This is a genomic window from Gordonia sp. McavH-238-E (assembly GCF_022348225.1).
GTDB lineage: Bacteria > Actinomycetota > Actinomycetes > Mycobacteriales > Mycobacteriaceae > Gordonia > Gordonia terrae.
Window position 1 is genome coordinate 1 of record NZ_JAKRFE010000008.1, and the last position, 57,671, is coordinate 57,671.

The following is a 57,671-nucleotide window of genomic DNA, read 5'->3' on the forward strand; positions in this document are numbered from 1 at the left end:
TTGTGTTGCGGTGATCGCCAGCGCAGTGAGGCCGACAGATCTCGTCCATGACAGCACCGTCAGCCACGAAGCAGGTCAGGCCTCAACCCATGACGACCACCACACCCATTCTCACTGCCACGAAGGGTTGGCGACACACCGCACCAAGACCCTTCGTGACGGCCTCCGCAAGCTCCGGCCTCCTCAGGGAGCAGTTAGAGGGCTCACTCCGGGCGCACCGGGCTCTTTCGTAGTTCCGGCTCAGACCGTCGACTCGCCGGCGACCGGCTGCTCGACCTTCTTCGGCAGCGTGAGCAGTGTGGCGATCGACAGTGCGACGAGCATGATGCCGCCGACCCAGGCGAGCACCTCGAGCGAGAAGGCGGGCAGCACCATCATCACGATGCCCGCGATGATCGCGATGATGCCCGAGACGATCGAGAACCAGGTGGGGGCGTGACCGGACTTGGTGATCGCCGCGTACAGGTCGGCGACGCCCTGGAAGATCCAGCCGATGCCGATGAACACCGCGAGCAGCCAGACCGCGTCGCCCGGGCTGAACAGCGCGATCACCCCGGCCAGCAGCACGATTGCGCCCACGATGCCCAGCATCACCCGGACCCCGGTGCCGAGGAACGACGCCGCGAACGCCTGGTAGATACGGAAGATGCCGGCGATGATCAACGAGATCGCGAACAGGATCGCGAGAACGACGATGGTCGGTCCGGGCCACAGGATCGCGATGACCCCGATCACGATGCCGACGATTGACGTGATGATGAGTGCCGTGCGCACGGCACCGACCAGTTCGTCGGGGAAGTGTTTGGTGTAGACCGTGGCGAAAGTCATGGTCGGAGGTTATCGGGCAGTGGAGGATTCGGCGCGCTATTCGCGCAGGAGTGGCACAAACCCGACCGTCGTCGTCGGCCTCGGATGAACAGGGGGTAAAGAGTAACGATGACCAACATCGCGTTCTTCGAGCCGATCAGCGGAGACGGCCGGCCCGACGAGGGAATCCGGTACCGGCCGACCACCTTCGCCGCCAGCCTGTGGGCACCCGGGACCCTGAACGGCCCCGCGGTGTGCGGCCTCGCCGCGCGAGCGGTCGAGACCGAGTTCGGCCGTCACGAGTCGGGCGGGGACGAGTTCGTACCGGCCCGATGCACGATCGATCTGTTCAAGGCCGCGCGGGACATCGTGACGTCGACGCGAGTCCGCGTCGTCCGATCCGGCGGCCGCATCCGAGTCCTCGACGTCGATGTGGTGCAGCATCCCGACGACGCCGACGAGGTGGTCGTCGCCCGCGCCACGACGGTGTTCCTGCGCACCTCGACCAATCCCCCCGGCCGGCGGTGGCATCGCCCCGCGGACGCGGTCACCTTCCATCCACCGGAGATCGCCTCCGACGACGATCTGTCGCCCCGGTTCGCCTCCGACGACGCGGACGACACCGTCGGCGAGTGGGAGCGGGACATGGCGAATCACCAGAACGGCCATCGCAAACGGATGTGGTCTCGCGCCGCACCCATCGTGGCGGGTGAGAAACTCACCCCGTTCCAGCGTGCGGTCATCAGCGCCGAGTCCGCGAGCCTCGTGTCGAACTGGGGCACCACCGGCATCGGCTTCATCAACTGCGACCTCACCGTTGCCCTGAGCCGGCTGCCGTCGGGTGAGCGGATCGGCGTCGAGGCCGACGTCCACATCGAGGACGACGGCGTCTCGGTCAGCAACGCGGGCCTCTTCGACGCGCATGGGATGTTCGGGACCGCGCTGGTGACCGCGGTGAACAACGCCGCGGCGCAGATCGACTTCACCACCGTGGACACCTCGGAGCGCTATCGGGAAGCCTGAGGCCACACGACATTTAGCCGTGCAAAGCACCGTAGTGCACCTCACACATCTCTCTCAGGTCTTGATAAGGTCACGGCCATGACACGGCGCCTCTCACGGCTTTTCCTGGGTCTTGTCGTCTCTGTACTGGCTGTTGCCTTGACGACCACCCTGGCCGCCTCACCCGCTCACGCCGCCCGCTACGCCAACGGCCCGGCGACCATCGTCAACCGGCTGACCGGCCCGTTCGCCATGAACGACACGATCGGACGGTTCAACATCGTGGGCACCGATCTCGGTGTCATGTGGGACAACGGACGGGGCGAGATCCTCACGGCCTTCGGCGACACCCAGTCGTTCAACGGATGGTCCCTGCTGTACGGCGAGCTCTTCTACTGGCGGTCGAACGTCCTGCTCCGGAGCACCGACCGGCATCTCAACGACGGCATGACATTCACCTCACACGCGGGCCGCCCCGGACATGCCAAGCGGTTGCTGAAGCCGAACGTCCGGCGCGAGGTCACCATCATCCCGACCGCCGGCGTGGCCGCCAACGGCAAGCAGTACATGACCGTGATGTCGGTGAAACGCTGGGACTCGCCGGGCATCTGGACCACCAACTGGGCCGGCCTGGTCTCCTCCTCGGACAACGGCGAGAACTGGCGAGCGGTGAACGCCTTCCGCCCCAACGGCGGCGGCAACAAGAAGTTCCAGATGGGCGCCTTCCTCAAGGTCGGCAAGACCGTCTACTACTACGGCACTCCCGACGGACGCTGGGGCGGCGTCTATCTCGCGCGCGTGGACGAGAAGGACATCGAGAATCTCGGCAAGTGGCAGTACTTCTCCTACGGCCGGTGGGTTCCGGGCAACCCCGATGCCGCCACCCCGGTGATGGGCGCGCCGACCGGTGAACTGTCGGTGCAGTGGAACGACTACCTCGGCAAGTACATCTCATTGGCCAGCCAGGACGTCGGCGTCACCCTGCGGACCGCCGACAACCCCTGGGGCCCATGGACTTCCGGCGAGATCGTCGCACCCTCGGTGGACCCGTACACGGGTTACGCGCCCTACATCCATCCGTGGTCGAAGGGCAGCACGCTCTACTTCACCTACTCGATCTCCATCGGGTACCAGGTCTATCTGATGCGGCTCCCGCTCCGACGCGGCTGAGCTCGACCCCTGCCACCGACACGTCGGGGCGGTTGACGTCCGATTCCGGACACAACCGCCCCGACGCCGTCTCCCGGGACGATCAGCTCTGGCCGAGCATGCCCGTCATCTGATCGATCTCGGCCTGCTGAGTCCTCTTGACCTCCTGGGCAAGAGCTTTCGTCGCCGGGTCGACGCCGTCGGCGAGTACCGCATCGGCCATCGCGATGGCGCCCTCGTGGTGCCGGATCATGCCCTCGAGCCACAACCGGTCGAACTCCGTGCCGCGCGCGTCCCGCAGGGCGGTCATCTGGTCCGGGCTGAGCATGCCGGGCATAGCGGAGTGACCGCCATGCCCCATGTTCTCGTGGCTGTCGTCGGGATCGTCGGTACCGACGCCCCAACTCTCGAGCCGGTCCTCCATCTGCTCGATCTCGGCATCCTGCGCCTTTTCGATCGTCGATGCGAGGGCGATCAGCTCCGCATTGTCGGTACGGCCCTCGACGAGTTCGGCCATCGCGACGGCCTGCCGGTGATGTCCGATCATCGTGGAGGTGAATTCGACGTCGGCCTCGTTGTGGGCAGCCGACGCCGACGCGGACGCCGTGGCCGACTCCGACACCGAGATGGACGCGGACGGAGTGCCACTCGGCGACTCGTCGGGCGAACAACCCGCGATCGCGATGAGTCCCGCCGCGGTCAGCCCGATGGCTGCTACCGCGCGGATTCGGCGTCGAGAGGTGTTGTGTGCGTGCATGAGTGAGTTCCTTGCTGCTTGTTGAACACCCGGCGGGCGCGACGGCCGGCCAGGGCGAGAAGAGATGACGGCATGACGGACCGAGCGGTCCGCGGGGGTCACCTCAGCAGCGAATCACCTGTAGTTGCAGATGGGAATACACGGCCCACGGCGGCGGTCGGCCCAGGACCGTCGTACGTCGTCGCGCGGTGTCGGAGATTCGTGGCAGAACGGCGAGCGACCAGACGAGCAACACGAGCACCACGGCCGGGAGGTCGACACCCGAGGCGCGGATGAAGACGCAGTCGTGGGAGTGTTCGCCGCAGTCGTCGGTCCCGGTCATCTCGGGTGCGGCGGTCATCGTCGACGACGAGGTGAACGCCGAATGGTCCGCGTGGTGCGACATACCGCGGTCAGATCGTCCCGGCTCGCTCGCTTCGCTCCCGGCGCCGGCGCCGGGATGGCCCGACACCACCGTGTGCATCAGCATCACGGCGACTGCGAGCGCGAGGATGAGCCCGCGGCGCCGGACCTCGGCGCCGCGACCGGTCTCACGGCGGCGACTCACGGTGGCCAGGTTACGAGGTCACGATGCCGACGTCGACGCCCTGGCGTCATCGGGAACGGGATCGTCCCCCGATTCGGCCGCCTCCTCGGCGGCTCGCCGGCGTTGACGTGGGATCAGTATCCTGCGGTCGATGATCTGATAGGTCGCCACCACCGCCGCGGCCAGCGCCCATCCGAGCACGATGTCGAAGATGTAGTGCTCGGCCGTGTACACCAGGGCGAACGCCATCGCGAGCGCGTAGCCCATGAACAGTGTTTTGCCCAATGCCTTCACGCGTGGCCACATGAAGAGCGCGAGGAGCATCGTCAGACCGGCGTGCAGCGACGGGATCGCGGCCACCAGGTTGGACTTGCCCTGCCCGACCTCGACCAGGTTCGACGCCGCGTGGATGTTGAGGAAGCCCCAACCGCGCGCGGAGATCCGTTCGACGTACGGATTGGCGTCGGGGTACTCGTTGTCGAGCGGGCCGAGCAGCCCGCCCGGTTCCTTCGCCTCGGGCGAGTACATGCAGATGGGGTCGCGTGGGAAGTCCTGGACCTCGGCGGCGGTGCAACGCGCGGCGGCCCACGGCGGAGCGCCCGGGACGAGCGTGTACCCGACGAGGGCGAGGAACGTCGTCGCCACGAAGCACGCCGCGTAGCGACGCCACGCGGCCCGATCCTTCAGCCACAACACCGCCGCGACGGCGTACGGAATGATGAAGTACGACATGTAGACGACGCTGACGATGACCTCCCACCAGGGCGGGCTCGCCTGCTTGAGGTGCTCCTGCAGCCACGCGGTGGGATTGACCCCACCGGTCAGCCAGGCGTCGAAATCGATCGCCAGATGCCAGTGGGTGGGCATGTCGACGATGCGCGCGACGTCGCGCGTCCAGTCGTAGAGGATCAGGATCAGCGCGAACGGCGCCCAGTCGATGAGGATCGTGATGAACTTGCGCCGGCCGATGCAGGCGGCCGCGAGTCCCAGGCACATCAGGACGATCAGGCGCGTGCGGTCGAAGGCCAGGCCGTAGAGCGCGACGTGCACCGCCATCAGCACGATCCAGGCGCCGATCGCGATGCGTCGGACCATCGTCAGATCACGACGGCTCTCCGGGTCGGCCTCCATCTCGGCCGCGGCGGCCAGATCGTCGAGGACCGGGGACACTCCCGCCGGGCCGGTGTCGTCGCGGTCGGCGTCGTCGCGTTCGGTGTCGACCGAGGAATCCGATGTGGCGGTGGTCGTCTCGGCACTCTCGCGCTCATCGCGCTTGGAAGATCTGCCCGGCTGCGGGACGCCCACCGACTCGTCGACACTCACCCGACACAACCCCGCCTGTCACACCCCGCAGGGCAACCACCCACTTAACCTGCCGTCAGTGTAATGGCCATCTCCCGTTGGCGAGCCACCCGACGGCCAGGCATGTCGGATTCGAGCGCTTTCGGCGAGGCGGCACGCACCCGACCCGCGCCTTCGGCGGTTTTCTCGGACGCCTCGCCCGGCGGGGTGTTGTGGATCACACTGGAGGCGTCGATCCCCTGAAGGAGGTCTCGGTGCCCAATCGCTACCTGCGCTACGGCGACCAGCGCTACATCATCAACAAGGAGGCGGAGGCCCGCCTGAACCGCACCCTCGACGCGGTCTACGCCGACGGGACCCGCGGACACGAGTGGCTGAACCTCTATCACGACAGCGCGGCACCCTGTCGGCTCCTCATCGCCCCCGGGGTGCCGATCACCATCGAGACCGAGCCGTGCCTGGGTGAGTGACGCGCGGGTCCGGGGTCGAGACGCGGCCGGACGAACGTCGCCCCTCTTCGGGCGTGTCCGCGTATCGGCGTCGACGGGGGCGTCGGCCCGTCGGTGAGGGCAACTATCGTTGTCGCATGCGCATCGGAGCACATCTTCGCGAGGACGCCGACCCACTGGCCACGGCCGCCGAACTCGGGATCGACGTCTTCCAGATGTTCGTCACAGACCCTCAGAGCTGGAAGAAGCCGCAGCCCAACCCTCGGGCGGCGGAGTTCCGTGAGTCCGACATCGACGTCGTCGTGCACTCCAGCTACCAGATCAACGTCGCGAGCCTGAACAACCGGTTGCGGATGCCGTCGCGCAAGGCCGTCGAACAGCAGGCGGCCGCTGCCGCCGAGCTGGGCGCCTTCGGACTCGTCGTCCACGGCGGCCATCTGCGCGACGGCGAGGACAGCGCCGAGGGTTTCGCCAACTGGCGCAAGCTCTTCGACCGTCAGGTCGACAAAGGCGGCTTCGGCGTCCCGATTCTCATCGAGAACACCGCGGGCGGCGACCATGCGATGGCGCGCACGCTGGAGTCCATCGACCGCCTCTGGGAGGCCGTCGGCGACTTCGATCAGGCGGGCTTCTGTCTCGACACGTGCCACGCCTGGGCGGGCGGCGAAGACCTCGTCGGGCTCGTCGAGCGGGTCCGCCAGATCACCGGCCGGATCGATCTGGTGCATCTCAACAACTCTCGCGACGAGTTCGACTCCGGCCGCGACCGGCACGCCAACCTCGCGTCGGGCCACATCGACCCCGAGGTCCTCGTCGCGGTCGCCGAGGCGGCGGGCGCGCCGGTCATCCTGGAGACGCCGGGCGACGGCATCCCCGACGACCTCGCCTATCTGCGCGAGTCGCTGTAGTTCGTCACGTCACCGGACCGGGTAGGCGGCGACGTTCATGACGACCGTCCCCCGGCAGGGCCCGCCGTAGATCGTGGTCCGCCACACGCCCTTCAGGGATCCGTCGCTCTGCGGCTTGTAGGTGGCGACCGACCGCGCCGGACGCCACACCTTGGGCACGCCGACCCCCTGCCAGCAATCCCACTGCCAGCTGTAGCGATGCACCCAGGAACCGTTCTGCCAGGTGTATCGCGGCGGTTGCGGCAGCGTCGGGTTGGCCGGCTTGGGTCCGCCGACGACGGTTGCGACGCATCGGGTGCGCACACAATCGGTGTCGAAGGTGTAGTCGTCGGAGAAGTCGGGTTCGCGTTGGCGTGCCGCCAGGCTGGTCCCGGTCTTGGAAGCCGCGAACCGCTTGAGCGAGTACACGCCGTCCCAGGTCGGCTTGGGCGCCGCCTCGGCGGGAGCGACGCTCACCAGCAACCCGGCGGCCAGGGCGAGGATCACGGTCACGATGCTCGCCGGAACGACCACCACATTTCGGCGTCCGGCGGTGGGAGATCTGCGCATTCACCCATTGCAGCGCAGATCCGGGCGGCGCGTCGGCGTTGGGCGATTCTCGTCGTCGTACCCGCGGGCGCAGATCACACATCTTCCGATTGATCCGGCGAGAAGATGGGGCTATTCTAGGGTTACCGGCGAGTAACATAGCTCGGACCGACCAGGCCCCTCACCCGGCCGGTACGCACACATCTGTGAGCGATCGGACCGGGTCGAGGATGCCAACGCAGACGGCCACACCAGACAAGGAACCACCATGGGCCATTACAAGAGCAACATGCGCGACCTGCAGTTCAACCTCTTCGAACTGTTCGAGCTCGACAAGGTACTGGAGTCCGGCGACTTCGGTGACCTCGACCGCGAGACCGCCGTCGACATGCTGCGCGAGGTCCGCGCGCTGGCCGAGGGTCCGATCGCCGAGTCCTTCGTCGACGCCGATCGCAATCCCCCGGTCTTCGATCCCGACGAGCACAGCGTCACGATCCCCGAGTCCTTCAAGAAGTCCTACAACGCCCTGGTCGAAGGCGGCTGGGACAAGATCGGCATCGCCGAGGAACTGGGCGGACTCCCCGCTCCCCGGTCGCTGTACTGGGCGATCGGCGAGATGATCCTCGGCGCGAACCCGCCCGTGTTCATGTACGCCGCCGGCGCCGGCTTCGCCAACATCTTCTACAACAACGGCACCGATGAGCAGAAGAAGTGGGCCGCCATCTGTTCCGAGCGCGGCTGGGGCGCCACCATGGTGCTGACCGAGCCCGACGCCGGCTCCGACGTGGGCGCCGGACGCACCAAGGCCGTGGAGCAGGAGGACGGCTCCTGGCACATCGACGGCGTGAAGCGGTTCATCACCTCGGCCGATCAGGACATGACCGAGAACATCTTCCACCTCGTGCTCGCCCGCCCCGAGGGCGCCGGGCCGGGCACCAAGGGCCTGTCGCTGTTCTTCGTGCCCAAGTTCCACTTCGACTTCGAGACCGGCGAACTCGGCGAGCGCAACGGCGTCTACGTCACCAACGTCGAGCACAAGATGGGCATCAAGGCGTCGGCCACCTGTGAGGTCACCTTCGGTCAGCACGGCACCCCCGCCAAGGGCTGGCTCGTCGGCGACGTCCACAAGGGTATCGCGCAGATGTTCGAGGTCATCGAGCACGCGCGAATGATGGTGGGCACCAAGGCCATCTCGACGCTGTCGACCGGTTACCTGAACGCGCTCGAGTACGCCAAGGAGCGTATCCAGGGTGCGGACATGACGCAGATGACCGACAAGGCCGCACCGCGCGTGTCGATCACCCATCATCCCGACGTGCGTCGTTCGCTGATGACCCAGAAGGCCTACGCCGAGGGTCTGCGCGCGATCTACCTCTACACCGCGTCGCATCAGGACACCGCCGCCGCGAAGATCGTCTCCGGCGCCGATCCCGAGATGGCCCACCGCGTCAACGATCTGCTGCTCCCGATCGTCAAGGGCGTCGGCTCCGAGCGCGCCTACGGCACCCTCGGTCACGAGTCGCTGCAGACGCTGGGCGGTTCGGGCTTCCTTCAGGACTACCCGATCGAGCAGTACATCCGTGACTCGAAGATCGACTCGCTCTACGAGGGCACCACGGCCATCCAGGCCCAGGACTTCTTCTTCCGCAAGATCATCCGCGACAAGGGCCAGGCCCTCGCACACGTCGCCGGACAGATCCAGACCTTCATCGACTCCGAGGCGGGCAACGGCCGGCTGAAGACCGAGCGGGCACTGCTGAAGACCGCACTCGACGACGTGCAGGCAATGGCCGCCTCGCTGACCAACGATCTGATGGCGGCACAGGAGAACTCGGCCGAGCTGTACAAGGTCGGACTCGGTTCGGTCCGCTTCCTGATGGCGGTCGGCGACCTGCTCATCGGCTGGCTGCTCCTCCGCCAGTCCGAGGTGGCTCTCGCGGCCCTCGACAACGGGGCCTCCGACGCCGACAAGTCCTTCTACGAGGGCAAGGTCGCCGTGGCGAGCTTCTTCGCGAAGAACATGCTGCCGCTGCTCACCGCGGTCCGCGTCACCGTCGAGAACATCGACAACGACATCATGGAGCTCGACGAAGCGGCCTTCTGAGGCAAAAGGAGTCAGACGGAAGGCCGCCCGCCGAGGGACATCATGGAGCTCGACGAAGCGGCCTTCTGAGCTGCTGACGCCTTAACCAAGAACTCCCACCGGCGAATCCGCCGGTGGGAGTTCTTCTTTGCGTCGAAACGCAGATCACTCGATGACGCTGAAGCAGTATCCGACCGGCCGCGGCTTGTCCGCGAAATAGCTGCCATCTGCATCGGGGCACTCGGGCTCACCCGAAGCCTTGGTGTCGACGCGGATGTTTGTTCCGCCGGAAACCGGTGCACCGCATTCGATCTCACGGATCTCGGCGAGGGCAGTGCCGGTGGTCGCGGCCGGCAGGTAGTAGCAACGCCCCTCCTGGTACACCGGCGCAAGGCACAGGGCACCATCCTGGCCCGCCACCCAGTAGCGCGAGTAGTTGGCGCCGCACAGTCCCTGCGTGATGGACTTCTCCGCGACGACGTAGTGGAAGTCGGTGTCGCCGCACGACACTTCCTTGGCCTTGAGCGTGTCCGGTTCCGCGGTCACGACGATGCACTCGCCCGCCTCGACGTCACTGACGTCCGAGATCCCACCACCCTGCGACGCGGACAACAACACCCTCGCCACGCCGCCGGCGATCACGATGAGCAGCAGTACGCCCACGACGCCCAGCACGACCCACAATCCGGTGCGCTTCTTCTTCGGCGGCGGTGGGAACGGCGGCCCCGGTGGGTACATCCCACCCGGCATCGGGCCACCCTGATAGGGCGGCGGCGTGCCATAGGGCACCTGGTTCGGTGGCGGAGCACCGTAGTGCTGATTCGGTGGCGGGTACCCGGCCTGCGGCGGATACTGCCCGGGCTGTGGTTGTGGCCCGTATCGCGGGTCCCCCGGTTGATATGGCGAGTTCGTCACGCCGCGAAGACTACCGGCCCCCACCGGTACGTCCAGCGCACCGGCATTCGGCAACCGAACCGCACGTCCACCACTTTTCGGCACATCCACCCCTTCTGAAGGGTGTGGATACGCCGAAAAGTGGTGGATTTGCAAACCGGTCAGACGGCCTTCTTCCGCTTCCGCTGTCCCGCGCGGGCCGAGACCGCGGCGCCGAGGAGGATCATCCGCATCGTGCGCTCGGCGGCGTCGGCGAGAAGTTGTTCGCCGTTGGCGACGGCCTCCGACAGCGGCATGGGTACCGCGATGATCGATGCGATCGCCCCGATCCCGACGTCGTGGACCGACGGCGCGCCATCACCGAGCGAGCCGGCCAGCGCGACCACGGGCACACCTCGCAACTGGGCGCGGCGGGCGACCTCGGCGGGCACCTTCCCGTGCGGGGTCTGGAAGTCGATGGAACCCTCGGCCGTGATCACGAGGTCGGCCTTGCCGATCCGATGATCGAGGTCGATACCCGACAGGCCGGAATCGAGCAGGGCGTCGAACCGTGATCGCAGGATTCCGCCGATCGCGGCGAGTCCCGCACCGAGGCCACCCGAGGCGCCGGAACCGGCCCCGTGGCGATAGTCGATGTCGGGCAGCCCGTCCCGCTGCAGGACGTCCGCCCAGACGTCGAGCGCAGCCGCCAGCGAGTCGACCTGCGCCGGCGTCGCCCCCTTCTGCGGTCCGAAGACTCGCGCGACACCGTTCGGCCCCGTGAGGACGTTGTGCGGATTGCCCGCGATCACCATCTCGGTCTCACGGAGGCGGGGATGCAGACCGGTCAGATCCAGCGACGCCGCGCGTGCGAGTTCACCACCACCGCGGCCGATCTCGTGCCCGGCATCATCCAGAACGCGCGCGCCGAGGGCCTGGAGCGCCCCGGCACCGCCGTCGCACGTGCCCGAATCGCCGCAGCCGACGAGGATCGCCGACACACCCGCATCGAGCGCGGCGGCGATCAACTGTCCGACACCGAAGGTGGTGGTCGCACCCGGATCCCGCTGACCCGCCGGGACGAGCGCCAGTCCCGCGGCGGCGGCCATCTCGACGACACCGATGCGATTCCGGCCGACGCCCACCTCGGCCCAGTGCGACTGCACGGGATCGCCGGTGGGGCCGCAGACGGTCAGCTCGTGGAGCCGCCCGTTGCCCGCGGCGGCCAGGATGCGCGCCGTCCCCTCGCCGCCGTCGGCGATGGGCGCGATGTCGACCCGCACCCCGGGGAGCGTGCGCCGGACCCCCGCGGCGATGGCACCGGCCACCGACACGGCGTCGAGGCTCTCCTTGAAACCACTCGGGGCGACCAGGATTCGTTGCGGAACTCGGACGGACATCGGCACTCCTGTTGATCGATCGGACGAGGTCTTGACGATGGGGCGGGACAGGTGCCCCAGGCACTGTCGGGACAGTCGCGGCGCGACGGTCAGGACGAGAGCAGGGGCAGGCCGAGGTAGGGCCAGACCCAGCACGCGAAGATGAGGAGCACCACCAGCGACACCGGTGCGAGCAATGCCGACATCGTGAGCAGATGGCGCGGTTGATAACCCGGTACGTCGGCGCTCGCGGCGAACATGGCGACCGGTTTCGCCGAACTCGTGAGGGTGATGCAGAATCCGGCGGCCGCGGTGGAAAGGAAGGCCGCGGCGACCGGGTCCACCCCGACGACCGGCGCGGTCACCACGATGATCGGGACCAGCACCGCGGAACGGGCAGAACGGGATTGGATCACGAGGTGTGCGAGCAGCGAGACAACAGCCGATACGACGACGAACACCATCGCAGCAGCCGGGCCGGTCTCGGCGATGGAACCGAATGCCCGATCCGCCAGCCATTGCGCGGCGCCACTGGAGTTGAGTGCCATCCCGAGGGCGAGCGTGGCCGCCATGAACAGCAGGAGCGTCCACGGAATGGTCTTCAGCGCCGCACCGAGCGTAGTCGCGCCGACCGCCGGGGCGGACGCGGCCAGCGCGCCGAGAACCGCAACGATCGCCGGGTCGACGCCGTGCAGCGGTTCCGAACACCAGAGCACCACCACGAGCCCGAGGACGACCGACACGCGGCGTTGTGCGGACGTGAACGGACCGGAGGTCGCCATCCCGGTCGTCTCGAATGCGTTCGGCGGCACGGACAGCGGACGAGTCCGCTCGCCGTGGTCGGTCATCAGCCACAGCGCCGACTCCGCCGCGAGGTGCGACCACACGACGGCCAGCGGCACGCCCAGTACCGCCCACTGTAGGAATCCGATGCCCGTTCCTGTTGCCGCCGAGACGATCTCAGCAGTGATGAGGTGCGCGCCGGCACCCAGGAGTGATCCGACCGCCGAGAACAGGATGACGAACGGGAAGACCAGTGCAAGACACAGCACGAGTCGCGGCCGATCACGCAGGACCGCGGCCAGAGCGAGGAAGATCGGGAGTGCCAGAGCCGCACGCCCGGACGTCGCCGGGACTGCGAAGGTGGTCAGCAGGAGCGCAGCGGTGATGAGGTGCACCAGCTGACGTGGTGTCCGGGCCAGGCGAACGACCCGCGCAGACACCCGGGCCGACAGTCCCGACGCCGTGACCGCAGCCGCGATCACGAAGGCCCCGATCAGAAGCCAGATCACTCCCGAGCCAAGAGTTCCCGCAAAGGTGTCGGCGTCGATGATCCCGAAGACCACCAGTGCGATGCCACCGCCCAGGGCGACGTAGGTGTCATCGAGGGGCGAGAAGATCCACGCCCACACCGCGATCAGGAAGACGAGCAGCGTCACGACGGCGTCGAACGACAGCTCTCCCGACCAGCCGGCGTGGCCGACGAACGCGCCGGCGGCCACCACCACGGCGAGACCTGCTGCCGCCCAGGGCGTCAGCACCCCGCCGACGACGTCCCGGACACCGCGTCGGGGTGGCGGGGACACGACAGGATGCGCAGGCGGTCGCGTCGCGTACATCGTCACCGGGTGCCCCGGGTGTCCCGGGTGTCCCGGGTGTCGGTCGATCGCGTGCGGAACGTTCATGGCGACAACAATGGAGCGTGGGTGTGACGCCTCCATGAGACGCGCATGAAAGTTCTTTCACGTGAACAGGTCACGAACAACGAGAAACGCACCGCCGGATGATCGACGGTGCGTGTGCTCGACGAGGGTCGACCTCGCGAATGTCGGTCAGCTGCCCTGCAAGAGCAGGTTGTCCTTGAGAAGCGTGTCGGGATCACCCACGCAGAAGGCGCGGACCAGCAGGTAGCTGTTGGGATTGCTCTTGACCAGCTCCTTGCCATGGCGGTCCGCGAACTCGTTGACGGTGGCGATCTGCTCGGAATCGGTGAGCGACAGATAAGTACCGCAGGTCATCTCGTCCGGATCGGTTGCTGCGCCCGACTGCGGCGGAACCGCGACCCGAGACCGGGGCGACGCGCTCGCCGTGGAGGGAGCCGTCGTCCTTCCCGTGGTCGTAGTCGTAGTCGTCGTCGGGGTTTCGCTGGTCGTGACCGCGATCGGCGAGACCTCGGGAACGGCGGTCCCCGAGGTCTCGGTGGCACATGCGGACATGATCGACACGGCCGCAACGGCTCCGATCAGAGCCACGCCCGCGCTCCGGCGGGCGTCGATCATCTCGCGGTCTACTTCGGTGGCATCCGGATGCCGCCGTCGACGCGGATGACCTCGGCGTTCATGTAGCTGTTGGTGACGAGTTCGACGACCATCGAGGCAAGCTCGTCCGGTGCACCCAGGCGGTGCGGGAACAAGACCGACTCGCCGAGCTTGGCCTTGAACGCCTCGGCAGATTCGCCCTCACCGTAGATCGGGGTGTCGATCAAGCCGGGGGCGATGGTGTTGACGCGGACGCCGACCGCCGCCAGGTCGCGCGCGACCGGGAGGGTCATGCCGACGACGCCGCCCTTGGACGACGAGTACGAGGCCTGGCCGATCTGACCGTCGAAGGCAGCAACACTGGCCATGTTGACGATCGCACCGCGCTCACCGTGGGCGTCGAGCGGCTCGTTGCGGCTCATCGCGGTGGCGGCGAGACGGATGCAGTCGAAGGTGCCGATCAGGTTGATCGCGATGACCTTCTTGTACGCGTCCAGGTTGTGCGCCGAGCCGAACTCGCCGTCGCGGCCGATGGTGCGCTGGGCCCAGCCGATGCCGGCCGAGTTGACCAGCGCGCGCAGCGGGCCGAGTTCGGTGGCCGCGTTGACGGCGGCTTCGATCTGTTCGGTCGAGGTCACGTCGACGGCGACGAACTGCCCGCCGATCTCCTTGGCGAGTTCCTCACCCTTGTCCGCGTTGAGGTCGGCGACGATGACCTTCGCACCCTTGGCCGCCAGCTGGCGAGCCGCAGCTGCGCCGATACCCGACGCGCCACCTGTGACGATTGCACTAGCTCCATTGATATCCACGACCCGGAGCCTATCGAGCGTTCTATCGCTCGGTAAAGCCCCTCCGCGAAACATCCCGCATCGAGATCACGCCGTCGGGTCAGACGCACTTCACGATCGGCTCGGGCGCATAGCGGACGGTGCGGGTCGATCGGTCGATCTCCCGGCCGGTCCGTGCGTCCTTGATGATGCGGGTGTCCGACGTCGTGAAACCCTTGCTCCCGCTGCTGGGGATGCAGTCGTCCCCGCGGGGGACGCGGACCCGCTGCGGATCGGTGGTCGCGAACCGTTCTCCGGTCACCGACTCCACCTCGAATGCCTTGGTGCCCCACAGCCGCACGGTCACCGACGACGGCGACCAGCTCGTCTCGATCAGGACACCGTGCCGCGTGTTGTTCCGGAACTTCAGATCGATGGCGCCCTCGAAGACCGTCGCCTCCCGCGCTTCGGGGTACCGCGAGATGTAATAGGCGTGCTCGGTGTGGTCGACGTCTTCGAGCCCGGCGAAGTACGCCGCGTTGTACAGCGTCGTCGCGAACTGGGAGATGCCGCCGCCGACCGCGTTCGACGCCCGTCCGTGGTCGATGATCGTCGACTCGACGTAGCCCTGTTCCGAACCGCGCGGGCCGGTGTGTCCGTTGAGCGAGAACACCTTTCCGGGCAGCACGAGCGCTCCGTCGACCTCCGCGGCGACGAGCCGGATGTTCTCGCCGGACGCACTCGAGAACCCGCCCGTGGTGTACTCGCTGATCAGTTCCGTGACCCCGAGCTTGCGGGCGGCGTCGGTCGTGAGCTTCGGCTCCACCTCGTCGTAGACGACCTCGACCGTGCGATTGCCACCGTCGGCCGCCGCACTCCTCGCGACGGCGGCGAGGGTCTTCGGCCAGTTGATCGAGGCGCCGTCGACCCCGGGCACCACCACCGGACGGCCGGACGCGAGGCTGAACCTCGCATTGACCGGGGCCCGTTGGGAGGCGTCGAGGTCGGGGGCGAGGATCTCGCGGCCCACCTTCTCGTCGGCCCCGGGACTGAGCCCGCCGCGCCCGTCGGGGCCGAAGGTCAGCATCGACGCCAGGTCGCCCGCGGGGACCTCGACCGTCCGTTTCCGCCGGTCGACAAGCCGCACGGGAGCCGACGTCACGCGCTCGGCCGGCCCGGCGACGGTGGCGGCGACGACCTCGGCGGTGACGGTCGGCGAGAAAGGCTCCATCGGCAGGTCGACGGGCGCACCGTCGAGCCAGCGGTCGATGAGGGTGGCGGCCGCCGCGTCCCGGGCGATGCGTTCGCCCGCGGCGGGTTGATCCCCGACCGGTTCGGTGCCGTCGTAGTGCACGCCGCCTTCGACGGCGGCCTTCTCGAGAGATGTGCGCCGGCCATCGAGCGCGGCGTTCATCGCGGTTCGATCCAGGGTGACGACCGGTTCGATGTCGGCGTCACGGCCGAACAGCGCAGCCAGACGCACGAGCGGGTTGCGCGGCTGCTCGAGCAGGCGGGCACGCGTGGCGTCGGCGTCGAAGGCGAGTCCGAGGTCGGCGGGTGCGACCTCGGCCGAACCCTCCGGCGTCCGCAGCACGACCGGCCGCTCTGACCGGGCCGTCAGCTCGTCGAGGACGGGGTTCAGTTCGGCAGCGTCGCGGCCGCCCGCGTCGATCCCGCCGACGACGGCGTTGCGCGCGGAGTCGGAGTGGGTCGCCACGAGGTCGACGGCGAGGACGAGGGTGAGGACGGCGACGACGGCGAGCACAGCGCGTAGCGCGGATCGTGCTCGGCGAGAGCCTGGGGTCACAACTCCATCCATCGTGGCTGGCACCTGGGCCGGACTGACGACTGGGCCGATCAGGTGGTGGCCGCAGAACTACGGTCGGAAAAAGTAGGCGCTCCGGCCGAGCTGTCGGGTCGGGGGTCTGACAGCGCAGCCGGAGCTATAGACATATTTACGCTACTTTTCGGCCGGAGGCATCCCCGGAAGGCCGATTCTGTCGAATATGTGACGAAGTACCCCCATTCGTCCCACGAAAGTGAGACGGATCGGCCGATCAGTCGCCGATCCGTCCCACCTGTCGGGATTCCGGGCTCATCGCGTTCGATGCGACCCCGTCCCGATCAGCCCTCGATGATCGCGGTGACGCCCTGCCCGCCGGCGGCACAGATCGAGATCAACGCACGACCGCCGCCGTTCTCCTTGATCTGCTTGGCCGCCTGCGCGACGATCCGGCCGCCGGTGGCGGCGAACGGGTGGCCCGCGGCCAGCGACGAACCATGGACGTTGAGCTTGCTGCGATCGATCGACCCCAGCGCGGAGTCCAGGCCGAGGCGCTCCTTGCAGTACTCCTCGGACTCCCAGGCCTGCAGGGTGGCGAGGACCACCGACGCGAAGGCCTCGTGGATCTCGTAGAAATCGAAGTCCTGCAGCGTGAGCCCGTTGCGAGCGAGCAGGCGCGGCACCGCGTAGGTCGGGGCCATCAGCAACCCGTCCGGACCGTTGACGTAATCGACCGCGGCGGTCTCGCTGTCCACGAAGTACGCGAGGACCGGCAGTCCGCGATCGGCGGCCCACTCGTCGCTGGCCAGCAGCACGGTCGACGCGCCGTCGGTCAGCGGCGTCGAGTTGCCCGCGGTCATCGTCGCGTCGCCCAGGGAGACACCGAAGACCGGCTTCAGCTTGGCGAGCTTCTCCGCGGTGGAGTCGCCGCGCAGGTTCTGGTCGCGGGTCAGGCCCAGGAACGGGGTGATCAGGTCGTCGAAGAAGCCGGAGTCGTACGCGGCGGCCATGTTTTGGTGGCTGCGCGCGGCGAGCTCGTCCTGATCGGCGCGCTTGATGCCGAACTCCTTGGCCGTGACGGCGGCGTGCTCGCCCATCGACATGCCGGTGCGGGGCTCGCCGTTGCGCGGGATCTCGATACCGAGCTTGGTCAGCAACTTCGCCGCACCGAGGAGCTGATCTTTGGTGCTGCGGGCCCGGTTGACCTCGAGCAGCTGACGACGCAGGCCCTCACCGACCGCGATCGGCGCGTCCGAGGTGGTGTCGACGCCGCCCCCGATCGCGGCGTCGTAGCGACCGCGGGCGATGCCGTCGGCGACCGTCGTGATGGCCTGGAGTCCGGTGCCGCACGCCTGCTGGATGTCGAAGGCGGGCGTGTACGGCGACAGGGCCGAACCGAGCACCGACTCCCGGATGAGATTGAAATCACGCGCGTGTTTGAGGACCGCGCCACCGGCCACCATGCCGAGCTGCTCGCCCTGCAGGCTGAAGCGGCTCACGAGACCGTCGAGCGCGGCGGTGAACATCTCCTGGTTGCTGACCTTCGCGTACGCCTTGTCCTGACGTGCGAACGGGATGCGGTTGCCGCCGAGGATCGCGACGGGACGGTCGGTGCGGGTCCCGCGCTTGTCGGTGGACTTGTTGTCGGTGGGGTTGGACTGTTCGGCCACGTCGATCTCCCAAGGGTCGGGTGCGGTGTCTATAGCGTATTCTTACTCATCAGTAAGTTCGTTGTCGAACGACAGTCAGAGGAGATCAACGTGGCCGCCAACGGAAACACTGGCCTGTACTCGAGCTTCGTCCATTCCGCGCCCGGTGCTTTCATCGCCAAACAGGCCGGACTGCCCGTCCCGCCGCCGCTGCGGCGCTACAAGGCGTCCGAGCCGCCGCTGCCCGGTCCGGTGCTGCTCGGCGGCTCCGGCCGCCTCGTCGAACCGCTTCGCGAGATGCTCTCGACCGAGGACTACGACCTCATCCAGAACGCCACGACCGGCCGCAGCGCCGACAAGTTCGGTGGTCTGGTCTTCGACGCGACGGGCATCACCTCCCCCGCTGAGCTGCGTCAGCTGTTCGAGTTCTTCCAGCCCGCGATGCGGTCGACCGCCCCGTGCGCACGTTTCCTGGTCATCGGCACCACGCCGGAACTGGTCACCGACCCGTCCGAGCGCGTCGCGCAGCGCGCTCTCGAGGGCTTCACCCGCTCACTGGGCAAGGAGCTCCTGAAGGGCTCCACCGTTCAGCTCGTCTACGTCTCCCCCGACGCCAAGACCGGTCTGACGGGCCTCGAATCGACCGTGCGCTTCGTGCTGTCGGCGAAGTCGGCCTTCGTCGACGCCCAGGTCATCCGGGTCGGCGGAGCCGACGCGACCGCACCGAAGAACTGGGACCGCCCGCTCGAGGGCAAGGTCGCCGTCGTCACCGGCGCCGCACGCGGCATCGGCGCGACGATCGCCGAGGTCCTGTCCCGCGACGGTGCCCACGTGATCGCCGCCGACGTCCCGCAGGCCGGCGACGCGCTGTCGGAGACCGCGAACAAGGTCGGCGGCACCGCCTTCCCGCTCGACGTCACCGCGGCCGACGCCGGCGCCAAGCTCGCCGAGCACGCTCTCGAGCGCCACGGCGGCATCGACATCATCGTCAACAACGCCGGCATCACCCGCGACAAGCTGCTCGCCAACATGGACGACTCCCGCTGGGACGCGGTCATCGCGGTCAACCTCATCGCCCCGCAGACCCTCGTCGAGACGCTGCTGGAGAAGGGCGCGCTGCGCGAAGGCGGCGCCGTCGTCGACGTGTCGTCGATCGCCGGCATCGCGGGCAACCGCGGCCAGACCAACTACGGCGCCTCGAAGGCCGGCGTCATCGGGCTGGTCGACGCCTACGCGCCGATCCTGGCCGAGAAGGGCATCACCATCAACGCGGTCGCACCCGGCTTCATCGAGACCAAGATGACCGCGGCCATCCCACTCGCCACGCGCGAAGCCGGGCGTCTGATGAGCTCGCTGCAGCAGGGCGGCCAGACCGTCGACGTCGCCGAGACCGTGGCCTACTTCGCCAACCCGGCGAGCAATGCCATCACCGGCAACGTGGTCCGCGTCTGCGGCCAGGGATTCCTGGGGGCCTGATGGCGAAGACGATCACCCTCCCCGCCGCACCCGGCACCGCCGAGCTGTACGGCAAGGCGGTCACCGCGCTGCTGCCCGGCATCGGCAAGCCGCCGCGGGTTCCGGCCGACGCCGTCGCCCCGGACACCCGCTACCGACTCGACGGTGTGCGAGTGGACTGGGCTGCACTGCAGGCGTATTGCCACGCGACCGGGCAGCGCTTCGGCGACACCCTGCCGCTGACGTTTCCGTTCGTGCTGCAGTTCCCGGTGACCATGAAGCTCATGACCTCCGACGAGTTCCCGTTCGGCGCCGTCGGTTCGGTGCACATGACGAACACCATCGAACGCAAGCGGCCCATCGAGGCCGGTGAGCCGCTCGACATCGTCACGCACGCGGAGAACCTCCGCGAGCACCGCAAGGGCATCCTCATCGACGTGGTCAGCGAGATCAGCGTCGGGTCCGAGCTGGTCACCACCCAGACGGCGACGTTCCTCAAGCAGCAGCGCACCAGCCTGTCCGACGAGCCGCGCGGTCCCGAACCGAAGTCGAAGACCCCGCCGCCGCCGGACGCCATCCTCGCCGTCGACCTCAAGCGGATCCGCGAGTACGCGGCCGCCTCGGGCGACCGCAACCCGATCCACATGGGCAACCTGCCCGCCAAGGCCTTCGGGTTCCCCAGGGCGATCGCCCATGGGATGTGGAGTGCTGCAGCGGCCGTCGCGAACGTCGAGGCGCAGCTGCCCGACGCCGTGACCTACGACGTCAGGTTCGGCAAGCCGATCCTGCTGCCGGCCAAGGTGAACCTCTACACCCGCCGGATCGATGGCAAAGGCAGCTTCGACATCTCGATCCGCGACCGTCGCAAGGGATTCCCACACCTCACCGCGACGACGCGGGAGGGCTGAGGGGCTTTTCGCATTCCGTTCCCGCGGTCTCGTTTCCGTCCCGCTTATTGGATCCAATCAGCGGATAGGAAGCGGGGCCGCGGGAGCTTTTGCGCTGCCCTGATTTTCGGCTCACCACAGGGAGCGGAAGGCGGGCAACTCGGGAGCACGCGCTCAGGAGTCGGTACCGACACCCTTCAGGCCGCGCCAGGTGATGCCGACGAGGAGGTTGGTGGCCTTCTCGAGATCGACGTCTCCTTCGGTGATGCGGTCGGCGACCGCCTCGGCGGCGCCGACGATCGAGACGGCGGTGAGTTCGAAGTCGATGTCGCTGGCACCTTCGACCGTGGTGCCCGCCTTGATCAGCTGGGCGACCATCTCGGTGACCCGCTGGCGGCTCTCGGAGACGATGCCGGCGAAACCGGCCGTGCCGATGGCGACGCGGTACAGCACCCGCCAGGACTGCCGGTGTTCGTGGACGAAGCGGAGGAACTCGCGGATCACCGTGACCGCCTGCTCGCGCTGCGAGAGCGAGGGATCGAAACCGACGCTCATCGCGTCGATGAACAGGCCCGACTCACGGGCGATACACGCGCTGAACAGTTCGTCCTTGGAGCCGTAGTACAGATACAGCATCGGCTTGGAGATCTGCGCCTCGGAGGCAATCGCGTCCATCGAGGTCTCACGAAAGCCATTCTCCGAGAACACCTTGACGGCGGCATCGAGCATCTGCTGCTCGCGCACCGCGCGTGGCAGGCGCTTCGTTCCGCCCGACATGACCCCACCTCCGTTCACGACAAACTGCTCCGACCGACGATATAACAACTTACCAATCGGTAAGGTGAAACCCCATTCACGGGGCGCAGCGGTCTCGGCGGTTCAACAGTTCACCACACCCTTGGACCGCAGGATGCGCACGACCTTGTCATCCAGGCGGGCGGGCGCGAGGCGACCGGCCGAGACCGCGCGCTCGAGGTTGTCGAGCACGGAGGCGACACGGTCGGTGGAGAGCCACAACGCGACGTCGCCGCCCGCGAGGATGAACTTCTCGACCGCCTGCTCGATGGGGTACTGCGCGCTGATCGCCGCCATTCCCGACAGGTCGTCGGAGTAGATCACGCCGTCGAACCGCGGCCCGTCGTAACCGACGCCGGTGCGCAGCATCTGTATCGCGGGCCGGCTGATGCTGGCGGGCAGCCCCTTCGTCAGGCCCGGGACGATCAGATGCCCGACCATCGCGCCTGCGGTCCCCGGGTCGCGCAGCAGGGTCCGGAACGGCACGAGGTCGCTGTCCTGGAGTTCCGCCAGCGACGGGACCGTCACGACACCCAGATGCGAGTCACCAGAGCCGTGGCCGTGCCCCGGAAAGTGCTTGTACACCGGCGTGATTCCCGCGTCGGACAGCCCCGCGGCGTACGCACCCGCATACTCGGTCACGACCGCCGGGTCGTTGCTGAAGGACCGGTCGCCGATCACCTCGTCGTCCGATTCGTCGCTGACGTCGGCGACGGGGGCGAAGTCGACGGTGACCCCGAGACGCTTGAGCTTGCGGCCCACGTCGGCCGCGATCGCGCGCACCTGCTCGGGCGTCTTGGTCTGCGCCAGCTCACGCGGCGAGGCGTTGTCGATGCCGAGCGCGGACAGTCGCGACACCCGGCCGCCCTCGTGGTCGACGGTGACCATCAACGGAATCGACGAATTCTGCGAAATCCGTGCTGCCGCACCACTCGTCAGGATCGACTTGTCGGTCCAGCTCCCGACGAAGATGCCGCCGATCTCCTCGTTCTCGACGATCTGCTGCGCGTCGGCCGCCCCGGTCACGCCGACGACGATCAGCTGCGCCAGCTTCTGACGCACCGACAGCTTCGCGAGTTCGGTTGCGCCGCAGGAGTTCGCGACCGGTGTGGTGGTCGGCGCCGGAGACGACGACAGCGGCGACTCGGCGGTCACCGAGTACGAGGGCGTCGGCGGCGGCGAGTCCGTCGTCGAACCGGTGCAGGCCGCGAGCGCGACGCACAGAACCGTGACGGTTGCCGCGGTCAGCGTGTTCCGGTTCCATCGGGGTCTGCGAGTTGGGCCCATTCCCCGAGTCTGGCATGTAGTCTGAGCCAATGGACGTGGGGTCCGTTTCGTCCGGGTCCGCCACCGCCGGGAGCGGTAGCGGCGGTACCCGTGCCGCGCAAACTCTGATGATCGCCTACGACGGCTCGCCGAATGCCGACCGCGCCATTCGTTACGCCGGACACTTTCTTCGTGCGCAATCCGCGGTGGTCGTCACCGCCTGGCAACCCGGCGGCATGACGCCGGCGCGAATGTCCACCCTTGCCGGCGGGATGCAGCCGTTCATCGACACCCAGCTCGACGCCGGCGTCGACCAAGCTCTCGAGGACGAGGCCGCCGCGATCAACGAGCGCGGCGTGACCCTCGCGGCCGAATGTGGGCTGACCGCTCGTGGGTCGCTCGTCGAAGTGGAGTCGACGGTGTGGGGTGCGCTCGTCGCCGCGGCCGAGGCGCTCGACGTCGACCTCCTCGTCACCGGCACGCGCGGGGCGTCGGGACTCAAGGCGCTGCTGCGCTCCAGCGTGGCGGAACGAGTCCTCAAACACTGCCACCGTCCGGTGTTCATCGTTCCGGCCAAGTGCGAGAAGGAACCTCAGGTCACGTTGTAGGCCGAGCGTCCCCACCCGCCGGCCGAGCGTCCCCACCCGCCGGCTGAGCGTCCCCCACCCGCCGGCCGAGCTTGTCGAGGTCACCAGGTGGCTTCGACACGGCGCCTCGCTTCGCTCGGAGCCGGCTCAACCAGCAGTGGGTCACCTCCCCTGCTCCGCTCGGAGCCGGCTCAACCCGTGGTGGGGGCTCAACCACAGGCGAGGCCGCCGCCCACCCCCTGCTGGCCGAGCAGCGTCGACCGAGCGCAGCGAGGCCGCCGCGCCCGTCGAGGTCACCAAGTGGCTTCGACTCGGCGCCTCGCTTCGCTCGGAGCCGGCTCAATCAACCGGGGCCATGTCCTGATCTGTGGGATGCATGGCCTGGACGCCACGCAGCGGGTCGGAAACGATGTGTTCATGACTCGATCCGTGGTGATCCTCGGTTTTCCCGGGGTGCAGGCCCTGGACGTGACGGGTCCGGCGGACGTGTTCACCACCGCGTCGATCGCGCTCGCCGACCAGGGGTCGGAGGTGACCTACGACCTCCGCCTGGTGTCGAAGTCGGGCTTGTCGGTGGGCACCGGCGTCGGCCTGGAGTTCGTCGCGCACCCGCTGCCCGATCCGGCCGATCCGCTCGACATCCTGATCCTCCCCGGCGGCACCGGCGTCCACGACGCCGCGCGCGATCCCGAACTGATCGACTGGATCCGGCGGGCGGCGCACCGCGCACGACGGGTCGTCAGCGTGTGCAACGGCGCATTCCTCGCGGCCGAGGCCGGGCTCCTCGACGGCAAGCGCGCGACCACCCACTGGGCGGTGACCGGGCTGCTCGCCGAGCGGTACCCCGCGGTCCAGGTCGATGCCGAGGCCCTGTTCGTACGCGGCAGCGATCGGGTGTGGAGTTCCGCGGGCGTCACCGCCGGGATCGACCTCTCCCTGGCCCTGATCGAAGAGGACCACGGCACCGAACTCGCGCAGCTCGTCGCGCGATGGCTCGTCCTCTACATGCGCCGGCCGGGCGGCCAGAGCCAGTTCGCCCCGCCGGTGTGGATGCCGCGGGCCCGTCGCACCGCGATCCGGGAGATCCAGGAGCGCATCGAGGCCGAGCCGGCCCGGCCACACCGCATCGACGACCTGGCCCGGGACGCGTCGATGAGTCCACGCCACTTCTCTCGCGTCTTCACCGACGAGACCGGCGAGGCGCCGGGCACCTACGTCGAGCGGGTCCGGACCGACGCCGCCCGTCGCGCGCTCACGCAGAGCGACGACACGATGCCGGTGATCGCCGGCCGATGCGGGTTCGGATCGGCCGAGACGATGCGCCGCACCTTCGTCCGCCGCCTCGGTGTACCGCCCGAGGCGTACCGCCGCACCTTCCGTTGAACGAGACAGAACGAGACATCCCGACAATCGAAAGGCCCTCATGACCCAGATCGCGATCGTCCTCTACCCGCAGTTCACCGCCCTCGACTTCATAGGTCCCTACGAGGTGCTCCGCGCCCTGCCCGACGCGGAGGTCAGATTCGTCTGGCACGAGCCGGGGCCGGTCGTCGCCGATTCGGGCGTGCTCGTGGTGGGTGCCACGCATTCGTTCGACGAGACACCGTCGCCGGACGTCGTCCTGGTGCCGGGCGGGCCCGGATTCCTGGCCGCGTCGCAGGACGAGAAGGTCCTCGACTGGCTGCGCGCGGTCCGGCCGGGCGCGCAGTGGACGACGTCGGTGTGCACCGGGTCGATCGTCCTGGCCGCGGCGGGTCTGCTCGACGGGAAGCCGGCCACCACGCACTGGTCGTCGATGGCCGGGTTGAGCCTGCACGGTGCGAAACCGGTGTCGGACGAACGCGTCGTGCGTGCGCTGCCCGACGGCGACCTCGTCACCGCCGCCGGCGTGTCCGCCGGGATCGATCTCGCGCTGTGGCTGGCCGAGCAGATCGCCGGGCGCGCACGCGCCGAGGCCATCCAGCTGATGATCGAATACGACCCGCAACCGCACCTGGACTCCGGGCACCGCTCCAAGGCGTCGGCCGGCACGATCGCCACGTCGACGATGCTGCTCAGCCGCGACGTCGACAAGCCCGAACTGCTGAAGACGAGTGCGCGCCTGCTCTGGGATCGCACCCTGACGAAAGTGCGGTCGCGTCGATGACCGCGGCCGGGTCGATCCGCTGGTGTCAGCGGGTGTCACCCGGAATCGGACTTCGGCGATGGTAGTTTCATCGCCATGACCAACAACCGCCTTGTCGCCGGAGCCGTCGCCGGAGTCGCCGGCATCCTGGTGGGACTCGGCGCGGTGTTCCTCGGCGGATTCCTGGCCTCCGAGAACAGCCCGTCCACCGACCTGAACAACATCAGCCCGAACAACGGATTCGTCCAGGGCTCGGTGGACTACGGTTCGCGCGGCGGAGCCGGCGAGACCAACTGACCCGTCCACGACGCCGCCGGTCCCGGCGTCCCCTGATCGACAGCAGCAGCAACTGAGTACCCCGCCTTCGCCACCGGATCAGTCCGTCCCGACCCGGTCTGGGCTGGGTCGGCGCGGCGTCGCCGTCGTCGCCGCGATCTCGCTGCTCATCTGTCTCCTGCAGTCACCCGGCCGCATCGCGGCGGACACCAAACTCGACCTCACCGCGAACCCGCTCGGTTTCCTCGCCCGCGCCGCGCATCTGTGGACGCCGAACGCGCCGATGGGGCAGGTACAGAACCAGGCCTACGGCTACTTCTTCCCGCACGGCGCGTTCTATGCGCTCGGCGATCTCCTCGCCGTCCCGCCGTGGATCGTCCAGCGTCTCTGGTGGGCGGTGCTGCTGACCGTCGGCTTCGTCGGCATCGTCCGCCTCGCCGAGACCCTGCGGCTGGGTTCGCCTGCCTCGCGGATCATCGCCGCCGTCGTCTTCGTCCTGAGCCCCCGGGTCCTGACCACCCTCGGCTCGATCTCGTCGGAGACCTTGCCGATGATGCTCGCCCCGTGGGTGCTCGTGCCGGTGGTGCGCGCGCTGGACACGCGCGCCGACGACGACGCCCCGCCGCTCTGGCGCGAGGCCGCCCGTACGGCGGCCGCGGTGGCGCTGATGGGTGCGGTCAACGCCGTCGCGACGCTGGCGGCCCTCGGGGTCGCCGTCCTGTGGTGGCTGCTGCACAGTCCGCGCGACCGCCGATGGCGGCGGTTCGGCGCCTGGACCACGGTCGGCCTGGCCCTGGCCTGCGTGTGGTGGGTGGTCCCGTTGCTGATCCTCTCGCGGGTGAGTCCGCCGTTCCTCGACTACATCGAGTCGTCCCGGGTCACCACGCAGTGGACGTCGCTCACCGAGGTGCTGCGTGGGGCGAGTTCGTGGACGCCGTTCGTCTCGCCGGAGCGCGTCGCCGGGGCGGTGCTGGTCACCCAGCCCGCCGCAGTCCTGGCGACCGGGACGATCGCGGCCGCGGGTCTGGCCGGACTGTGTATGCGGCACATGCCGTTCCGCGGCCGGCTCGTCGCCATCCTGGGCGTCGGTCTCGTCGTGATGTGCGTCGGCTACGCGGGCGAACTCGGTTCACCGGTCGCCGAGCAGATGCGCGTCTTCCTCGACGGGTCCGGCGCACCGCTGCGCAACATCCACAAATTCGAGCCGCTGCTCCGCATCCCCCTGGCGCTCGGCGTCGCGCACCTGCTGGCGCGGGTTCCCCTTCCGGGAACCGCCGGTCGCCGGGAGACGCTCTCCGCCTTCGCCCAGCCCCAGCGGTCGCGTCCGGTCGCCGCGGCGATCGTCCTGCTCGTCGCGGTGATCGGTGCCGGGTCGCTGATGTGGACCGGCCAGCTCGCACCGAACGGCACGTACGAGTCGATTCCGCGTCACTGGCAGCAGACCGCCGACTGGCTGGCCGAGCACAGCGAACGCGACGACGGCGGCCCACCTGCCCGCACGCTGGTCGTCCCCGGGGCGCCGTTCGCCGACCAGCTGTGGGGACTCACCCGCGACGAACCGCTGCAACCCCTGTCCGACACCCCGTGGGCGGTCCGCGACGCGATCCCGCTCACCCCGCCCGGCGCGATCCGGGCCCTCGACTCCGTGCAGCGCGAGATCGCCGCGGGCCGCGGCTCGCCGGGCCTGGCCGCCACCCTCGCCGGGCAGGGCATCGGATTCGTCGTCCTCCGAGCCGATCTCGATCCCGAGACCTCACGGTCGGCCCGCCCGCTGCTCGCCCAGCAGGCACTCGACGAGTCGCCCGGACTCCACCGCGTGGCCGAGTTCGGTCCGCAGATCGGGCCGCCGAGTGTTCGAGGGGTGGTGCGCGACAACGGTCTGCGGCCCGCGATGCCCGCGGTGCAGATCTTCGCCGTCGACGCTCCCGGCTCGCCGGCCGCCGGCACCGGCCCCCGACTGGTCGACACCGCGGGACTCCCGCGGGTCGCCGGCGGCCCCGAGGCCGTCGCCGAACTGGCCGAGGTCCGAGCACGTCAGGGGCTACCGCCGCTCGGGCCGGTCGTCCTCGATGCCGACGCAAGCCGCGCCGGGATCACCGACGGCCCGTTGATCGTGACCGACACGCCCAGCGACCGGGAGACCGACTTCGGCCGCGTCGACGATCACAGTTCGGCGATCCGGGCCCCGTCGGACCCGCGGCGCACGCAGAACGCCGTCGCCGACTACCCCGTCGACGGTCAGCCGCTGGTCCACGGGGAGTGGTTGCTGGACAACCGGAGTGGCGAGGTCGAGGTGTCTACGTCGGGATCGGCGGCCGACGCGGTGCAGCCCGGGCAGACCTCACCGGCCAACTCGGCGGCCGCGGCCTTCGACGGCAACCCGCAGAGCGCCTGGGTGAGCGGCGGGTTGGAGAGCGCGGTCGGACGATGGATGCGCATCGGTTTCACCACGCCGCGCACCGATCTCGCGCTGACCCTGACGACTGCGAAGGCACTCGGGCCCGATGTCACCAGCGCACTGATCACCACCGAGGCGGGCAGCACGGTGGTCTCGGGGCTCGAACCGGGTGAACCGATGACGGTGACCGCACCCAGTGGAGCCACCCGCTGGGTGCAGATCCGTGCGCTCCGCACCGACGACGGCACGGCCGGAAACCAATTCGCGCTCGGCGAGGTCACGGTGTCCGATCTGCGGACGGCGACGCCTCTGCGAATCCGCCATCGCGTGGTGCTGCCCGAGCTCGAGGCCGGCACCGAGGTCGCCCAGTGGCTGCTCTACCAGGAGTTGTCCGGCCGGGCGTCCTGCGTGTCCGACCCGGCGCGACAGATGACAAGGTGCGCACCGGGACTCGGCCTGTCTCCGGAGACGTCCGCGGTGTTCGGACGCGCGCTCTCGGTGCCGTCGGATGCCACCGTCTCCCCCACCGCGATCCTGCGACCCCGACCCGGCGATGCTCTCGATCGTCTTCTCGCCGATGATGATGGGGTCACGGCGCGCGGCCCCCGCCCGGTGACCGATCCCCGCGGCGGGCCCGCGGCCGCCGTCGACGGCGATCCCGGAACATCGTGGACCGCACCGGAGATCCCCGATGAGCGGACGTCGCGAGCGGGTGCCGCCGATTCCCCGGACGACGGGGACGCGGCGGCGAACGAGAACAGTCCCACCCTGGTCCTCGATCTCCCCCGGGCGCAACGGGTCGACGCGCTGACCCTCGTCGCCCCCCGGGGCTATCCCGCCGCACCCACCGAGGTCGCGGTGGACCTGGGCACCGGCGAGCAGATCCGCGAGGTCGACGAGAGCGGCATCGTCCGTCTCGATCCCGCGGTCACCGATCGCATCGAGATCACCATCCGCGCCCAGTCGGACCTCATCGACGTCAACAGCCTCGGGTTCGCCAGTCCCGCACCACCGGGGATCGCCGAGGTCCGCGTGTCACCGTCGCCGGCGACCAGTACGGACGCCGACCGGATCGTCGACATCGGTTGCGACGACGGAATCGGGCTGACCGCTGCGGGTCAGATCGTCCGGATGTCCGTGCGCGCCCGCGCATCTGATCTGCGTAGCGGGCAACCGGTGATCGGGCGCCCGTGCGGCGACGGTCGGCTCGCCCTGCCCGCCGGACAGCAGGAGGTGTCGGTCAATCCCGGCGACGCCTTCACCGTCGACGCCCTCTCGCTGGTGAACGGAGACCCGGTGTCGGCACCGGCCTCGACGTCCCCCGAGGTGAGCGAGTGGTCGGCGGTGCGGCGCGCGGTGACGGTCGAGAGCGGACCGCAAGGACTGCTGGTCGTGCCCGAGAGCACCAACCCCGGATGGCAGGCGCGGCTCGACGGGGTGTCGCTGCGGGCGGTCGTCGTCGACGGCTGGCAACAGGGTTGGATCGTTCCCGCCGGTGCGGCCGGAACCATCGAACTGACGTACCGGTTCGATTCGCTGTACCGCTGGTCGCTGGTGATCGGCCTGTCGCTGATGGTGCTGTTGCTCCTCGCGGCCTGGTGGCCGTCGGCGCGCCGTGCCCCGCCCGGGGAGCCCATCGTGGTCCCGGCCGGACGCGGCACCGTGCTCCTCGCCGGGGGTGCGGTGCTCGCCGCCGCGTGGCTGGTGTCGGGCTGGTGGGGGCTCGCGGCCGCCGTCGTGGTCGGCGCCGTCGCCGCCGCGCTACCGCGGAAGTCAGGCGTCACAACTGCATTCGTCGCGATGATGGCGGCGACGATCGGACTGGCGGCCGGACCGTGGCACGCCTCCGGCGGCTACCACGGCTCGCAGTGGTGGGTTCAGCTGCCGGCGCTGGTGGCGGTGTCGATGACCGCGTGGCTGGTGTTCTGGTCCGCCATCGACGGTCGGTCCCCGACAGGTGAACCCGCGGCGTCGTGGCGCGAGCGGTTGCGACGACGACTCTCGCGGTTGCGCAGCCAGTTCCGCGTCGGCTCCTCGATGAAGGCGTAACTGGCCGCGGACACACCGATCGACAGGACGAGCGTGATCACCAGCACCAGGAGGGTGTCACCGCTGAACGGCACGATGCCGAACAGCGGGAAGACGACCGCCAGGACCGCGACGTGCCAGATGAAGATCCCGTACGACCATCTCCCGAGCGCCAGCATCACGCGCGAGGTGAGGATGCGGAACGGCCCCTCATTGCACACCAGCGGGGCGAGCAGCGCGTACCCGCAGAGCGCGCCGAGCACCATCTTGGTGGCGAACTCGAGTTCGGTGACGTCGCCGAGTCCGGTCGGTCCGGCGAGCCTGGTGCACGCCAGTGCGTAGGCGACGACGAGGACGCCCAGCATCAGCGGACGGTTGGCGCTGAGGCGGATCACACCCGCCATCCAGCGTCCCGAACGGGTGGTTCCGGACGCCCCGGAGGCCGAGTCGAGGACCCCGGCGATCTCGGCCAGGATCAGACCCGCGACGAACCACGGGAGGTGACCGAACACCCAGTTCTTGGTCTCCACACCGTCGGCCACGGGCAGCGAGGTGCCGACCCAGGCCCAGCCCAGGCTCACCGCGCCGAGGGCCACCAGCGCAGGGACACGCGCACGCAGGCGACGACCACGCAGCCGCAGGAGCGCAAAGCCGATGAGCGGCAGCAGCGCGTAGAAGGCGATCTCGACCGAGAGGCTCCACATCTGGGTCAGACCCGCGGTCAGCGTGAGCGGCACGAAGACCTGCGTGAGCGTGAGGTTCGCCAGCCAGACCTGAACGTCGGCGCCCTGCGCCTCGGGGAGCAACAGGATCACCAGCACGACGACGACCACGTAGGCCGGCCAGATCCGGACCACCCGGTGGCGGAAATACCGCGAGACCGACGGGTGACCGCTCCCGCGATGCGCGGCGTCGACCCATGGCCGCCACAGCAGAAAGCCGGAGAGCGCGAAGAACAGGGCGACCGCGAGGTCGAGGCGACCGAGTACCGGTCCGAGCACGGGGATCTCGACCGCCCGCGTCTGGAACGCCACATGGGTGACCAGGACCCCGATCGCGGCGATGGCCCGCATGCCCTCGAGCTGCGGATAGAACCGCCGGGCGGAGCCGGCGGCTGCCGGGGCGATGGGATCGGGGTCGGTGCTGGTCATGCTGCTGACAGGGTAGCCGGGACGCGTTGCGTACCCTCGCCTCCATGTCCTCGCCGTCCTCCTCGTCGCGATCAGGGCCGCCGTCCTCCGGGTTGTCGTCGGATACCGAGACCCGTCCGGAGCCGCATCGCTGGTCGGCCGCGGACCTCGCCGGCCCGACCCTGATCTTCGTCGGCGCGTTCTTGCTCGCGGTGACGATCGCCCTGCCGACGTTGCTTGTCGGCGGATTCCGCACCATCCCGCTGAGCACGGACTTCACCACGGTCGCCACCGCCGATGACGCGACGATCTTCGACCGGTGTTCGCTCGAGACCCGCTCGGCGCGCGCCGTCGACGCCGACCTCGTCCGCCAGCAACGCGTCGTCGCGGTGCAACCCTCCGACGAACACCGGGTGACCCTGCAGGCCGGCACGTCGATCCAGGCCGAAAAGCTGCGCATCGACGATCGCGAGGTCGACCCGGGCGATCCGCGTCCCGGCGTCGATGCCGATGACCCGGCACAGCCGTGTAACGACGCGACGGTCAACGCCATCAAGGACCGGGTGACGCTCGACCGGAAGAACGCCCTGCCACGGCTCGCAGCCCGCGGGGCTTCGGAGATCCAGTACGACAGCGGTCAGGCCGCCGTCCTCGTCCCGGACCGTCGCGGCGTCACCTATCTCCTCCCGTTCGACACCGCACCGGCCGATCGGGAGTTCTTCGACGCCGTCACCCGGAAGACCGTGCCGCTGGTGTACGACGGGGACACCGAGGTGCACGGCCGCGACGTCGCCCGATTCCGCGCCGAGGTTCCCGACACCGATCTCGCCCGAGAGGCGCTGGGCCGACCCGTCGGCACGAGCGTCTCGATAACGCGGCCGGCGTCGTGGTTCGGGTTCGGCGACTCGAGCCGGCCGCTGACCGCGACCCTCCATCACCGGAGTTCTTGGGACCTCGCCGTCGACACCCGGACCGGCACGATCGTCGACGCCACGATCACCGTCGACGAGGTGTACCGGTTTCCCGACGGCACGCCGGGCGTACCTGCCGACTTCGAATTACCGCACCTGCGTGCGACATTCGCCTACGACGAGGACACCCAGACCCGGATGACGGACCTCGCCGACGATCTCGCGTCCCCGGTCCTGATCTGGGGCAGGCTGGTACCGATCGGCACCGCCATCCTGGGCATCGTGGCGCTGGTGGCGGGGCTGGTGCTCACCAACCCGGCCTGGCTACCCGCCCGGTTCCGGCGGAGGGGCGGCGCGGAAACCGCGGGCGGGCAGCCGGAGTGACGAAGCGCTGCGTCAGGAAGCCGACTCGGCGGCGAGCCTGCCGAGGGTGTCGTCGAGTTGGGTCTCGGTGACGAGCGGGAACTTCACCTTCTCGAGCAGGTTCTTGTCGGTGACCTTCGACCAGTCGTAGGTGTGGCGCACCAGCGTCTCGTTGGGACCCTGGGATTCCAACTCCCACAGCCATTCCCACCCGGGCGGCTCGGTGCCGGCGGGCGCGGTCTTCCACGCCAGCAACTTGTCTTTGGCGTATCCCGTGACGTGGTTGTCGGTCTTGTACTCGCCACCCATGTGGTCGCCGGCCATGTTCATCGTGAACACGTCCCCCACCTGCTGGATGCGGTCGGCGTGGTCCACGCCGCGGATGAACCCCGAACCGTCGAGCGCCTGATGCCGTTCGGGATTGGAGAGAACGTCGAACACCGCGTCGACGGGCGCCTCGATGATGCGTTGGACAGTGACCTGTGTGCTCTCGTTGTCGCTCATCACACAACACTGCCGAAACTTCGGGAACTCGGCAACGTCCGAGATAGACACGTAACTCAGCGCGCGACCGCCCACGTCCCCAGCGCGGCGATCGTGACGGCCACCGCCGCGGTCCCGGCCACTCCGATCACCGAACCCGTGACCGTGACGATGACCAGCACCTCGGCGGCGACCACCACCCAGGTGCCGAGCGCGACGCGCGTCCGGTCCCGCGCGATCGCCGACAGCAGGACGACCTGCAGGACGGCGAGTGCGGCGCCGATGTAGGCGAACAGCCACAGAATCGGCACGAGGGCGTCGTAACCGTCCCCGAAGACGAACGGGACGATCGGACCGGCCGCACCGGCCAGCACGGTCAGCACCACTCCGATCCCGGCGACCACCGCGACCGCCTGTCGCAGCGAGGCCGCCGAACGCGCGGGATCGGCGAGGCGGGGATAGAAGACGACGCCGATGGCCTGCGGGAGCCAGAAGGCCACCTTGGTCGCGATCGCCCCGAGTGCGTACACCCCGACTGCCTCGGCATCGAGAACCCGGGGCGAGAGCAACAGGTCGATCGACGAGGCGACGATGAGTACCAGCTGGACCTGCGACGCGCGGACCACGCTGAGCACCCCGGCGGCACCCGACGGCGCGCCTGCGGGCCGCCCGACCGTCGCCACCGACCACACCACGAGCCAGGCGACGACCGCCGAGGCCGCGGCACCCAGCGTCCCGGCCAGGAGCCCGCCCGCCGGCCCGGCGCCCGCCGCGAACGCCGCGATGATCGGCATCGACCGGGCGACACCGACCGCGGCCAGCACCCAGGACAGCACCTGGAACTCGCCGCGCCCCTGGAGAATCCCCTGACCTGCGGCGATGAGCGCGAGCAGCGGCGCCGAGGCGAGTGCTGCCGCCGTCGTCGCGACATCGGTGCGCAACAACAGCGCGACCAGCGGGGTGGCGACGGCGGTGAGCACGACGACCCAGAGGGTCGTCACCAGGCCCAGCCTGCGGAGCCGTCCTTCGTCGCCGCCGAGGACGACCTCCCGGGCGATCACGTTCTGCAGCGCCATCGCCGGCACGCCGAGCACGAGCATCGCCGACAGCAGGACCGCGAATTCGCCGTACTCGCTGACGTCGAGGAAGTGCGCACTCGCGGTGAGGTGCACCACGTACATGCAGACGTTGGCCACCATCGAACCGACCGCCACCGACCCGACGGCGCCGACCGTGCCCGTTCTCCGGCGCGTCTGCTGCATGGACCAAGTGTGCCGACCTCGACGTCGCGGCGTCGCACGGGGCGGGCACGAGGTACCGCAGGGCACGCGGGCGATCTGCTTTGCACGTGCAGTCGTGCATAGGCAACGATGGGACGGTTGCTGTTGCCGAGCGCGGGATCCACCGATTGCGCGTGTTCACCGGACCGAGAGACCCTGATGTACGACGACAACCCCACGTACGACGCCGAGTCGGCCGACATCGGTTCGCGCATCGACCCGGTGCTGGCGCGGAGCTGGCTGCTGGTCAACGGCTCCCACTATGCGAAGTTCGAGCCGGCGTCCCGTTCGCGCGCCGACATCGTCGTGCTGGACATCGAGGACGCGGTGGCCCCCAAGGACAAGGTCGCCGCGCGCGACAACGTCGTCCGCTGGCTCGGGCCGAAGGACGGCACGCACGGCCCCGGCGCCGGAGACTGGGTCCGTGTCAACGGGTTCGGCACGCCGTGGTGGGCCGACGACCTCGACGCCCTGTCGCAGACCGCCGTCGGCGGCGTGATGCTGGCGATGGTCGAGTCCGTCGACCATGTCACCGAGACCGCCAAGCGCCTGCCCGGCCTGCCCATCGTGGCGCTCGTCGAGACCGCGCGCGGACTCGAGCGCATCAGCGAGATCGCGGCCACGAAGGGCACCTTCCGCCTCGCGTTCGGCATCGGGGACTTCCGCCGCGACACCGGATTCGGCGACGACCCGCAGACCCTCGCGTACGCCCGCTCACGTTTCACCATCGCGGCCAAGGCCGCCCACCTGCCGAGCGCCATCGACGGGCCGACGGTCGGTTCGAGTGCCCTGAAGCTCAGCGAGGCGACCGCGGTGAGCGCCGAGTTCGGCATGACCGGCAAGATCTGCCTCACCCCGAGTCAGTGCGCCCAGGTCAACGAGGGCCTGTCCCCCTCGCAGGACGAGATCACCTGGGCCCGGGAGTTCTTCGCCGAGTTCGAGCGCGACGGCGGTGAGATCCGCAACGGTTCCGACCTGCCGCGGATCGCGCGGGCGACCAAGATCCTGGACCTGGCCCGGTCGTACGGCATCACCGAATCCGACTACGACGACGATCCGGTGCACGCACCCGCGCCGTCGGACACCCACCACTTCTGAAGGGGATCGCCGCGGTGACTTCCCGCCGACTGCTGCCGGCCCTGTACGGCACCAGCATCGGTGCGACCGCGGTGATCCTGGCGCCGCTGCTGCCAGGGCTGATCGGCATCGGCGACCGGTATCTGCTGTATCGCGATACGGTGTCCACGCCGCGCACCCACGTCACGGACACCACGCTCGGGATCGGCGACCTACCGCCGCGCGCCGTCCCGCAGGACTGGTTCCTCGCCATGGCGAGCACCGTCGTCGACGGCGGCATCGTCGTGCTGGCGGTTCTCGCCGCGGCCCTGGTGTTCGCCGGTGTCGGCTACGGACGGCTGGCGGCCCGGCTGGTCCCGGACGCCGGACGCACGGGTGCCGCGGCCGCCGCGCTCGTCGCGGTGTGGAATCCCTATGTCGCCGAACGGCTCCTGCAGGGTCACTGGAGTCTGCTGGCCGGGTTTGCGGCACTGGGGTGGATTCTCGTCGCGGTCCTCGACCTGCGGGAACGCCCCCCGCGGGGTGAGCCGGCAGCACACACCGCCCGACTTCTTCAGCTGGGCGGGCTGTTCGCCGTCGCCGGGCTGACGCCCACCGGTTCCGTCCTCGCCGGAATCGTCTTCGCGACAGCGCTTCTGGCACGACCGATCGGGCTGCGACCCACCGCCATCGCCGTCGCGCTCTGGGTCCTCAGCGCCCTGCCCTGGTTGCTGACGTCCCTGATCACCGACGCCCCGACCACATCGGCGGCCGCCGGGGTCGAGGCGTTCGGCCTGCGGTCGGAGCCGTGGCTCGGGCCCGTGGGCACGGTCGGGTCACTGGGCGGGATCTGGAACGCCGACGCGGTGCCGGCGAGCCGGACCATCGGATGGGCCGCGGTGGCCACCATCTGCCTGCTCCTCGTCGTCGCGGTCGGCGCCGGCCACCTGTGGCGCCGTCGCCGGCAGCTCGATCCGATCGTCCGCGCCATCGCCGTGCTGGCGTCGGTCACCGCGATCCTGTTGCTGCTGAGCACCTTCGGACCGGTCCGGGCCGGACTGGGGTTCGTCGTCGAACACGTCGGTGGCGGTGGCCTCCTCCGCGACACCCAGAAGTTCTCGGCGCTCCTCGTCCCGGCGGTCGCGGTCTGCGTCGCGGCGGCCGTGGCGGCGGCGAGGCGGCGTGTCCCTTCGGGATTCGCGTTCGCCGCGGTCGCATTGCTCGTGGTGGCACCGCTCCCCGACCTCGCGTGGGGAGTCGGTGGTGCGGTGCGCGCGATCGACTATCCCGACGAGTGGCGGCAGGTCGCCGACATCGTCCCGCCGGCACGCGGTTCGGTCGCCCTGTGGCCGCCCGGCACGGTCCGCGAGTATCCCTTCGCACGCGATCCGTCCCTCGATCCCGCCGCTCGGATGTTCCGCGCGCCGGTCGTCGAATCCGGTGAGCTCCGGGTCGACGGGGAAGTGATCGATCCCGCCGGAGAACACGCCGCAGCCGTGACGCGGGTACTGGAGTCCGGCGGGTCACCGGCCGCGCTCGCCGCGCTCGGCGTCGGGTGGGTGCTGGTCGAGAACGACGATCCGCCTGCGCAACTCGCCGCGTCGGGGCACATGGTCTTCGACGGGCCGTCGCTGCGGTTGTATCAGGTGACCGGCCCGGCGGATCGATCCGCCGACGACGCCGACCGCGCGATCGCGACCGGCGCGCACCTCGCATGGGCCGCGCTGCTCGTCGCGGGCCTGATCAGCGCCGGCGTCGGCGTGGCGCGGACGACACGGCGTCGAACGTCGCCATGAATCCGTCGCACGTCGCCGACCACGAGTAGCGACTCGCCTTGGCTTGCGCGTTCCGTCCGAGCCGGCCCGACTCATCCGGGTTGTCGATGAGTTTCCTCGTCGCACTGGCGAGTTCGTCGACACCGTCGACCAGCAGCCCGGTGTGTCCGTCGTCGATCGAGTCGGCGAGTCCGACCGCACTGCGATAACCGATCGTCGGGACACCGTGCTGAGCGGCTTCGACGACGGCGAGGCCCCATCCCTCCTTGCGCGACGGCATGAGGTGGACCCGGGCCCGGGCGAGGAGTTCGTGCTTGCGTCGTTCGTCCACGTGGCCGTGGAACGTGACCGCCCCGGTCACCGCGAGTTCGGCTGCGGCACGGTGCAGTTCGTCCGACCACCAACCGCCGCCGATGACATCGAGGTGGGCGTCGACCCCGTCGCGACGCAACCGTGCGAGCACGGTCAGCGCGTCCTCGACCTGCTTGTGCGGAACCAGCCGCGACAACACGCAGAGCCGAACCGGGTCGTCGAACATGGCGTCGCCGGCGCGATCGGGCGCCTCGATGCCCTCGGGCAGCGGATCGATCCCGTTGCGCACGACCGCGATCCGCTCGGCGTCCACCCCGAGTGCGACGAGCTCGGACTTCGACGGCGCGGAGACGGTGACGTACCGATTGCGACGATGGATCCGGGGCGACACCCGCGACTCGAGAAACCACCCGATGTGGCCGAGGAGGCGACCGGCCACCGGCCACTGCTCACGGTGACAGTGGTGGACGAGGACGACCGTCGGCGCCGGCGACACCAGCACCGAGAAGAACGGCACACCGTTCTGTGTGTCGACGACGACGTCCGGTCGGCACCCCGCCAGCGGTCCCAGACCGAACCGACCGCCGAGGATCGTCGCGAGCATGCGCGGATACACACTGATGCGTCCGCCGGCACGGATGAACCGCATGCCGTCCCGCTGCTCCTCGCGGACGGACCCGGGGTAGGCGGAGGTGAGGAAGGTGACGGTCGCGCCGCGTCGGGCCAGTTCGGCGCCCACGCGTTCCAGATAGGTCTCACTGCCGCCGCCCTGGGGGTGGCGGGTGTCCCGCCAGCACAGGAGCAGGACGTTCGACGGTGCGCGCATTGTCGGTCAGCCTACCGACCGGAGGGTGAACGCCGGTACCCGCCGCACTAGAGTGACCCGACGATGACGACTCCACTCTCCGGTGCGCGGATGGCCCGGCTCGCCACCCTGCGCCGCGCCGCGGGACTGCTGAACGACTTCCGCTTCGAGCAGTCCGATCCCGCGCGGTTCTACGGCGCTCTGGCCGCCGACACCGCGAGCATGGTCGAGGCGTTCGTGCCGGATCTCGCCGGCGCCGCTCCCGACGGGGCGGTGGTCCTCGATGTGGGCGGCGGCCCCGGGTACTTCGCCGACGCCTTCCGCGCCCGGGGCGCCCACTACGTCTCCGTCGAACCCGATCCCACCGAGATGCACGCGGGCGGGCTCGAGCATCGCGGGTCGGTCCGCGGATCGGGCCAGGCGCTCCCCTTCGCCGACGGTTGCGTCGACGTGTGCCTCTCGTCGAACGTCGTCGAACACACGCCGACCCCGTGGCAGATGGCCGACGAGATGCTGCGGGTGACGCGCCCCGGCGGCGTCGTCATCATCAGTTACACGCTGTGGTGGGGACCGTTCGGCGGTCACGAGATGGGCCTGACGCACTATCTCGGCGGCCATCGGGCGGCCCGGCTGTACACCCGACGCCACGGCCACCCGCCCAAGAACCTCTACGGCACATCGCTGTTCGCGGTCTCGGCGGCCGACGGCCTGCGCTGGGCCCGTGCGGCAGCCGGCAGTGGCCGCGCCGAACTCGTCGCGGCGTTCCCGCGCTACATCCCGCGCTGGATGTGGTGGGTCATGCGCGTGCCGGTGCTCCGCGACGTCCTCGGCACCAATCTGGTGCTCGTCCTGCGCAGACGCTGAGTTCCGGTTGCGCTCGGTCCACTGCTGGTTGAGCCGGGACCGAGCGAAGCCACCTCCGCACCCGGTGCCCGGACTACTCCGCAGCGAGGTCCGCAGTGCAGTTGAGGGTGCCGCCCTGGCTGGTGGCGGCGGCGAGCTGTTCACCGTCGGCGAGGATGGCGCACGACACCGGGCCGCGAACCACGATGGCCGACAGGCTCGCGCGGGTCCCCTCGAGTTGCACCCGCTGGGACCACGGCGACCCCGTCGCCGGGATCACGGTCGGTGACCCCGGGCCACGACGGAACGTGAGCGCGACGACGTCGCCGTTCCCGGTCAGCTGGTAGGTGATGGTTCCGGAGCGCTGCGTCGTCGTCGTGGTCGACGTCGTCTCCTCGGTGGTCGTGGTGCTCGACGGCGTCGTCGCGCTGGTCGTCGCCGGTTCGCTCGACTCGGTGATCGACGACGATGCCGCGCTGGTGGAATCACCATCGCCCGAGCGGGTCACCAACACGACGACCAACCCGAGCACCACCAGCGCGATCAGGGCGGCCAGCGCCAGCCCGATCGTCCGCCCCTTCGATCCGGACCCACGGGGCGGCTCACCACCGGCCGGCGCGTCGTACGGCGAGGACGCGTACGGCGCACCGCCGGCGTACTGGGGATCGGCGTACTGGGGATCGGTGTACGGGCCCGGATACGGCTGCCCACCCTGGTGCGGTTCGGTGTACGGACCCGGTTGGTGCGGCTCGGTGTAGGGGCCGGGATAGGGCTGCCCGGGCTGCTGCTCGGTGTAGGCCTGCGACGGCGGCGCCGACGGGTCGAAGTCCGGGTCGAACTGCCGGGTCTCCGGCGGGTCGTTGCGCGGATCGTTGGGATCGCCCTCAGGTGGTCGGGTCATGCGGACGATTCTGTCATCCGCGGATCGGTCCCGACCCGACCACCACGAACCTGCGTCAAATGTCGGCGATCGCTTCGAGCGGTCCGGTGCGCGCGGCACGAACGGCCGGCCACAGGGCGGCCAGCACGCCGACGATCGCCGACGCCACGAGAGTGATCACGATGAGCGACCACGGGATCACCGGTGCGCCCAGCCCCCATTCGGCGAGCGTGCGTACCAGCGCGACGCCGATGACGGTCCCCAGCAGCACCCCCAGGACGGCACCGAAGATCGAGATCAGCACCGACTCGAGATAGATCGACCGCCGGACCTGGGCCCGGACCATGCCGATCGCCCGCAACATCCCGATCTCCCGTTTGCGTTCGACCACCGACAGCGCGAGCGTGTTGATGATGCCGAGCACCGCGATCAGCAGGGCCAACCCGAGCATCGCGTACAGCGTGCCGAGCATCTGGTCGATCTGCGACGAGATCTGACCCTTGAACTGGTCACGGTCCTGGATCTGGACCGTGAGGTATGCGGCCGTCGCCTCCTCGAGGTTGCTGCGCAGGGTGTCGAGATCGGTGCCCGGGGCAGCGTTCACGAATAGCGTGACGTTGACCCGCGCGAAGGGCGGGACCAGTTTCTCGTAGACATCGGGACCCACCACCCACGGTTGCAGCGCCTCGTTGTCGGCGTAGACGCCGGCGATCGGAACCCGGACCTGATCGCCCGTCGCGGAGGTGAACGTGACCACGTCGCCTCGCTTCCAGCCGTTCGACTTGCCGGTCCGCTCGCTGATGAGCATCCCGTCGGCGGGCAGATCCGACGACGCGCCGTCCTGCATGTCCATCACGGTCACGCTGTTCAGCGGTCCGCCGAGCGCCGAGAAGCCGGTCTCCGACTTGTCGTCGACCTTGGCCTGGACGATGCCGAACGACACCACCTCGGCGACACCCGGCACACCGTCGATCGCCCCGGTCACCGCCGGCGGCAACGGCGACTGGTTGGTGCCCGCGACGATGTAGTCGGCGGTGATACCCGCGTCGACGGCGTCGTCGACCGTGCCCTTGAACGACTGTCCGAGGGTGCCGATGATCGCGACCAGCATCAGTCCGAGCGTGAGCGCGAACGCCGTCGCGGCAGAGCGACGTGGGTTACGGACGGCGTTGGTCCGGGCCAGGCGACCGATCATGCCGAACGGTGCGCCGATGACGCGGCCGAGCACGCTGACGAACGGGCGGGCGATCGCCGGGCCGATGAGGACGGCCGACAGCACCGCACCCGCGGCGCCGGCACCCACCGTGACCGCGGGGCCCGCTCCTTCGCCCATCGCACCGATGACGATCGCGGCGATCGACGCGACGCCGATGACGGTCCCGAGGATGGTGCGGTTGCGCAACGAGGCCGACCCCTCGGCGGCCGATGCGCGCATCGCCTCCACCGGCGGCACCCGGGCAGCTCTCGCCGCGGGCACCCACGCGCTGACCATCGTCACCACGACGCCGACCAGGATGCCGGCCAGGATCGCTTCCGGACCGACGGCCAGCTCACCGTCGGGCAGGCCGGACGTCGCACTGGTGATCGCCTTCAGACCGGCGGCCAGCGCGATACCGATGGCGAGGCCGAGGGCGCCGCCGAGCACGCCGACCACGAATGCCTCGAACAGCACCGACCGCGACACCTGACGCTGGCTCGCGCCGACCGCCCGGAGCAGTGCGAACTCCCGGTTCCGCTGCGCGACGATCATCGAGAACGTGTTGTAGATGATGAAGGTGCCGACCACGAGACCGATCGCGGCGAACGCCAGCAGGATGTATTGGAAGATCTGCAGGAACTCGTTGACCTGCGCCTTCTGGTCTTCACGGACCTGATCGCCGGTGCGGACGTCGTAGAGATCCGCGTCGGCGCCGAGCGCGGCGATGATGCGTTCCTGCAACTGTTCCGGGGTGACCCCGGCGACGGCCGACATGTCGACGACCCCCACATGCTGACCGTCGGTGAACAACCGGGCCGACGTCGCGGCATCGAACTGCGCGTTGACGTAGCCGCCGGTCGAGCTGGGCGCGTCGACGAGACCGACCACGGTGACCTCGAGCGGTGTCGATTCGCCCTGGCCGACGACGACCTTCGTCTTCGACCCCACCGTCAGGCCGGCGGATTCGGCGGCCGACGTGTTCAACACGATCTCGCCGGCGTTCTCGGGGCCGCGCCCGCCCGGCAGGATCCGCGACTCGTCCGGGTCGAGGGCCTCCGCGGGCGGGATGTAGGTGCTGCCGACGCTCGGGGCGCCACCGGTCTGGATGGCCTTGCCGCCGGAGTCGGCGACCGTGATCAGGCCGTTGTTGTTGACGACTAGCTTGTCGATGCCGAACTGCGCGCGCTGATCCCGAAGTTGATCGACGATCGAGTTCGGCACTCCCGGTGACTGTCGGTCGGCGGGGGTCACCTCGACGGCCACGCCCTGGGCCGCGCTGTCGAAGATGTCGTTGAACGCCTTCGAGATGGACCCGGTGAACACCATCGACCCGGCCACGAAGGAAGTGCCGAGGACGATCGAGAAGAGCGTCAGGAAGAGTCGGAGCTTGTGCGCGCGCAGGTTTCGGAGCGAAACCCGGCGCATCACCGAGGAGGAGGCCACGGCTCAGTGCGCTCTGGCGGTGTCGGGCGCAGGCACGTTGTCCAGGTTCTTCATGACCTCGAAGACGTCGTCGGCGGAGGGCCGCGAGAGCTCCTGCACGATCTGGCCGTCGGCCAGGAACACCACGCGGTCCGCATACGACGCGGCGCGCGGATCGTGGGTCACGATGACGACGGTCTGCTTGAACTCGTCGGTCGCCGCCCGCAGGATCGACAGCACCTCGCCGGAGGACCGGGAGTCCAGGTTGCCCGTCGGCTCGTCGCCGAAGATGATCGACGGCTTGCCGATCAGCGCGCGGGCACACGCCACGCGCTGTTGCTGACCACCCGACAACTCACTCGGAAGATGTCCCAGCCGGTCGGTGATGCCCAGCCGGGCCACCACGGCGTCGAACCATTCGGTGTCGACGGTCCGGCCGGCGATGTCGACCGGCAGCGTGATGTTCTCTTTCGCCGTCAGTGTCGGCACGAGGTTGAACGCCTGGAAGACGAAGCCGATGCGGTCGCGACGCAGCATCGTCATCGCCTTGTCCGACAACGCGGTGAGATCGGTGTCGCCGATGAACACCTTGCCGTCGCTCGCGACGTCGAGGCCGGCGAGGCAGTGCATCAGGGTGGATTTGCCCGACCCCGACGGCCCCATGATGGCGGTGAACTCGCCCTCTCGGAAGGAAATCGAGACACTCTTCAGGGCCTCGACGGCGGTGTCGCCGACGCCGTACCGCTTCGAAAGGTTGTCGGCTCCGGCAGCCACCGCATGCTTGGGCGCCCCGGAATCATCGCCACCGTCGTCTCGAGCGGCCACATCAGTCGTCGTCATGCCATCAACCGTGCCAAATCCTGCGCCGGTTGGCCATCAGGTATGACCCTGACCCCACCCTGAGGGCCAGTGACCTTGGGCACTACTTCGGGATCTGGACCTCGAAGGAGTGCACCCGGTTGGGCGATCCGACGTTCTCCGACACCACGAGGAGGGTGCGGGTGCGGGTCTTGGCGAACGGGTTGTCGGGGTGCCAGTTGCCCCAGGCCAGACCGGACATGTTGCCGGTGAGCAGACGCGGGGTCGCGACCGTGGAGAAGATCCGACGCTTGGTCATCGCCTTCTCGCGCCCGCTCAGCTTCTTCTTGTTCGTCACCGAGGTGGCACCCCGGGTCGTCGTCCAGAAGATGTTCGCGAGGTTGCCCGGCCCGCGTTCGAGCACGAGGAAATCGGTCGAGTTGACGGCGAGCACATCGGCGGCCACCTTGTTGGCGTCGGTGCGGTAGACGAACTCGCGATTGCTCTTGCCGAAGGTCAGCAGACGGGCCGACCGCGCGGCGTCCTGCCGGAGTCCGCCGGCCGTGAGGACGCTGACCTGCCCCTGGGGCCCGACGGCCGCGCCGGTCAGCCCGCGCTGGCCGGCCAGACCCGACTTCGGCGACGGGCGCCATGCCGACGGGAGGGGGAGGTCGCGGATGACCTGCCCGATGGGGCCGATCTGACGGACGAACTGGTTGTTGCCGCCGCTGACCACGGTGTAACCGCCGGCCGACTGCCGGATGCCCTCGAACTGGGCCTGGCCGGGCAGCAGCGGGAGGAACCACGGGCCGAGGACGGTGCCGCCGCCGTTGATCCGCGGTTGCCCGACAAACGACGCGTTGACCGATGTGTAGCCGATCGAGGCGGTGAAGAAGCGCGCAGGCAGCACGTCTTCGGCGATCAGCACGTAGCTGCCGTTACCGGTCCGGTCGATTCCGGAGATCCGGTTCACCGTGGGGAGGCCGTCGCCGATCGTCGTCGAATCGGTGAAGAACGCCGACACACCCGCCCCGGAAGGCGGTGTCGCCGAAGCCGGTTGGACTGCGATCGGGGAGGCCAGACCCAACACGCAGGCACCGGCGATCGAGGCGCCCCACACACGTAACTTCATGAGGGGCACGATACCTCAACCGTCACTTCTGACCCATCTGTTCATTCGGCCTCGGACCGCGGACTGCAGTGCGGGTGTCAGGCCAGACGCTGCTTCAGGCCGTCCAGTTCGTCACGCAGTGAACTCGGCAGCTTCTCGCCGACGAAGTCGAAGAGCTCCTCGATCGACGGGATCTCCTCGCGCCACTCCTCGGGCTTGAAGGCGAGCGCCTCGGCGACGTCCTCGGCCGGCACGTCCAGGCCGCTGACGTCGATCGACTCGGGCTTCGCGACGATGCCGATGGGGGTCTCGATGCCCTCGGCCTCACCCTCGATGCGCTCGATGATCCACTTCAGCACGCGGCTGTTCTCGCCGAATCCGGGCCACAGGAAGCGCTTGTCGTCGCCGCGGCGGAACCAGTTGACGTAGAAGACCTTCGGCAGCTTGGACTCGTCGGCGTTCTTGCCGATGTTCACCCAGTGCTGCAGGTAGTCGCCGACGTGGTAGCCCATGAACGGCAGCATCGCCATCGGGTCGCGGCGCACCGTGCCGACCTTGCCCTCGGCGGCGGCCGTCTGCTCGGAGCCGACGGTGGCGCCCATGAAGACACCGGTCTGCCAATCGCGGGCCTCGGTCACCAGGGGCACGGTGGTCTTGCGACGGCCACCGAACAGGATCGCCGAGATCGGCACGCCCCTCGGGTCATCCCACTCGTCGGCCAGCGACGGGCACTGCGAGATCGGGGTGCAGTAGCGCGAATTGGGATGCGCGGCCTTGTGATCGGACTCCGGGGTCCAGTCGTTGCCGAGCCAGTCGGTGAGGTGCGCCGGCGCCTCACCGTCGATGTCCTCCCACCAGATGTCGCCGTCGTCCGTGCGAGCAACGTTGGTGTACAACGTGTTTCCGGCTTCGATGGTCTTCATCGCGTTGGGGTTGGAGTCGTAGCTGGTGCCGGGGGCGACGCCGAAGAAACCGAACTCCGGGTTGATCGCGTAGAGGCGGCCGTCGTCACCGAAGCGCATCCAGGCGATGTCGTCGCCGACGGTCTCGGCCTTCCAGCCGGGGATGGTCGGCTGCAGCATCGCGAGATTGGTCTTGCCGCAGGCGCTCGGGAACGCCGCGGCGATGTAGTAGACCTTGTTCGCCGGGCTGGTCAGCTTGAGGATCAGCATGTGCTCGGCCATCCAGCCCTCGTCACGGGCGATGACCGAGGCGATGCGCAGTGCGTAGCACTTCTTGCCGAGCAGTGCGTTGCCGCCGTACCCCGAACCGAACGACCAGATCTCGCGGGTCTCCGGGAAGTGGGTGATGTACTTCTCGGTGTTGCAGGGCCACGGGACGTCGGCCTGGCCGGGCTCGAGCGGCGCGCCGACCGAGTGCAGCGCCTTCACGAAGAAGCCGTCCTCACCCAGGATCTCCAGGACGCGGGGTCCGACGCGGGTCATGATCTTCATCGACAGCACGACGTACTCGGAGTCGGTGAGCTCGACGCCGAGCTTGGGGTCGTCGGAGTCCAGGGGGCCCATGCAGAACGGGATCACGAACATCGTGCGACCGCGCATGCTGCCGCGGTAGAGCTCGGTCATCGTGGAGCGCATCTCGGCGGGGTCGACCCAGTTGTTGGTGGGGCCGGCGTCCTCTTCGGCCTCCGAGCAGATGTAGGTCCGCGACTCCACGCGAGCCACGTCGGCGGGATCGGAGCTGGCGAGGAACGAGTTCGGCTTCTTCTCCTCGTTCAGCTTGACCAGGGTGCCGGCCTTCACGAGGTCGGCCGTCAGGCGCTCCCACTCCTCGTCGCTGCCGTCCGACCACACCACCCGGTCGGGCTGGGTCAGCTCGGCGACCTCGGCCACCCAGGCCAGCAGTCCCGCGTGCTTCGTCGGAGCGCTACTCGGGTCCAGTCCGGGAATGGTGGCTGCGGTCATCGTTGGGGCCTCCTCCGAGGTGGTGGCCGTTTGGAATGGCCACCTGTCAGGTCGTCTCGTCGTCCAGGATACGTACACCGAACAGGCGCTAGGTCACGGGGTTCGCGAGGTGCGGTCTACGCCACACCTGGGCAACAGATGACCAAAGTCCCTGGTGATCGCACGCGCTCCGGTCTCGGCGCGACGCGGACCGGTTCGAGGCGCGAGTCACCGGTCAGCCGATCCGTCCCGAACCGCCGGAGATCCACTCGCCGGTGTCCGGGTCGAGCACCGCGGAACGGAACTCGCCGTCCGCACCGATCTCGGTGATCTTGTCGACCTGCCCATCCCGATCGCTGTCCGTGTACACGGTAAACCCGTCGGGACCGTTGCGGGTCAGGGAGTCGTTGATCCCATCATTGTCGGTGTCGACCTCGGCGGGCCCGAGATCCCAGATCCGGCCGTCGTCATGCATCCACAGATGATCGTCGAGGTCATCGGCCGCGGGTGACTCGTGCAGCGCGGCCACCGACTCGACAGATCGGGTGTCGTCGGCGGCCCCCACCTCACCGAACAGGAACGACTCGTCCGGACGATCCGGTTCCGGGGCGTCGTCGGGGAACATCGGGTCCATCGGGATCACTGCTTTCCGTCGTCGTGGCCGGCTCGGGCGGCCGTGACCGGTCCGTCGTCCGGCCGTCGGTGCTCTGGGCGCTCGGGAGTTGTGGGGTCCTCGGATTCTCGTCCCGGATCGGATTCTCGTCCCGGATCGTCGCCTCGGGCGGGGGACGCCCACAGCCGTTCGGAGCGCGCCGCGAGGTCGCGGCGAACGGACTCGGCTCGCTCGCGCCGGACCCGGGCCGCGCGGACCTCGACCCCGCTGCGCAGCCGACGGATCTCCTCGTCGAGCCGCGCGATCTCCGCCGACACCTCTCGGCTGCGGCGTTCGTGGGCTCGGGCGATCTGCCCGGCGATCCGGGTCTCGGCCGCGGTGACGCGCAGGGCCAGCTGGTGATCGAGCGTCGCCCGCGCCTCGGCGAGGAACTCGGTGGCCCGCGCCGCCCGCTCGGAACGGTTCACCGCGGTCCGCCGGACGCGGATCACCCACGCCGCGACCGCCACGCCCAGGAGCAGGGCGAGCGGCATGCTGATCCACTGCAGCGTCTGGACCGACGCCATCGGTGCCACGACGAGACGTCCGACACCGAGACCGGTCGACGCGCCGATGACGACGAGCAGCGCGTCTTCGGCGCCCGCGCGTCGCACCCGGGTGCTCGGCCGCCCGGTGTCGAGGTCCACCGCGGGCCACGGCTCGTCCGGCGTCGGCTCGGCGTCCAGACCCACCAGCGCGGTCGCCCGCACGGCGTCGACGCGCTCGTCGGCACGCTGACGGATGCGGTCGGCGAGGGCTGCCCACCCGGTGCGGATCCAGGTGTCGTACTCGATGTCGGCGCTCGGAGCTCGGTCGACGGCGGTGGCCGACAGATCCCGCACCGCGGCCATGAGCTCCGCCGACGACTGGGACCGGACACGGGACAGGCCCGCGCGGACGGCCGCCAATCGATCCGCACGCCCCCGATCGCGGGTGGCGACCAGCCGCCGCCGGGTGGCCAGGAGGCCATCGGCGTCGGCCTGCGCGGACGCCAGGTCGTCGACGTCGGTCCCACCGGACCGGAGAAGATGCTCGACCGCGCCCAAGCCCGCCGCCATGCGGGCGCGCTCGCCGCGGAGCGCATCCGGCGCGAGGGTCACCTCGCGTAACCACTCCACGAGGGCCTCGACGCCCGACTCGTCCACTGCACCCCCGAGGGCCGCGACCGCGGACACCCCGAACAGCGGCAGCGTCGCGAACGGGTCGAGCGCGGCTCGGTGGGCACGCACGGTCCGCGGCCACTCCCAGAACGCGTCGATCTTGGTGCACACGATCGCGACCGTGCCCACCTGCGCACGCGCCTTCTCCACGAGGAGTCGCTCCTCGTCCCCGACCGCCGACGACGGGTCCACGACCACGAGGGCGGCACCGGCCGGGGCCGCACCCCGGGTGGCGCGGGCGACGATGTCGAGATCCGGGGCCGACGCGCGACAGGCCTCGACCAGCGTGCAGACACCCACCCCGTCGGTGCCGACGACCAGCACGCCGGAGCCGGTTCCGACGCGGTCGGCGTCGAACCCGGTCAGCTCGCGTGCGGCGTCCAGTGCGGTGTCGGTCATGGTGCGGCACCTGCCCCCGCGAGGAGTCGTTCGGCCCCGGCGCGGTCGAAGCCGGACGCGGCCGCCTCCTCCAGTCGGTTGCGCAGCTCCACTTCGCGCCAGTACCGGATGCGTGCGACACGCTCCCTGATCGGTCCCGCCAGATCGGGCACCCCGGAGGCGCTCTGCAACGCCCGGCTCAGGTCGGTCGCGGTGGCGGCGACGGGCGCGCCGGACTGGATGAGGGCGAGCGCGGTGTCGATGCCGTAGGCGTCGATCCGGCGCAGCAGTCCCTGCCGCAGGAGCCGTTCGTCCGAGCCCGGGCGCCCGACCAGGAACCGGCCCGCCATGGACGGCATCCCGACACCCGCGGCCGTCATCGTCGTCAGCGCCGCGAACTCACCGTCGTCGAGGTCGGCGCAGGCCAGCAGCTGCGAGACGGGGTACACCGGCGTGCCGAGGGACGTGGCGCACGTCGATGCGACCGCGACCGCGGAGTCCCAGTCGCCGTGGGTGTCGGCCTTGCCGAGCACCACCAGCACGCGATCGGACGGAAGTGAGGAGAACAGTTCGTGGTCGGCCTGCCGGGGCAACCCGGCCAGGACCAGGAGCCACAGATCGGCGTCGGCGGCTTCCTGCGCGTCCTCGCCGGGCCCGATCACGCTGAGCGACAGTCGTTCTCGAAGCGCACGCACCATGGTGTCGCGCCCGGTCCCGGGCCGGCCGACCACCCGGACGTGGAGCGGACGGAGGAACCGTCGGCCCGCGACGGTCAGGATCGGTGCCAGCGGCGAGCTCGGCTCGACGAGGTCGGTGAGACGCCCCTGCTCGGCCGCGAGCGACAATTCGTCCCCGCCGCGCACGTCGCGCCACCCTCGGTTCACCGGTGCCCCCACCGCAGCCTCCTCGTCATCGGCCCCCTGCGCGTCACGCCACCGTCCGCGCGCACCGACGACCTCCGGGCCATCAGTACACGTGAACCGCGGCAGGGCCGAGACTAATCGGGATCCGCGCCGACGGCGGAGCCACCTCCACACCCCCGCCAGAGGCGGATCCGGCCCACGCCCGAGCCGGCCCGGATGCCCGTGACCGCAGCCGCAATCCGCCCGCGACTTCGTGGAAACGGCGCGATGCGCAACCATGGACGCGTGAACAACAGCCCCGACAGGTCCCGGTTGTACCCCCGCGTGACGAGCTTCCGCTTCCGCCGCGGCACGTTGACGACCGGTCAGCAGCGCAACTGGGAGACGCTGTGGCCGGTCCTAGGCCGCGACCTGGAGATCGGGCCCGAGCGGATCCCCGAGCCGCGACTCGACCTGACCGACCTGTTCGGGCGCGACGCCCCGAAGGTCCTCGAAATCGGCAGCGGGACCGGCATCTCGACCGCGGCGATGGCCGAGGCGGAGCCCGACGTCGACGTCCTGGCCGTCGAGGTCTACAAGCCGGGCCTCGCCCAGCTGCTCGGTCTCGTCGACCGCAACGGGCTCACCAACGTGCGCCTGATCCGCGGCGACGCCGCCATCGTCCTCACCGAACTCATCCCGTCGTCGAGCCTCACCGGTGTCCGGCTGTTCTTTCCCGATCCCTGGCCCAAATCGCGTCACCACAAGCGGCGCTTCGTCCAGACCGGCACACTGGAGCTGATCGCCGACCGTCTCATCCCGGGCGGAGTGCTCCACATCGCGACCGATCACGCGGACTACGCGGAATGGATCGCGGAGGCGCTCGCCACCCAGGACGCCGATCGCCCGCACGTCGTCCAGCTGACCCGCGAATCGCCGATCCTGCTGGAACGGCCGACGACGAAGTTCGAGGGACGCGCCGAGCGCGACGGCCGCTACGTCAGCGAGTTCGTGTACACGCGGCCCACCCCGCCGGTCAGCTCGACCGGCGACACCCCGACGGGAGCCCGCCATGAGTGACCACAGCCCGACCGGCTTCGCCGACACCATCGCCGGCCAGACCGGGACGCGCCGCATGCTGCTGGTGTGGGACGCGCCCAACATGGACATGGGTCTCGGTGCACTGCTCGGCGGGCGCCCGACCGCCGCACACCGCCCCCGATTCGACGCTCTCGGCCGGTGGTTGCTGCAACGGACCGCAGATGTGTCCGCTCTCACCGACGGCGGCGGCGCGGTCGAGCCCGAGGCCACCGTCTTCACCAACATCGCCCCTGGTAGCGCCGACGTTGTCCGGCCGTGGGTCGACGCGCTCCGAAATGTCGGTTTCGCCGTCTTCGCCAAGCCGAAGCTGTCCGACGACAGCGACGTCGACTCCGACATGCTCGACCACATCGAACTTCGCAGGCACACTGTGGGACTAGCCGGCGTGATCGTGGCGTCCGCCGACGGCCAGGCATTCCGCGAACCACTCCTCGACGTGGTCGGCGACGGCGTGCCCGTCACCGTCATCGGATTCCGTGAGCACGCCAGCTGGGCACTGAGCACCGAAGAGCTGGAGTTCATCGATCTCGAGGACATCCCCGGTGTGTTCCGCGAGCCGCTGCCACGCATCGGCCTGGACTCCCTGCCCGACGAGGGTGCGTGGCTCACGCCCTTCCGTCCGCTCAGCGCGCTGCTGCGCTGACCTGCGGCGTCGTCGTTCGGGGGTGTCACCGGACGGCTGTCGGCGACCCGTGGTCGGGCGTCGGCGTGGGGATGCCCGCGGGTGATCCGAGGCCGACGCCTCAGGGATCACTCAGGCAACACTGTCAGGATCTTTCGCAGAAACTGACAGAATCGCCACCGGCGCTCCGCAACGGCGGGCGACCAGAGTGCCCGACTCGTCGTCGTACACGAAAGGACATCAGCGTGTTCCGGTTCATCGGCACATTCGTCTATCGAATGCGCTTCCTCGTCATCGCGGTGATGATCGCGATGATGGCCGGACTCGGACTGTACGGTCTCGATCTCGGCAAGCACCTCAGCCAGAGCGGATGGTTCGACCCGACATCGGAGTCCGACACCGGTGCGCGGTACGCCGACCAGGCGCTGGGACGCGACCACACCTCCGACGTCATTCTGATGATCACGCCGCCCGAGGGCACCCGCGTCGACGACAAGGCCTTCGGGACCAAGGTGGAGACGTTCGTCGAGGACCTGATCGCGACCCATCCCGACATCGTCGGTCGCGCCGATCCAGGCCTGTACGACCCGTTCCTCGTCCAGCCCGCCCAGAGCACGCTGCAGGACCGGCTGTTCACCGAGGACGGCCGACACGCCTTCATCAGCATCGGCGTCGCCGGCAACGACGACACGACGGTCCTGAACAACTACAAGACCATCGAACCGTTCTTCGACGACATTCCCGAACGTTTCGATCTACCCGGTACGACCTTCGAGCTCGCCGGCCTGCAACCGGTCGCCGGTTCGATGGCCGAGGGCATGGACAAGGACATCCATCGGGCCGAGGTGCTCGCGCTACCGCTGGTGGCGATCATGCTGTTCTTCGTGTTCGGCGGCGTCGTCGCCGCCTGCCTCCCCGTCCTCATCGGCGGTCTGACGATCGCCGGTTCGCTGGGCATCATGAAGATCCTGGCGCTCACCACCGAGCTGAACATCTTCGCGCAGTCGGTGGTCACGCTGATCGGCCTCGGCATCGCGATCGACTACGGCCTGTTCATCGTGTCGCGTTTCCGCGAGGAACTCGGTGAGGGGTATTCGACGAAGGCCGCGGTCCGAAGAACCGTGATGACCGCCGGCCAGACGGTGGTCTTCTCCGCGACGATCATCGTCGCCGCCCTGGCGTGTCTGCTGATCATGCCGCAGGGCTTCCTCAAGTCCGTCGCCTACGGCGCGATCGCCTCGGTGTCCCTCGCCGCGATCCTGTCGATCACGGTCCTCCCGGCGATCCTGGGCATCCTCGGGCCCCGCGTGAACATGCTGTCGATCAGCACGATCATGAAGTACACCGCGGTGCCGCTGGCCCGCCGCTTCTCCGGCGACGAACGTGCCGCGGCGATCGAGAGCCGGTTCAGCGGCCGCATGAAGACCAGCCAGGAGGTCGAGAACGGCTTCTGGGGACGCCTCGCGACCTGGGTGATGAAGCACCCGGTCCGGACCGCCGTCCCGACCGTGCTCCTGTTGCTCGCGCTGATCATCCCGTTCGGCAGCATCCAGTTCGGCGGTATCAGCGAGAAGTTCCTGCCGCCGGACAACCCCAACCGTGTCGCGCAGGAGAAGTTCGACGAGTACTTCCCGCAGGAGCGGACCGAGGCCATCAAGCTCGTCATCGTCTACGACGAGTCGAGCCAGGCCGACCAGAACAAGCTCGACGCGATCGCCAAACGCGCCGACGAGGTCCCCGGCTTCACCAACAAGTTCAGCGACGCCGACAAGTCCGACTTCGGCTCCTTCGACGCCGAGCGGTATCCGAACGTGGGCGTGTACCAGGTGTCTGCGGGTCTTCAGGACCGGAACACCGCAGCCCAGGCGATCGAGCAGTTGCGCGCGATCGACACCGAGGGTCTCACCATGTACGTGTCGGGCACCCCGGCACTCACGCAGGACTCGATCGACGCCCTCATGCAGCGACTTCCGTTGATGGCGGTCATGCTCGTCCTGATCACCGGCCTGTTGATGTTCCTGCAGTTCGGCTCGATCGTGCTGCCCATCAAGGCCGCACTCATGACGGCCCTGGGCCTCGGTGCCACGCTCGGCATCCTCACCTGGATCTTCGTCGACGGCCACGGCGCCGAACTGGCCAACTTCACCCCGGGCCCGCTGTTCGCCGCCGTGCTGGTGCTGATCATCGCCATCGTGTTCGGCCTCTCGACCGACTACGAGGTGTTCCTGCTCTCCCGAATGGTCGAGGCCAGACAGAAGGGCGCGAGCACGACCGAGGCGATCCGCAGCGGCACCGCGCACACCGGCGGCATCATCACCGCGGCCGCCGCGATCCTCGTCGTCGTCACCGGCGCGTTCAGCCTGTCCGAGATCGTGATGATGAAGTACATCGCGTTCGGCATGATCGCCGCGCTGATCCTCGACGCCACGGTCATCCGCATGCTGCTCGTGCCGTCCGTGATGAAGTTGCTCGGCGACGACTGCTGGTGGGCACCGCGATGGATGCGAGTGGTCCAGCGCAAGATCGGTCTCGGCGAGACCGTTCTCGACGACGAACCCGACGAGCAGCGCGACGCCGGTGCGGGCGCCCGTCCGATGAGCGCGGGCACCGTGGTGGCCGAGGCCCCGACCTCGGTGATGGCCGCGGCTCGCAGGCAACCGGTCCCGGCGGGCGCCGTCCCCGGCCGGGGTCGGGCACCGGCCGGCACCAGTCGGTCCGCCGCACCGGCCCGGTCCGCTCCGGACCGACCGCTCGGCACCGCCCGCCCCGGACCGGTACCGGGCCCCCAGGGCGCCCCGGTGGGTCCGCCGACGACCACGGGACGCCCGAACCCCGGGCCGACCCCGCCGCGCACCCCGCCGGCTCGTGTCGGACCGTCCCCCGCGCCCACGGCGCCGAGTCCCGAACCGGCCGAACGCCGTCCCGCGACGCCGTATCGCCGCTCCGGGCTGTCGAAGAGCGACCGTCCCGACACCGGCGGCTGGAGTCTCGGTGAGGGCGGCATCCGACTCGGCGACGCCGCACCCCGGTCGGCAAACGGCGACCGTCCGACGGTCACTCCCCCGTCGGGCCCGCCGCGCGCGCCGGAGACCGGTGGACGTCCGAACCCGACTCCGACCCCTGGCCCCGTCCGCCCGACCCCGGAGCCGACCGGACCGCGGTCACCGCTCGGCCGGCGGCCCGCGCTCGACGAGACCGGCCGCCGCCCGCTCGCGGCGTCGGTCAGCCCGGAGACCTCGACCCCCTCGTCGCGCGGGCGTCGCAGCAACGGTCCGTCGCCGATGGAGCGCGGTCTCAGTGCCGACGCGACCCCGGCGGCCGCCTCGCGACCCGACGCGGGCCCCGCCTCGGGTGAACAGGACCGTCCGGCGGATGAGGCCACCCGGCGCCGTCGCCCCCGCACGGACCGGCACGCACGGTCCGACGAGACCGGTGACGACGGTCAGATCAGCGTGCAGGAGCTGCTGAAGCGGAGTCGCTCGCAGAAGTGACCGTTCGGTCGAATAGCGTTGGTACGGAACCGAACAGAGCGATCACGGCCTCGAGGGAGTTCACTCCTCCTCGAGGCCGTGTTCGATGACGTAGCGGGTCAGTTCCACCCGGTTGCCGAGCTGGAGCTTGCGGAGGGTTGCCTGGACGTGGTTCTCGACCGTTCGGTGACTGAGGTCGAGGCGCCGCGCGATCTGCTTGGCGCTCAATCCTTTTGCGACCAGACGCAACACCTCGGTCTCGCGCTCGGTGAGCACGGGCGCCGCGGGCGCGGCGTCGGGCTGCTGCGACATGCGCCGGTACTCGCCAAGCACCAGCCCCGCGAGCCCCGGCGTGAAGACCGCCTGACCGTCGGCGGTGGCGCGCACCGCCTCCACCAGCTCTTCCCGGGACGACGACTTCACCAGATAGCCACTGGCCCCGGCCTTCACGGCTTCGAGCACGTCATCGCGCTCGCCGGAGGCCGACAAGACGAGGATGCGCGTGTGGGGCGAGACCGCGAGGACCGCGGCCGTCGCCTCGGTGCCAGTGCCATCGGGTAGTTGCATGTCCATCAGCACGACGTCGGGCGTGACGGCGGCCGCACGCCGGCCCGCACTGCCCACACCGTCGGCGGTGGCGACGACGTCGAATCCCTCGTCGGCGAGATCACGGGCCACCGCCTCCCGCCAGATCGGATGGTCGTCGACGACCATGATCCGCAGCGGCGCCTGCTCTCCGTCACTCCGGCCTGCACTCATCCCGTTGCTCCCCTCGACCTTCCGCTCTCGTCCCGTGGGACCGTGAACTCCCACTCCGTGCCCGCACCCGTTTCGGTGTCGAGTCGCGCTGTGCCGCCGAGGGATTCGATCCGCCCGACGATCGACTTCGACACCCCGACGCGTCCCTGCGCGACCGCCTCGGCGAGCCTGCCGTCCGGGATGCCGATCCCGTCGTCGCGCACACTCACCACCACATCCGATCCCAGATCCTCCACCAGGATGTACGCACGCGCACCGGGACCGGCGTGATTGACCACGTTGTCGAGTGCGTTGACGACCGCCGCACGGATCTCGGCACCCCGATGCGCCGGGATCATCACCGGGTCGGCGGGAGCACTGACCGACACCCGGCCGTCGCCGAAGACGCGGAGGGCGGCGGCCAGATCGACGCTGCGTTGCGCGTCGGGGTCGCTTGCGACGGGGTCGTCGGTATCCGAGATCAGTCGACGCAGCGCTCGCTCCTGCTCCGCCGCGAGCCTGGCCAGTTCGTCTGTCGGACCGCCGATCTCGCGACCGCGTCGAGCGATCAGCGCCAGGACCTGGAGGACACCGTCGTGAACCTCACGCGAGAGCCGCTCGCGTTCCTCGGCGGCTGCCGCGATACGCGCGGCCCGCGACAGCTGCTCCTGGACCCGGCGGGCGTTCGCGGCCGCGAGTCCGACCGCCATGCCGGTCGCGACGATGACGATGATCGTGGCGTTGCGCCCGAAGTCGAGGTTGAGTTCGCCCTTGACGAAGGTACTGGTGCCGCCGACGATCAGACCCGCCACGATCCCGCCGACCGGGCCGGTGAGGATCGCGACCGAGATGACGGCGTTGGTGGCCCACAGGGTGGTGGGCCAGGTCTGGTTGTGCCACGCCCAGTCCGCGCCGGCGACATACGACGTCGACAGCATCAGCGCGCAGACGACGACCACCTCGGCGCCGACCCACACCCGGTTGCGCGCGAACCCGACGAAGTAGCCGATCCCGCTGAACAGCGTCCACGCGGACAGCAGACCGAAGAGCACCCAGGCGACGCCGCTGCGGTCGAGGTCGGGGTTGACGGCGATCTGGAAGCCGAGCGCATACAGGTACGACAGCAACCGGAAGATCTGCGCACCCCGCCACAGTGGGCCGACCGGATCGTGGTCGACGACCCGTGCCGGTCGGGCCGGTTCGCGCGTCCGGTCCGGCTCGGTGGCCGCACCCGGCAGCGGCCGGCGGGTCACGTCGCGCCGCCCCCGTCGCGGTCGGGTCCCGCCCGGTCCGGCCCGGTCTGCTCGCTCCGGGTGAGACCCGGCTCGGAATCCGCCTGGTCGCCTGGTTCGGCGTCCCGGCGCGAGTCGGTGCTCGACACCTCCTGCGCGAGCGTCTCGGCCGCCGCGTCGGGATCGTCGGTGTCCCAGACCGGCGGATCCGGCTCGGCGACGACCCCCGGGCGTCGGTCGTCGTGGGCGCCGTCGGCCTCGCTCCCCTTCAGACGCCGGATCGCGGTGTTGAAGAACGCGATCAGGGGCACGGCGAGCAGGCCACCGATGATGCCGGCCGACACGAGGCCGGCCGCGATGCCGAGCACCACCGCGACCGGGTGCAACCGCACCGACCGGCCCAGCAGGAACGGCTGCAGCACATGACTTTCGAGTTGCATGACGCCGACGACGATGGCGAGGGCGACGACTGCCGCGATCCAGCCCTGGGTCACCAGGGCCACCAGCACCGCCAGGGTGCCGGTGACCAGGGCGCCGACGATCGGGATGAACGCGCCCAGGAAGACCAGCGACGCCAACGGGAGCGCCAGGGGTACTTGCAGGATCGCGAGTCCGATGCCGATGCCGCACGCGTCGACGAAGGCCACCGCGACCGTCGCCCGGACATAGCCGACGAGGGTGCCGAACCCGGCGATACCCGCCTCCCACACCCGATTCCGGTTGGCCCGCGGGATCAGCTTGACGGAGAACTGCCAGATCTGGCCCCCGCCGTAGAGGAAGAAGATCAGCAGGAACAACGTCAGAAGTGCACCGGTGATGATCTCGGTGGCCGTGGTGGCCGTGGCCAGCGCGCCGCTGGTGACACGGTCCTGGTTGTGCTGGATGAAGTCGAGGGTGTCGGTGCCGAAGTTGCGCACCTGGTCCCGGTCGAGCCCCAGGGGCCCGTTGATGAGCCATTCCCTGGTCTTCTCGACGGTCACCCGAACCTGCTCGGCGAGTTCGGGGACACCGTCGATGAACTCGCGGACCACGAACGTCATGACCGCCGCGAGCAACCCGATCGCCAGGACGAGGTTGACGATCACCGCAAGCGACCGCGGCAACCCACGCCGGTCGAGTGCATCGACTCCGGGGACCAGCATGGCCGCGATCAGGATGGCGAGGGCGA

Annotated in this window: 47 protein-coding genes and 1 pseudogene (1 of these 48 running past the window's edge); 19 read left to right on the forward strand and 29 right to left on the reverse strand. The window is 69.4% G+C overall.

The annotated features are described in order from the left end of the window. Positions 1-240: 240 nt before the first annotated feature. Positions 241-828 carry an HdeD family acid-resistance protein gene (locus MHN80_RS13300; protein ID WP_239402206.1) on the reverse strand — a complete coding sequence of 196 codons (588 nt, stop codon included), beginning with the start codon at positions 826-828 and terminating at the stop codon, positions 241-243. A gap of 108 nt (positions 829-936) precedes the next feature. On the opposite strand from MHN80_RS13300, the gene MHN80_RS13305 reads away from it, so the two are divergent. Both MHN80_RS13305 and MHN80_RS13310 read left to right on the forward strand, forming a co-directional pair. Further along, positions 937-1,830 carry a PaaI family thioesterase gene (locus tag MHN80_RS13305; protein WP_239402207.1) on the forward strand — a complete coding sequence of 298 codons (894 nt, stop codon included), beginning with the start codon at positions 937-939 and terminating at the stop codon, positions 1,828-1,830. Between the two features lie 78 nt (positions 1,831-1,908). After that, positions 1,909-2,979 (forward strand): DUF4185 domain-containing protein, encoded by a 1,071-nt coding sequence (locus MHN80_RS13310; RefSeq protein WP_004023720.1) that lies wholly within the window; start codon positions 1,909-1,911, stop codon positions 2,977-2,979. 82 nt (positions 2,980-3,061) lie between these two features. On the opposite strand, the gene MHN80_RS13315 is transcribed toward MHN80_RS13310, so the two are convergent. From MHN80_RS13315 to MHN80_RS13325, 3 genes are all read right to left on the reverse strand, one after another. Then, entirely contained in the window at positions 3,062-3,715 is a 654-nt protein-coding gene (locus MHN80_RS13315) for a DUF305 domain-containing protein (RefSeq protein WP_239402208.1), read from the reverse strand. A 103-nt stretch (positions 3,716-3,818) separates the two neighbouring features. Then, positions 3,819-4,262 carry a hypothetical protein gene (locus tag MHN80_RS13320; RefSeq protein ID WP_239402210.1) on the reverse strand — a complete coding sequence of 148 codons (444 nt, stop codon included), beginning with the start codon at positions 4,260-4,262 and terminating at the stop codon, positions 3,819-3,821. Between the two features lie 18 nt (positions 4,263-4,280). Then, positions 4,281-5,564, reverse strand: a complete 1,284-nt coding sequence (locus MHN80_RS13325; RefSeq protein WP_239402212.1) for a phosphatase PAP2 family protein — start codon at positions 5,562-5,564, stop codon at positions 4,281-4,283. Between the two features lie 233 nt (positions 5,565-5,797). On the opposite strand from MHN80_RS13325, the gene MHN80_RS13330 reads away from it, so the two are divergent. Further along, a complete protein-coding gene (locus MHN80_RS13330; protein WP_004023724.1) occupies positions 5,798-6,013 on the forward strand; it encodes a hypothetical protein in 216 nt (71 codons plus the stop codon). A gap of 116 nt (positions 6,014-6,129) precedes the next feature. Next, positions 6,130-6,900: a deoxyribonuclease IV gene (locus tag MHN80_RS13335; protein WP_086534264.1), complete on the forward strand. Its 771-nt coding sequence runs from the start codon at positions 6,130-6,132 to the stop codon at positions 6,898-6,900. A gap of 9 nt (positions 6,901-6,909) precedes the next feature. On the opposite strand, the gene MHN80_RS13340 is transcribed toward MHN80_RS13335, so the two are convergent. Next, complete coding sequence (locus MHN80_RS13340; RefSeq protein WP_239402214.1) at positions 6,910-7,449, reverse strand: hypothetical protein; 540 nt, start codon at positions 7,447-7,449, stop codon at positions 6,910-6,912. 247 nt (positions 7,450-7,696) lie between these two features. On the opposite strand from MHN80_RS13340, the gene MHN80_RS13345 reads away from it, so the two are divergent. Next, positions 7,697-9,532 (forward strand): acyl-CoA dehydrogenase, encoded by a 1,836-nt coding sequence (locus MHN80_RS13345; protein WP_004023727.1) that lies wholly within the window; start codon positions 7,697-7,699, stop codon positions 9,530-9,532. Between the two features lie 144 nt (positions 9,533-9,676). On the opposite strand, the gene MHN80_RS13350 is transcribed toward MHN80_RS13345, so the two are convergent. The 7 genes from MHN80_RS13350 to MHN80_RS13380 all read right to left on the reverse strand — a co-directional run bounded on the left by MHN80_RS13350 (position 9,677) and on the right by MHN80_RS13380 (position 18,241). Next, positions 9,677-10,426, reverse strand: a complete 750-nt coding sequence (locus MHN80_RS13350) for a hypothetical protein (RefSeq protein ID WP_239402216.1) — start codon at positions 10,424-10,426, stop codon at positions 9,677-9,679. Positions 10,427-10,566: 140 nt separating this feature from the next. Next, entirely contained in the window at positions 10,567-11,784 is a 1,218-nt protein-coding gene (locus MHN80_RS13355; protein ID WP_239402217.1) for a glycerate kinase, read from the reverse strand. An 89-nt stretch (positions 11,785-11,873) separates the two neighbouring features. Continuing rightward, a complete protein-coding gene (locus MHN80_RS13360; protein WP_239402219.1) occupies positions 11,874-13,448 on the reverse strand; it encodes an SLC13 family permease in 1,575 nt (524 codons plus the stop codon). Positions 13,449-13,595: 147 nt separating this feature from the next. Beyond that, positions 13,596-14,042, reverse strand: a complete 447-nt coding sequence (locus MHN80_RS13365; protein ID WP_239402221.1) for a hypothetical protein — start codon at positions 14,040-14,042, stop codon at positions 13,596-13,598. A gap of 8 nt (positions 14,043-14,050) precedes the next feature. Then, positions 14,051-14,830 carry an SDR family NAD(P)-dependent oxidoreductase gene (locus tag MHN80_RS13370; protein ID WP_239402223.1) on the reverse strand — a complete coding sequence of 260 codons (780 nt, stop codon included), beginning with the start codon at positions 14,828-14,830 and terminating at the stop codon, positions 14,051-14,053. A gap of 79 nt (positions 14,831-14,909) precedes the next feature. Continuing rightward, complete coding sequence (locus MHN80_RS13375; protein WP_239402225.1) at positions 14,910-16,607, reverse strand: VanW family protein; 1,698 nt, start codon at positions 16,605-16,607, stop codon at positions 14,910-14,912. Positions 16,608-16,912: 305 nt separating this feature from the next. Then, the gene (locus MHN80_RS13380; RefSeq protein ID WP_064569398.1) at positions 16,913-18,241 is read right to left on the reverse strand and encodes an acetyl-CoA C-acetyltransferase; all 1,329 of its coding nucleotides are present in this window, start codon (positions 18,239-18,241) and stop codon (positions 16,913-16,915) included. Between the two features lie 90 nt (positions 18,242-18,331). Between MHN80_RS13380 and MHN80_RS13385 the strand changes: the two genes are divergently transcribed. After that, positions 18,332-19,696, forward strand: a complete 1,365-nt coding sequence (locus tag MHN80_RS13385; protein WP_239402227.1) for a 3-oxoacyl-ACP reductase — start codon at positions 18,332-18,334, stop codon at positions 19,694-19,696. Next, on the forward strand, positions 19,696-20,583 hold the full coding sequence (locus MHN80_RS13390; RefSeq protein WP_239402229.1) for a MaoC/PaaZ C-terminal domain-containing protein: 888 nt from the start codon (positions 19,696-19,698) through the stop codon (positions 20,581-20,583). Before MHN80_RS13385 ends, MHN80_RS13390 begins: the two co-directional genes overlap by 1 nt. A 153-nt stretch (positions 20,584-20,736) precedes the next feature. Here the strand turns inward: MHN80_RS13390 and MHN80_RS13395 are convergent, their stop codons facing one another. Both MHN80_RS13395 and MHN80_RS13400 read right to left on the reverse strand, forming a co-directional pair. Further along, complete coding sequence (locus MHN80_RS13395; RefSeq protein WP_004023740.1) at positions 20,737-21,339, reverse strand: TetR/AcrR family transcriptional regulator; 603 nt, start codon at positions 21,337-21,339, stop codon at positions 20,737-20,739. Between the two features lie 102 nt (positions 21,340-21,441). Beyond that, positions 21,442-22,644, reverse strand: a complete 1,203-nt coding sequence (locus MHN80_RS13400) for a glycoside hydrolase family 3 N-terminal domain-containing protein (RefSeq protein WP_239402231.1) — start codon at positions 22,642-22,644, stop codon at positions 21,442-21,444. Positions 22,645-22,673: 29 nt separating this feature from the next. On the opposite strand from MHN80_RS13400, the gene MHN80_RS13405 reads away from it, so the two are divergent. From MHN80_RS13405 to MHN80_RS25820, 5 genes and pseudogenes are all read left to right on the forward strand, one after another. Further along, a complete protein-coding gene (locus MHN80_RS13405) occupies positions 22,674-23,231 on the forward strand; it encodes a universal stress protein (protein WP_239402233.1) in 558 nt (185 codons plus the stop codon). A 396-nt stretch (positions 23,232-23,627) separates the two neighbouring features. Then, complete coding sequence (locus tag MHN80_RS13410) at positions 23,628-24,593, forward strand: GlxA family transcriptional regulator (protein ID WP_239402235.1); 966 nt, start codon at positions 23,628-23,630, stop codon at positions 24,591-24,593. A 40-nt stretch (positions 24,594-24,633) separates the two neighbouring features. Then, positions 24,634-25,356: a DJ-1/PfpI family protein gene (locus tag MHN80_RS13415; RefSeq protein WP_239402237.1), complete on the forward strand. Its 723-nt coding sequence runs from the start codon at positions 24,634-24,636 to the stop codon at positions 25,354-25,356. Positions 25,357-25,431: 75 nt separating this feature from the next. Further along, entirely contained in the window at positions 25,432-25,632 is a 201-nt protein-coding gene (locus MHN80_RS13420; RefSeq protein ID WP_004023745.1) for a DUF2613 domain-containing protein, read from the forward strand. Between the two features lie 148 nt (positions 25,633-25,780). Then, a pseudogene (locus tag MHN80_RS25820) lies at positions 25,781-27,817 on the forward strand (DUF3367 domain-containing protein); the annotation flags it as partial. 2,069 nt (positions 27,818-29,886) lie between these two features. On the opposite strand, the gene MHN80_RS13430 reads toward MHN80_RS25820, so the two are convergent. Continuing rightward, entirely contained in the window at positions 29,887-31,188 is a 1,302-nt protein-coding gene (locus MHN80_RS13430) for an acyltransferase (RefSeq protein ID WP_308219778.1), read from the reverse strand. Between the two features lie 44 nt (positions 31,189-31,232). On the opposite strand from MHN80_RS13430, the gene MHN80_RS13435 reads away from it, so the two are divergent. Next, a complete protein-coding gene (locus tag MHN80_RS13435; protein ID WP_239402239.1) occupies positions 31,233-32,462 on the forward strand; it encodes a DUF3068 domain-containing protein in 1,230 nt (409 codons plus the stop codon). 12 nt (positions 32,463-32,474) lie between these two features. Here the strand turns inward: MHN80_RS13435 and MHN80_RS13440 are convergent, their stop codons facing one another. Both MHN80_RS13440 and MHN80_RS13445 read right to left on the reverse strand, forming a co-directional pair. After that, positions 32,475-32,945 carry an SRPBCC family protein gene (locus MHN80_RS13440; RefSeq protein ID WP_239402240.1) on the reverse strand — a complete coding sequence of 157 codons (471 nt, stop codon included), beginning with the start codon at positions 32,943-32,945 and terminating at the stop codon, positions 32,475-32,477. Positions 32,946-33,001: 56 nt separating this feature from the next. Beyond that, the gene (locus tag MHN80_RS13445) at positions 33,002-34,186 is read right to left on the reverse strand and encodes a polysaccharide biosynthesis protein (RefSeq protein ID WP_239402241.1); all 1,185 of its coding nucleotides are present in this window, start codon (positions 34,184-34,186) and stop codon (positions 33,002-33,004) included. 177 nt (positions 34,187-34,363) lie between these two features. Between MHN80_RS13445 and MHN80_RS13450 the strand changes: the two genes are divergently transcribed. Together MHN80_RS13450 and MHN80_RS13455 are read left to right on the forward strand one after the other, a co-directional pair. Next, a complete protein-coding gene (locus MHN80_RS13450) occupies positions 34,364-35,302 on the forward strand; it encodes a CoA ester lyase (protein ID WP_239402243.1) in 939 nt (312 codons plus the stop codon). Between the two features lie 14 nt (positions 35,303-35,316). After that, positions 35,317-37,056 (forward strand): hypothetical protein, encoded by a 1,740-nt coding sequence (locus tag MHN80_RS13455; RefSeq protein ID WP_239402245.1) that lies wholly within the window; start codon positions 35,317-35,319, stop codon positions 37,054-37,056. On the opposite strand, the gene MHN80_RS13460 is transcribed toward MHN80_RS13455, so the two are convergent. Next, positions 37,004-38,173: a glycosyltransferase family 4 protein gene (locus MHN80_RS13460; RefSeq protein ID WP_004023753.1), complete on the reverse strand. Its 1,170-nt coding sequence runs from the start codon at positions 38,171-38,173 to the stop codon at positions 37,004-37,006. The two genes, MHN80_RS13455 and MHN80_RS13460, sit on opposite strands and share 53 nt — an antisense overlap. Positions 38,174-38,236: 63 nt before the next feature. On the opposite strand from MHN80_RS13460, the gene MHN80_RS13465 reads away from it, so the two are divergent. Then, positions 38,237-39,016, forward strand: a complete 780-nt coding sequence (locus tag MHN80_RS13465) for a class I SAM-dependent methyltransferase (RefSeq protein ID WP_239402246.1) — start codon at positions 38,237-38,239, stop codon at positions 39,014-39,016. A 73-nt stretch (positions 39,017-39,089) separates the two neighbouring features. Here the strand turns inward: MHN80_RS13465 and MHN80_RS13470 are convergent, their stop codons facing one another. The 8 genes from MHN80_RS13470 to MHN80_RS13505 form a co-directional block, all read right to left on the reverse strand. Further along, positions 39,090-39,896: a hypothetical protein gene (locus tag MHN80_RS13470; protein WP_239402248.1), complete on the reverse strand. Its 807-nt coding sequence runs from the start codon at positions 39,894-39,896 to the stop codon at positions 39,090-39,092. A gap of 55 nt (positions 39,897-39,951) precedes the next feature. Beyond that, positions 39,952-42,498, reverse strand: a complete 2,547-nt coding sequence (locus MHN80_RS13475) for an ABC transporter permease (protein WP_239402472.1) — start codon at positions 42,496-42,498, stop codon at positions 39,952-39,954. Positions 42,499-42,519: 21 nt separating this feature from the next. Then, complete coding sequence (locus MHN80_RS13480; protein WP_101820766.1) at positions 42,520-43,335, reverse strand: ABC transporter ATP-binding protein; 816 nt, start codon at positions 43,333-43,335, stop codon at positions 42,520-42,522. A gap of 82 nt (positions 43,336-43,417) precedes the next feature. Beyond that, positions 43,418-44,425, reverse strand: a complete 1,008-nt coding sequence (locus tag MHN80_RS13485; protein WP_239402250.1) for an esterase-like activity of phytase family protein — start codon at positions 44,423-44,425, stop codon at positions 43,418-43,420. Between the two features lie 77 nt (positions 44,426-44,502). Then, on the reverse strand, positions 44,503-46,329 hold the full coding sequence (locus MHN80_RS13490; RefSeq protein ID WP_239402252.1) for a phosphoenolpyruvate carboxykinase (GTP): 1,827 nt from the start codon (positions 46,327-46,329) through the stop codon (positions 44,503-44,505). A 214-nt stretch (positions 46,330-46,543) separates the two neighbouring features. Further along, a complete protein-coding gene (locus MHN80_RS13495; protein ID WP_239402254.1) occupies positions 46,544-46,942 on the reverse strand; it encodes a DUF6802 family protein in 399 nt (132 codons plus the stop codon). A gap of 5 nt (positions 46,943-46,947) precedes the next feature. Beyond that, positions 46,948-48,519, reverse strand: a complete 1,572-nt coding sequence (locus tag MHN80_RS13500) for a hypothetical protein (protein WP_239402256.1) — start codon at positions 48,517-48,519, stop codon at positions 46,948-46,950. Next, entirely contained in the window at positions 48,516-49,394 is an 879-nt protein-coding gene (locus tag MHN80_RS13505; protein ID WP_239402257.1) for a hypothetical protein, read from the reverse strand. Before MHN80_RS13505 ends, MHN80_RS13500 begins: the two co-directional genes overlap by 4 nt. Positions 49,395-49,628: 234 nt before the next feature. Between MHN80_RS13505 and trmB the strand changes: the two genes are divergently transcribed. From trmB to MHN80_RS13520, 3 genes are all read left to right on the forward strand, one after another. Next, positions 49,629-50,420 carry a tRNA (guanosine(46)-N7)-methyltransferase TrmB gene (trmB, locus tag MHN80_RS13510; RefSeq protein ID WP_239402473.1) on the forward strand — a complete coding sequence of 264 codons (792 nt, stop codon included), beginning with the start codon at positions 49,629-49,631 and terminating at the stop codon, positions 50,418-50,420. Beyond that, on the forward strand, positions 50,413-51,084 hold the full coding sequence (locus tag MHN80_RS13515; RefSeq protein WP_004023764.1) for an NYN domain-containing protein: 672 nt from the start codon (positions 50,413-50,415) through the stop codon (positions 51,082-51,084). Before trmB ends, MHN80_RS13515 begins: the two co-directional genes overlap by 8 nt. 224 nt (positions 51,085-51,308) lie before the next feature. Beyond that, on the forward strand, positions 51,309-54,554 hold the full coding sequence (locus MHN80_RS13520; RefSeq protein WP_239402259.1) for an MMPL family transporter: 3,246 nt from the start codon (positions 51,309-51,311) through the stop codon (positions 54,552-54,554). Positions 54,555-54,614: 60 nt separating this feature from the next. On the opposite strand, the gene MHN80_RS13525 is transcribed toward MHN80_RS13520, so the two are convergent. The 3 genes in view from MHN80_RS13525 to MHN80_RS13535 are tightly spaced (each overlapping or abutting the next) and all read right to left on the reverse strand, a layout consistent with a single transcriptional unit that may run on beyond the window. Then, positions 54,615-55,292: a response regulator transcription factor gene (locus MHN80_RS13525; protein WP_064572022.1), complete on the reverse strand. Its 678-nt coding sequence runs from the start codon at positions 55,290-55,292 to the stop codon at positions 54,615-54,617. After that, the gene (gene macS / locus MHN80_RS13530; RefSeq protein ID WP_374206354.1) at positions 55,289-56,524 is read right to left on the reverse strand and encodes a MacS family sensor histidine kinase; all 1,236 of its coding nucleotides are present in this window, start codon (positions 56,522-56,524) and stop codon (positions 55,289-55,291) included. The genes MHN80_RS13525 and macS overlap by 4 nt, the downstream gene beginning before the upstream one ends. Further along, positions 56,521-57,671, reverse strand: partial view of an AI-2E family transporter gene (locus tag MHN80_RS13535; RefSeq protein WP_239402261.1) — the 3' portion only. It continues 184 nt past the right edge of the window; the window shows 1,151 of its 1,335 coding nt (coding positions 185-1,335); the start codon falls outside the window, past its right edge — the gene reads right to left on this strand; it ends in the stop codon at positions 56,521-56,523. The genes macS and MHN80_RS13535 overlap by 4 nt, the downstream gene beginning before the upstream one ends.

Excerpts from the sequence above, each read along its gene's own strand:
- MHN80_RS13515 (WP_004023764.1), top strand. The coding sequence starts at position 50,413 with ATGAGTGACCACAGCCCGACCGGCTTCGCCGACACCATCGCCGGCCAG.
- MHN80_RS13365 (WP_239402221.1), bottom strand. The coding sequence starts at position 14,042 with ATGATCGACGCCCGCCGGAGCGCGGGCGTGGCTCTGATCGGAGCCGTT.
- trmB (WP_239402473.1), top strand. The coding sequence starts at position 49,629 with ATGCGCAACCATGGACGCGTGAACAACAGCCCCGACAGGTCCCGGTTG.
- MHN80_RS13480 (WP_101820766.1), bottom strand. The coding sequence starts at position 43,335 with ATGACGACGACTGATGTGGCCGCTCGAGACGACGGTGGCGATGATTCC.
- MHN80_RS13420 (WP_004023745.1), top strand. The coding sequence starts at position 25,432 with ATGACCAACAACCGCCTTGTCGCCGGAGCCGTCGCCGGAGTCGCCGGC.
- MHN80_RS13525 (WP_064572022.1), bottom strand. The coding sequence starts at position 55,292 with ATGAGTGCAGGCCGGAGTGACGGAGAGCAGGCGCCGCTGCGGATCATG.
- MHN80_RS13410 (WP_239402235.1), top strand. The coding sequence starts at position 23,628 with ATGACTCGATCCGTGGTGATCCTCGGTTTTCCCGGGGTGCAGGCCCTG.
- MHN80_RS13490 (WP_239402252.1), bottom strand. The coding sequence starts at position 46,329 with ATGACCGCAGCCACCATTCCCGGACTGGACCCGAGTAGCGCTCCGACG.
- MHN80_RS13335 (WP_086534264.1), top strand. The coding sequence starts at position 6,130 with ATGCGCATCGGAGCACATCTTCGCGAGGACGCCGACCCACTGGCCACG.
- MHN80_RS13470 (WP_239402248.1), bottom strand. The coding sequence starts at position 39,896 with ATGACCCGACCACCTGAGGGCGATCCCAACGATCCGCGCAACGACCCG.
- MHN80_RS13475 (WP_239402472.1), bottom strand. The coding sequence starts at position 42,498 with ATGCGCCGGGTTTCGCTCCGAAACCTGCGCGCGCACAAGCTCCGACTC.
- MHN80_RS13495 (WP_239402254.1), bottom strand. The coding sequence starts at position 46,942 with ATGGACCCGATGTTCCCCGACGACGCCCCGGAACCGGATCGTCCGGAC.
- MHN80_RS13360 (WP_239402219.1), bottom strand. The coding sequence starts at position 13,448 with ATGAACGTTCCGCACGCGATCGACCGACACCCGGGACACCCGGGACAC.
- MHN80_RS13460 (WP_004023753.1), bottom strand. The coding sequence starts at position 38,173 with ATGCGCGCACCGTCGAACGTCCTGCTCCTGTGCTGGCGGGACACCCGC.
- MHN80_RS13310 (WP_004023720.1), top strand. The coding sequence starts at position 1,909 with ATGACACGGCGCCTCTCACGGCTTTTCCTGGGTCTTGTCGTCTCTGTA.
- MHN80_RS13440 (WP_239402240.1), bottom strand. The coding sequence starts at position 32,945 with ATGAGCGACAACGAGAGCACACAGGTCACTGTCCAACGCATCATCGAG.
- MHN80_RS13300 (WP_239402206.1), bottom strand. The coding sequence starts at position 828 with ATGACTTTCGCCACGGTCTACACCAAACACTTCCCCGACGAACTGGTC.
- MHN80_RS13305 (WP_239402207.1), top strand. The coding sequence starts at position 937 with ATGACCAACATCGCGTTCTTCGAGCCGATCAGCGGAGACGGCCGGCCC.
- MHN80_RS13500 (WP_239402256.1), bottom strand. The coding sequence starts at position 48,519 with ATGACCGACACCGCACTGGACGCCGCACGCGAGCTGACCGGGTTCGAC.
- MHN80_RS13485 (WP_239402250.1), bottom strand. The coding sequence starts at position 44,425 with ATGAAGTTACGTGTGTGGGGCGCCTCGATCGCCGGTGCCTGCGTGTTG.
- MHN80_RS13465 (WP_239402246.1), top strand. The coding sequence starts at position 38,237 with ATGACGACTCCACTCTCCGGTGCGCGGATGGCCCGGCTCGCCACCCTG.
- MHN80_RS13450 (WP_239402243.1), top strand. The coding sequence starts at position 34,364 with ATGTACGACGACAACCCCACGTACGACGCCGAGTCGGCCGACATCGGT.
- MHN80_RS13340 (WP_239402214.1), bottom strand. The coding sequence starts at position 7,449 with ATGCGCAGATCTCCCACCGCCGGACGCCGAAATGTGGTGGTCGTTCCG.
- MHN80_RS13405 (WP_239402233.1), top strand. The coding sequence starts at position 22,674 with ATGGACGTGGGGTCCGTTTCGTCCGGGTCCGCCACCGCCGGGAGCGGT.
- MHN80_RS13375 (WP_239402225.1), bottom strand. The coding sequence starts at position 16,607 with ATGGATGGAGTTGTGACCCCAGGCTCTCGCCGAGCACGATCCGCGCTA.
- MHN80_RS13435 (WP_239402239.1), top strand. The coding sequence starts at position 31,233 with ATGTCCTCGCCGTCCTCCTCGTCGCGATCAGGGCCGCCGTCCTCCGGG.
- MHN80_RS13430 (WP_308219778.1), bottom strand. The coding sequence starts at position 31,188 with ATGACCAGCACCGACCCCGATCCCATCGCCCCGGCAGCCGCCGGCTCC.
- MHN80_RS13390 (WP_239402229.1), top strand. The coding sequence starts at position 19,696 with ATGGCGAAGACGATCACCCTCCCCGCCGCACCCGGCACCGCCGAGCTG.
- MHN80_RS13355 (WP_239402217.1), bottom strand. The coding sequence starts at position 11,784 with ATGTCCGTCCGAGTTCCGCAACGAATCCTGGTCGCCCCGAGTGGTTTC.
- MHN80_RS13345 (WP_004023727.1), top strand. The coding sequence starts at position 7,697 with ATGGGCCATTACAAGAGCAACATGCGCGACCTGCAGTTCAACCTCTTC.
- MHN80_RS13395 (WP_004023740.1), bottom strand. The coding sequence starts at position 21,339 with ATGTCGGGCGGAACGAAGCGCCTGCCACGCGCGGTGCGCGAGCAGCAG.
- MHN80_RS13315 (WP_239402208.1), bottom strand. The coding sequence starts at position 3,715 with ATGCACGCACACAACACCTCTCGACGCCGAATCCGCGCGGTAGCAGCC.
- MHN80_RS13445 (WP_239402241.1), bottom strand. The coding sequence starts at position 34,186 with ATGCAGCAGACGCGCCGGAGAACGGGCACGGTCGGCGCCGTCGGGTCG.
- MHN80_RS13415 (WP_239402237.1), top strand. The coding sequence starts at position 24,634 with ATGACCCAGATCGCGATCGTCCTCTACCCGCAGTTCACCGCCCTCGAC.
- MHN80_RS13400 (WP_239402231.1), bottom strand. The coding sequence starts at position 22,644 with ATGGGCCCAACTCGCAGACCCCGATGGAACCGGAACACGCTGACCGCG.